The sequence below is a fragment of the Streptomyces sp. NPDC127106 genome (assembly GCF_042677605.1).
Classification (GTDB): domain Bacteria; phylum Actinomycetota; class Actinomycetes; order Streptomycetales; family Streptomycetaceae; genus Streptomyces.
In genome coordinates, this window is record NZ_JBHXTC010000062.1 from 1 (window position 1) to 41,743 (window position 41,743).

Below are 41,743 nucleotides of genomic sequence, written 5' to 3' on the forward strand. Positions count from 1 at the left end.
GGGGCGGGGGGTTATTATGGGCTAAGATTTGGTTTTGTTTACCCAAACTAATTTAACAACAAAAAACGCGCCGGGCCCTGGCCGTGGAGCCAGGGCCCGCCGAAGAGCTGTCGAGGGTGTCCGGGGGCGCCGTGAAGGCGCGTGCGGCCGCCGGGATCCCGCTACAGCGCGGCGCCGGGGTCCTCGCTGGGTGCCTGGCCCGCGTACGTCTCGGCGAGGAGCTGCTCCTCGCTCGCACCCAGGCGCCAGTAGCCGGTGAAGCGCACCGCGCGCCGGTCGATGGAACGTTCCTGCACCAGGTGGCGGCGCACGGCGCGGATCGTGCCGGCCTCACCCGCCAGCCAGGCGTACGGGATCCCGGAGGCGGGCAGTTGGGCGGCGCGCACGGTGTCCACGACGCGTTCGGTGCGGCCGGGGCCGGCCTCCCGCACGATCCAGGTGATCTCCGTGCCGGCCGGGGCGGCGAGGTCGAGCCGGTCGTCGGCGTGCGGGACCTCGAAGAAGGCCGTGACCCGCATGTCGTCGTCCAGCCCCTCCAGGATGGCCGCGGCCGCAGGCAGCGCGGTCTCGTCCGCGTACATCACCAGCGCGTCCGTGTCGGCGGGCGGCTGGAAGCGCACGGACTTGTTCTCCGCGACGGCCGGCCCGATCGCCAGGATCCGGCGGCCGGTCACCGCCCGCCCGGCCCAGGAGGAGGCCGGGGAGGAGTCCCCGTGCAGCACGAAGTCGATGTCGACCTCGACCGCGCCCCCGTCCGTCGTGCGCTGCTCGCGCACGGTGTAGGAACGCATCACCGGACGCTCCTCGTCCGGCATCCCGCGCCATCCCGCGAACCAGGTGTCCTCGTCCGTGGACGGGAGCTCGGTGTGCTCCCGGTGGGCGGGCGGCAGGAAGAGCGACAGGCTCTGGTCCCGGCCGCCCGAGCGGAAGCCCGCGAGGGACTCGCCGCCGAAGGTGACCCGCAGGAAGGAGTGGCCGAGGCGGCGGGTGCGGACCACTTCCAGCGTGAAGAACCGGAAGTGGGCCACGGCCTCGGTGCTCTCGGGCGCGGTGGCGGTCATGCGGAGTCCCCCTGGGAAGTCGGATGGGCGCCGGGGGGGCGGGGGGGGGGGCGGGGCCCCCCCCGGGGGGGTGGGGGGTGGGGGGGGGGGGGGGGGGGGGGCGGGCCCCCCCCCCCCCGGCGCCGGTGGCCGGTGGTGCCGTCGGGCCGGAGGTGTCGTCAGGCCGGAGGCGCCGTCAGGCCGGTGGTCAGCTGACCTTCTTGGCGCCCTGGATGGCCTTGGCCAGGTCCTCCAGCACCTTGGTGCACTTCTCGTACGAGTAGATCGGCTCGGTCACGCGCGGGGCGACCTGGCCGGCCTTGACGGCGGGCAGCTCGGTCCAGGTCGGCTTGGCCTTCAGGTCCTCCGGCTGCGCGGTGCCGGTGCGGTTGTCGAGCAGGACCAGGTCGGCCTTGTACTTGCCGGCGTTCTCCCAGCTGAGGCTCTCGAAGAAGCCGCCCTGGTCGAGCTTGTCCTGCTCCGGGACGACGAACTCGACGCCCAGGGTCTCGAAGTACTTCAGGTCGGCCGAGGTCTTCGGGGTGGAGACGTAGAACAGGTCGGCGGTGCCGGAGCCGACGAGCACCTTGATGCCCGGGTTGGCCTTGGTGGCCTCGCGGACCTTGTTGGCGGCGGCCTCGAAGGCGGCCTTCGCGTCGGTGGTCTTCTTGGCGTTCAGGTCGGCGCCGAGGGCCTTGGCCAGGTCGGCCGTGCGCTGCAGGGCCTGGTCCATGGAGGCGTTGCCGCCCGTGCCGATCGCGGCGGCCGGGGCCAGCTTCAGGATCTTGTCCTTGGAGGCCTCGGGGACGAACCAGTAGCTGCCGTCCCAGGTGTTGGTGACCAGCAGCTCGGGCTGGAGGGCGGCGTACTTCTCGACGTTGAACTCGTCGTAGACGTTGCCGAGGATCTCGACCTTGGAGATGTCCATCGAACCGGCCGTCACGTCCGGCTTGCCGTCAGCGGTCTTGGTCGGGCCGAACACGCCCTTGACCTGGACGCCGTAGTCGTAGAGCGCGGCGGCGGTGCCGGTGTAGGCCACGACGTTCTTCGGCTGGGCCTTCAGGTTGATGTCCTTGCCCAGGTCGTCCTTGAAGGTCCAGGCGCCCGAGGCCGCGGCACCCTTGTCCTTGTCGCCCTCGCTCTTCGCCGAGTCGGAACCGCCGCACGCGGTCAGCGCCGCGACGAGGCCGAGAGCACCGCCGGCGGCGATGAGACCGCGACGGGTGAAGGGGGAGGTACGGGACTTGGGCATTTTGATGTCCGCTTTCAGTACGTGCCGGGGCGGCCACTGGGCCGTTCGCTGGGAAGGTTAGCCTAACCTTGGCTGAAAACGGTAAGGGGGCCCTAAGTTTTTTAGGGCCCCCTCGTGCTATGTCCGGGTTCAGGCGGAGAAGCCCAGCTCCCGGGCGATGAGCATGCGCTGCACCTCGCTCGTGCCCTCGCCGATCTCCAGGATCTTCGAGTCGCGCCACATCCGGGCCACCGGATACTCGTTCATGAAGCCGTAGCCGCCGTGGATCTGCGTGGCCTCGCGCGCGTTGTCGACCGCGACGGTCGAGGAGTACAGCTTCGCGATCGCCGCCTCCTTCTTGAACGGCTCGCCCGCCACGAGGCGGGAGGCGGCGTCGCGCCAACCAATTCGAGCCATGTGCGCGCGCATCTCCATGTCCGCCAGCTTGAACTGGATGGCCTGGTTGTCGCCGATGGACCGGCCGAACGCCTGCCGCTCCTTCGCGTACTTGACCGACTCGTCCACGCAGCCCTGCGCCAGGCCCGTGGCCAGCGCCGCGATGGCGATCCGGCCCTCGTCGAGGATCCGCAGGAACTGGGCGTACCCGCGGCCCTCCTGGCCCACCAGGTTCGCCAGCGGTACCCGGACACCGTCGAAGGCCAGCTCCCGGGTGTCCGAGGCGTTCCAGCCGACCTTCGAGTACGGGGCCGCCACGGTGAAGCCCGGGGTGCCGGACGGCACGATGATCGAGGAGATCTCCGGGCGGCCGTCCGCCTTGCGCCCGGTCACCGCGGTGACCGTGACCAGCCCGGTGATGTCCGTACCCGAGTTGGTGATGAAGCACTTCGAACCGTTGATGACCCATTCGTCGCCGTCGCGGACGGCTGTCGTGCGGGTGCCGCCGGCGTCGCTGCCCGCACCCGGCTCGGTCAGGCCGAACGCGCCGAGCATCTCGCCCGAGCACAGCTTCGGCAGCCACCGCTGCTTCTGCTCCTCCGTGCCGAAGAGGTAGAGCGGCATGGCCCCCAGGGAGACGCCCGCCTCCAGCGTGATGGCGACCGAGGAGTCGACGCGGGCCAGCTCCTCCAGGGCGATGCCGAGGGCGAGGTAGTCCCCGCCCATGCCGCCGTACTCCTCGGGGAAGGGCAGCCCGAACAGGCCCATGGCGCCCATCTCGCGGACGATCTCGTAGGGGAACTCGTGCCGCTCGTAGAAGTCGCCGATCTTGGGCGCGACGACGTCGTGCGCGAACGCCTCCACGGTGCGGCGGAGTTCCTCGTGCTCGGGGGAGAGCCGGTGGTCGAGGGACATGTCTTCTTACTCCTTGTGGGAGAGGGCGCGGACGGTTCTGGAAGGGCTCGGACGCCCCAGCTGTTCGGCCATCCACACGCTCGTGGCGGTGAGGGCGGCCAGGTCGACCCCGGTCTCGATGCCGAGACCGTCGAGCATCCACACCAGGTCCTCGGTGGCGAGGTTCCCGGTGGCGCTCTTCGCGTACGGGCAGCCACCGAGGCCGCCCGCGGAGGCGTCGACCGTGGTCACGCCGTGCTGGAGCGCGGCGAGGGTGTTGGACAGTGCCTGGCCGTAGGTGTCGTGGAAGTGCACGCCGATCCGGTCGGTCGGCACGCCCTCCTCGTTGAGCTCGGACAGGAGCGCCTGTACGTGCCCGGGAGTGGCGACGCCGATGGTGTCGCCGAGGCTCAGCTCGTCACAGCCGAGGTCGAGCAGGGCCTTGGCGACGCGGACCACCTGGTGGACCGGGACCGCGCCCTCCCAGGGGTCGCCGAAGCACATGGACAGATAGCCCCGCACATGCGCCTTCCCCTGCTTGGCCCGGGCCACGACGGGCTCGAACATGGCCAGGGACTCGGCGATCGTCCGGTTGAGGTTGCGGGAGGCGAAGGTTTCCGTCGCCGAGCCGAACACGGCGATCCGGTCCGCGCCGAGGGTCAGCGCCCGGTCGAGGCCGCGCTCGTTCGGCACCAGCACCGGCAGGTGCACCCCGGCCCGGGCGAGGTCGTCGAGCTGCGGGAACAGCTCCTCGGCATCCGCCAGTTGGGGCACCCACTTCGGGTGGACGAAGCTGGTGGCCTCGACCGTGGTCAGGCCGGCGGCGGCCAACCGGCGGATGAACTCCGCCTTGACCGCAGTCGGGACGGCCGACTTCTCGTTCTGCAGCCCGTCGCGGGCGCCGACCTCGTGGATCCGCACCCGCGCCGGCAGACCGGCGGCGGGGACGGCCATGGGCAGCCCGTTCATGCGCCCTCCTCCTCTGCGTCGTCGGGGGTGACCACGGCCAGGACCTGGTCCATGGCGACCGTGGTGCCCGGGGAAACCTCCAGCTCGGTGACGACGCCGGCGTGCGGGGCGGAGATGACGTGCTCCATCTTCATCGCCTCGACGACGAGCAGGCTCTGGCCGGCGGTGACCCGGTCGCCGACCGCGACCTTGACGACGGTGACGGTGCCCGGCATCGGCGCCGCGAGGGTGTCCGCCCCCGCGTGGCCGCGGCCGCCGAGGGCCGCCGCGACGGGGTCGTGGTGCTGGACGTGCCAGCTGTCGCCGTCGCGGCCCAGCCAGGTCCCCTCCGGGGAGGGGGCGTAGTCGAACCGGTGCGTGACGCCGTCGAGTTCGACGGTGAGCCGGTCGGCGGTGCGGCTGACGATCCGGCCCGCGGCCGGCCCGCTGGGGCCCTGCCCCGGACCTCCCCCAGCTACCGCCGCGTCGAACAGGACCTCCTGCTCGGTGCCCCGTCGGCGGGTGCGGACCGTGACCGGGTCCTGGCCCGGGAGGCGGAAGTGGTGCACCGTCCACGCCGGGGTGCCGCCCAGGCGCCAGCCGTCGCCCGCGGAGAACGGATCGGCCCAATCCGTCCCCGCCGGGCGGGGGAGGGAACCCTGCGCCAGCAGCGCGGCGGCGGCGTACACCTCCGGCGGGACGCCCCCGGGCAGCATCGAGGCCAGGTCGCGCTCCACCAGCCCGGTGTCCATGTTCCCGGACACCACGTCCGGGTGGGCCAGCAGCCGCCGCAGGAAGCCGGCGTTCGTCTGCACACCCAGGATCACGGTGTCGGCCAGCGCCCCCCGCAGCACCCGCAGCGCGGCGTCCCGGTCCGGCCCGTACGCGATCACCTTCGACAGCATCGGGTCGTACGTGGAGCCCACGTCCACCCCGGCCGTCAGCCCGGAGTCCGTCCGCACCGTCCGGCCCGACGGCTCCGACAGCGCCAGCACCGTGCCGCCGGACGGCAGGAAGCCGCGGGCCGGATCCTCCGCGCAGATGCGGGCCTCGACGGCGTGCCCGGTGAGCGTCACGTCGTCCTGCGCGAGGCCGAGCTCGCCGCCCGCCGCCACCCGCAGCTGGAGCTCGACCAGGTCCAGGCCGGTGATCAGTTCCGTCACCGGGTGCTCCACCTGGAGGCGGGTGTTCATCTCCATGAAGTAGTAGGAGGACGGGTCGCCGCCGGGGACGATGAACTCCACCGTGCCCGCGCCGACGTACCCGCACGCCCGTGCCGCCTCCACCGCCGCCGCACCCATGGCGGCACGGATCTGCGGGGTCAGCAGGACCGAGGGGGCCTCCTCGATGACCTTCTGGTGGCGCCGCTGGAGCGAGCACTCGCGCTCGCCCAGGTGCACCACGTTGCCGTGGGCGTCGGCCATCACCTGGATCTCGATGTGCCGCGGCCGGTCCACCCAGCGCTCGACGAGCAGCGTGTCGTCGCCGAAGGAGGAGCGGGCCTCGCGGCGGGCCGCCGCGATCTCGTCCGCGAGCAGCGCCCCGTCGCGGACCAGGCGCATGCCCTTGCCGCCGCCGCCCGCGGAGGGCTTGAGCAGCACCGGCATGCCGATCTTCTCGGCGGCCGCGACGAGTTCGGCGTCGGACAGGCCGCTGCCGGAGGAGCCGGGGACCACGGGCACGCCCGCGGCGCGCACGGTCTCCTTCGCCCGGATCTTGTCGCCCATCAGGGAGATCGCGGACGCGGGCGGGCCGATGAAGGTCAGGCCCGCCCCGGCGCAGGCCTCGGCGAACGCCGCGTTCTCCGCGAGGAAGCCGTAGCCCGGGTGGACGGCCTCGGCGCCGGTGCGCCGGGCCGCGTCGAGCAGCCGCTCCACGGACAGGTAGCTCTCGGCAGCCGCGGCCGGGCCGATGCGGACGGCGGTGTCGGCCTCCCGGACATGGCGGGCGTCCGCGTCGGCGTCGCTGAACACGGCCACGGACCGGATCCCGAGCTCGCGCAGGGTGCGGATGACCCGGACCGCGATCTCGCCCCGGTTGGCCACAAGGACAGTGCTGAACATTGAGGTCCTCACGTCACAGGTCTCGGGTCACATACGGAAGATGCCGAAGGCCGGCTGCGCCGGGTCCCTCTGGGGCAGCGGGGCGTTCGCGCACGCCGTCAGGGCCAGACCCAGCACCTGCCGGGTCTCCAGCGGATCGATGACCCCGTCGTCCCACAGCCGGGCGGTGGCGTAGTAGGCGCTGCCCTGCTCCTCGTACTGGGCGCGGACCGGGGCCTTGAAGGCCTCCTCCTCGTCCAGCGGCCACGTCTGGCCGGCGGCCTCCAGCTGGTCGCGCTTGACCGTGGCCAGGACGGAGGCGGCCTGCTCGCCGCCCATCACCGAGATCTTGGCGTTGGGCCACATCCACAGGAAGCGGGGGCTGTACGCCCGGCCGCACATCGAGTAGTTGCCCGCGCCGTACGAGCCGCCGACCACCACCGTCAGCTTCGGCACGCGGGTGCAGGCCACGGCGGTGACCATCTTCGCGCCGTGCTTGGCGATGCCGCCGGCCTCGTAGTCGCGGCCGACCATGAAGCCGGAGATGTTCTGGAGGAACAGCAGCGGGATCCCGCGCTGGTCGCACAGCTCGATGAAGTGGGCGCCCTTCTGCGCGGATTCGGCGAAGAGGATGCCGTTGTTGGCGATGATGCCGACCGGGTGGCCGTGGATCCGGGCGAAGCCGGTGACCAGCGTGGTGCCGAACTCCGCCTTGAACTCCTGGAAGCGGGAGCCGTCGACGATGCGGGAGATGATCTCGCGGGCGTCGTACGGGGTGCGGGAGTCGACGGGGACCGCGCCGTACAGGCCGTACGGGTCCACCTTCGGCTCCTCGGCCGGCTCCACCGACCAGGGCAGGGCCCCGCGCTCGGGCAGGGTCGCCACGATGTTCCGCACGATCCGCAGGGCGTGCGCGTCGTCCTCCGCGAGGTGGTCGGTCACGCCGGAGACGCGGCTGTGCACCTCGCCGCCGCCGAGTTCCTCGGCCGTGACCACCTCGCCGGTGGCGGCCTTCACCAGGGGCGGGCCGCCGAGGAAGATCGTGCCCTGGTTGCGGACGATCACGGCCTCGTCGCTCATCGCCGGCACGTACGCGCCACCGGCGGTGCAGGAGCCGAGGACGGCCGCGATCTGCGGGATCCCGGCGCCGGACATGCGGGCCTGGTTGTAGAAGATGCGGCCGAAGTGCTCGCGGTCGGGGAAGACCTCGTCCTGCATGGGGAGGAAGGCGCCGCCGGAATCGACCAGGTAGAGGCAGGGGAGACGATTCTCCAGCGCCACCTCCTGGGCCCGCAGGTGCTTCTTGACCGTCATCGGGTAGTAGGTGCCGCCCTTGACCGTGGCGTCGTTCGCGACGATCACGCACTCGCGACCGCTGACCCGGCCGATGCCGGCGATCACCCCGGCCGCCGGGGCCGCACCCCCGTACATGCCCTCGGCGGCCAGCGGGGCCAGCTCCAAGAAGGGGGAACCGGGGTCCAGGAGGGTGTCCACCCGGTCGCGGGGCAGCAGCTTCCCGCGTGCGGTGTGCCGGGCGCGGGCCTTCTCGCCGCCACCGAGCCGGGCCGCGTCCAGGCGGGCGCGCAGGCCCTCGCTGAGTTCGCGGTGGGCGGCCTCGTTGGTGCGCCAGGCCTCGGACGCCGGGTCCGCGGCGCTCGTGAGGACGGGTGCCTGCTGCATCGGTCGAGCTCCCTTGCTCGGTCCACGCGGTTAATGACCGTTAACCTCTGTGGAGCCAAGGTTAACGACCGCTAACGGCCCCTGTCTAGAATGGATTCCCATGAGCACTTCAGCGGCCGCCCCGACCCGTCGCGAGCAGATCCTCAGTGAGGCCGCCCGCCTCTTCGCCGAGCGCGGATTCCACGGCGTCGGCGTGGACGAGATAGGCGCCGCGGTGGGCATCAGCGGCCCCGGCCTGTACCGGCACTTCGCGGGCAAGGACGCCATGCTGGCCGAGCTGCTCGTCGGGATCAGCGAACGGCTGCTGACCGGCGGCCGCCGCCGGGCGGAGGAGGCCGCCGGCGACCCCTCCGCGGTCCTGGCCTCGCTGATCGACGGCCACATCGACTTCGCGCTCGACGACCGCGCGCTGATCACCCTGCACGACCGGGAGCTCGACCGGCTCCGCGAGACCGACCGCAAGCTCGTACGCCAGCTCCAGCGCAAGTACGTGGAGCTGTGGGTCGACGTCGTACGGGTGCTGCACCCGCAGGTCGGCGAGGCGGAGGTGCGGGTGGCCGTGCACGCCGTCTTCGGCCTGTTGAACTCCACCCCGCACCTGGCGGCGCTCGGGCGGGAGGCGACGGAGTCGCTGCTGCGCAGGCTCGCGCACGGGGCCTTCGGGGCGCTGACCGCGTGACACGACGCGTCCGACGGTTGGGATGGAGCCGTCGCATCCGGGGTCGCGGCGGCAGAATGGGCCGCATGCCGAAGCCGATAGAGACGTCCGTACCCACCCGCGCCGAGCTCATCGAACACCTGGTTCGCACGCGGATCGCCGGACAGGTCGCCACCCCGCGCGAAAACAACCTCTCCCACTACCGCAAGCTCGCCAACGGCGACCGGCACTACTGGCTCGGCCTGGAGCTGGGCGACCGCTGGACCGACGAGCAGGACGTGCTCGCGGTGATGGCCGAGCGCTGCGGGGTCGTCGACGACCCCGAGCACCGTCAGGGCCAGGACACCATCGACCCGGAACTGACCGTGGACGCCCTCGACCGGATGGCGGCCCGGCTGCGCAAGGCGGCCCTGGACCGCCAGCGCGTCCTGCTGGCGACCGGCCACCCGGGCGGCCTGCTGGACGTCCACCGGGCCACCGCCGACGCCCTGCGGGCGGCGGGCTGCGACATCGTCGTCATCCCGTCCGGGCTGACGGCCGACGAGGCCTCGGTGTGGCAGTTCGCCGACGTCGCGGTGCTGGAGCGCGGCGCCACCCTGTGGCACACCCACTCCCCGGCGCCGATGGCGGCGATCCTCGACGGCCTCGCCGCGGCCGGCCGCCCGCTGCCGGACCTGGTCGTCGCCGACCACGGCTGGGCGGGCTGCGCCGCGCAGCGCGGGCTGGACGCGGTGGGGTACGCGGACTGCAACGACCCCGCCCTGTTCCTCGGCGAGGCGGAGGGCACCCTCCAGGTGGTGGTCCCGCTGGACGACCACGTCCGCGACCCGCGCTTCTACGACCCGATGGTGGCCTACCTGCTGAACGCGGCGGGCCTCCTGGAGGACTAGGCCTCAGGGACGCCGGGACCCCGGGATCCGGCGGACGCGCCGCGCGCTCGTCCGCCGGAGGGCCGCGGCCTCAGGGGGCGATGGGCAGCCGGCGCTTGTGGTCGGTCAGCCGGTAGCGGCGCACGATCGTCTCGAAGGCCCGCTCGCCCACCGGCTTGCCCTCCAGGAAGTCGTCGATCTGGTCGTACGTGACCCCGAGGGCGTCCTCGTCGGCCTTGCCCGGGTCCAGGGTCTCCAGGTCGGCGGTCGGCGTCTTCCACACCAGCTCCGCGGGCGCGCCCAGCGCGTCCGCGACGGCGCGCACCCGCCGCTTGGTCAGACCGGTCAGCGGGACCACGTCGGCGGCACCGTCGCCGAACTTGGTGAAGAAGCCGGAGACCGCCTCGGCGGCGTGGTCGGTGCCGACGACCAGGCCGTCGTGGGCACCAGCCACCGCGTACTGGGCGATCATGCGCTGCCGGGCCTTGATGTTGCCGTGCACGAAGTCCCGGTGGTGGGCGTCGCGGAAGGCCACGCCGGCGGCCGCCGAGGCGTCGAGGGCGGCGTCGCTCGCGGGCTTGACGTCCACGGTCAGTACCTGGTCGGCCCGGATGAAGGAGAGCGCGAGCTGGGCGTCGTGCTCGTCGGCCTGGACCCCGTACGGCAGCCGCATCGCGTAGAACACCGCCTCGTGCCCGGCGGCGCGGGCCCGCTCGACGGCGAGCTGGCACAGCCGGCCGGTGGTGGTGGAGTCCACGCCGCCGCTGATGCCGAGGACGAGGGAACGCAAGCCCGTGGAGGTCAGCCGCTCGGTGAGGAAGGCCACCCGGCGCTCGATCTCCCGCTCGGCGTCGAAGGTCTCGGCGACCTCCAGTTCCCGGGCGATCTCCTGCTGCAGGGCGATGGACGCCGGCTCGCTCACGTCTGCTCCTTGTTCCGGCCGTTTCGGCCGTTCCGGCCGCGGTTGCTGTCGCGCCCACCCTACCCAGGGGGTGTCCGGGGGCCGGGGCCGGACGGCCGTCGGGACCGTCCGCCCGACCGGGGCGCGTCAGGCGCGCGGAACGCGGACGACGCCCTCCTGGATCACCGTCACGGCCAGCCGGCCGTCCTGCGTCCAGATGCGCGCCTGGCCCAGGCCCCGCCCGCCGTGCGAGGTGGGGGAGTCCTGGTCGTACAGCAGCCACTCGTCGGCCCGGAACGGCCGGTGGAACCACATCGCGTGGTCCAGCGAGGCCCCGACCACATCGCCGACGGCCCAGCCGCCCCGGCCGTGCGCGAGCAGCACCGAGTCGAGCAGGGTCATGTCGGAGACGTACGTGGCCAGGCAGGTGTGCAGCAGCGGGTCGTCGCCCTCCAGCTTGCCGGCCGTGCGGAACCACACCTGCGAGCGCGGCTCCACCGGCTCGCCGATGGTGCCCCACGGCGGGGTCGTCGCGTACCGCAGGTCCACCGCGGCGCGCGACTCCAGCAGCCGCTCCACCGTGCCCGCGTCCCGGAACAGGTCCCGGTAGGCGGGCAGCGCCTCGGCCGCGGTCGGCAGGCTCTCCGGATCCGGGGCCTCCGGCATCGCCACCTGGTGGTCGAGGCCCTCCTCGGACACCTGGAAGGAGGCCGAGAGGTGGAAGATCGGCTGGCCGTGCTGGACGGCGACGACCCGCCGGGTGGTGAAGGAGCGCCCGTCGCGGATCCGGTCCACGGAATAGACGATGGGCGCGCCCGCGTCACCCGTGCGCAGGAAGTACGAGTGGAGCGAGTGCGCGGTGCGGTCCCCGGGCACGGTCCGGCCGGCCGCGACCAGCGCCTGGGCCGCGACCTGTCCGCCGAACACCCGCGGCACCAGGGAGGTGCGGCTGGTGCCGCGGAAGATGTTCTCCTCGATCTGCTCCAGGTCGAGCAGATCGAGGAGATCGGTGAGTGCCTCGCTCAAGGGGACTTACAGCCCCATCGACTTGGCGATGATCGACTTCATGATCTCGCTGGTGCCGCCGTAGATGCGGTTGACGCGGTTGTCGGCGTACAGGCGGGCGATCGGGTACTCGTTCATGTAGCCGTAGCCGCCGTGCAGCTGGAGGCAGCGGTCGATGACGCGGTGGGCGACCTCGGTGCAGAACAGCTTCGCGGAGGCGGCCTCGGCCGGGGTCAGCTCGCCGGCGTCCAGGGCCTCCAGGGCGCGGTCGGCGACGGCCTGGGCGGCGTCCACCTCGGCCTGGCAGGCGGCCAGCTCGAACTTGGTGTTCTGGAAGTGGGCGACCGGCTTGCCGAACACGGTGCGCTCGGTCACGTACTGCTGCGCGAACCGGACGGCCGCGGCGGCCTGGGCGTAGGCGCCGAAGGCGATGCCCCAGCGCTCGGAGGCCAGGTTGTGGCCGAGGTAGTAGAAGCCCTTGCCCTCCTCGCCCAGCAGGTCCTCGACGGGGACCTTGACGTCGACGAACGCCAGCTCGGCGGTGTCGGAGGTCTTCAGGCCCAGCTTGTCGAGCTTGCGGCCGATGGAGTAGCCCTCGGACTTGGTGTCCACGGCGAAGAGGGAGATGCCGAAGCGGCGGTCCTGCTCGCTCGGGGCCGAGGTGCGGGCGCAGACGATGACGCGGTCGGCGTGCACACCGCCGGTGATGAAGGTCTTGGAGCCGTTGAGGACGTAGTGCGTGCCGTCCTCGGAGAGCTTGGCGGTGGTCTTCATGCCCGCGACGTCGGAGCCGGTGCCCGGCTCGGTCATTGCCAGCGCCCACATCTCCTCGCCGGAGACGAACTTCGGGAGGAAACGCTTCTTCTGCTCGTCGGTGGCGAGCATCTTGATGTAGGGCAGGGCGAGCAGGACGTGCACGCCGGAGCCGCCGAAGTTGACGCCCGCGCGGGAGGTCTCCTCGTACAGGACGGCCTCGAACTTGTGGGTGTCCAGGCCGGCGCCGCCGAACTCCTCGGGGACGTTGATGCCGAAGACGCCCAGCTCGCCGAGCTTGTAGTAGAAGTCGCGGGGCGCCTGACCGGCGGCGAACCACTCGTCGTAGACGGGCACGACCTCGGCCTCGATGAAGGCGCGGATGGTCTCCCGGAAGGCCTCGTGGTCCTCGTTGAACACCGTACGGCGCACGGCCGGCTCCCTTCGTCGCGGCGGTCCGCCGCTTATGTCTAAGCGCTTGCTCATACAAAGTTACCGGCGAGTTGTCGACTCTGTCCAGAGCTCTGCAGACGGTATGACGAGCGCCACCTCCCCAGGTGGGGAGCCCGGTGGCGCCTTCGGGGTCATCCCTACCAACTCCCCTGACCCGCAGGCCGGTTACCCGCAGGGGACGGCTCCTCTCCACGCAGGATCCCACGGCCGCACACGATCACCAGGATGGAAGCCGTCCACAGCAATCGAGCCAGGAGCCCGCATGAACCGCCGCACGCGCACCATCCTCGCCGCCGCCCTCCTCCTCGGCCTCACCGCAGGCCCCCTGGGCGCCACCGCTGTCGCCGCCCCCGCCCCTGCGGCCGTCACCACACAGGGCCCCGACGCCGCGGCACTGCGCAAGGCCCTCGCCGGACTGCCGGACCAGGACGCCACGGCCGCCCTGATCCGCGTCGGCGGCAACGGCCGCTGGACGGGCACCGCCGGCGTGCGCGACCTGAAGACCGGGGCCCCCGCCCTCGCCGACGCCCGCTTCCGGGCCGGCTCCACCACCAAGGTCGTCACCGCGGCCGTGGTCCTCCAGCTCGCCGCCGAGGGCAAGGTCGACCTGGACGCCCCGGCCCGCCGCTACCTCCCGGACGTCCTCCCGGCCGCCTTCGAGCAGGTCACCGTCCGCAACCTGCTCAACTTCACCAGCGGCATCCAGGGCGGCATCGGCTTCGGCGACATCGTGGAAGAGGGCTACCCGCACCGCTACGAGACGATCACCCCCCAACAGGTGGTGGCCTCCGCCGTCGCGAAGGGCCTGGCCTTCACCCCGGGCACGCAGCAGAAGTACAACAACATCAACTACACGATCCTCGGCATGCTGATCGAGAAGACCACCGGCGACACCTACGCCCACCAGGCCGAGGTCCGGATCTTCCGCCCGCTCGGGATGACCGGCACCTCCTTCCCCAAGGGCACTGACCCCCGCATCCACGGCCCCCACAACCGCGGCTACGACCTGATGGACGGCAAGCCGGTCGACGTCACCGAATGGAACATGTCCGACCGCTGGGCCGCGGGTGACATGATCTCCACCACCCGCGACCTGGAACGCTTCCTCGTCGCCCTCTTCCGCGGCCAGGTCGTCCCGGCCCCGCAACTGGAGGAGATGTTCACCGTCCCGGACGTCCCCGGCGCCACCCGCAGCGCCAGCCTCGAACGCCACGTGATCAACGGGAAGGAGGTCTGGGGCAAGACCGGCGCCCGCCCCGGCTACCACACGGTGATCGCCGCCACCCGCGACCTCTCCCGCACCCTCGTCTACTCGGTCAACAGCACCGACGCCAAGGGCGACGGCCTGAGGACCGTCCAGCGCTTCGCCTTCCCGGCCTTCAACCGCTGAACCGCCGAGGCCCCCGCCGCGTGGCGGGGGCCTCGCCGCGGCAGACGGGGACGAGCGTCGTGATCCGGGCAGCAGACCGCCGCGCCGATGAGTTTTGCCCCCGCCCGCAGTCAACCGTCACGACACTGAGCACAGGACCACACCGACGGAACGGAGACGGGTGATGGGAACGTACGTCCAGCTGGGCGAAGTGAAGACCTGGTACGACGAGCACGGCGCGGGCGAGCCCCTCGTCCTCCTGCACGGCGGCCTGGTCGACGCCCGCTTCTTCGAGCCGAACCTCGGCCCCCTCGCCGAGCACTTCCGCGTCTACACGCCCGAGCGCCGAGGCCACGGCCACACCCCGGACGTACCCGGCCCGATCACGTACCAGTTGATGGCGGACGACACGATCGCCTTCCTGGAGGCGGTGGTGCGCGAGCCGGCGGACCTGGTCGGCCACAGCGACGGCGCGTTCGTCGCCATGCTCGTCGCGATGCAGCGCCCGGAGCTGGTCAAGCGCCTGGTCCTGATCAGCGGAGGCTTCAGCAAGGCGGGCGAGGCCGTGCCCGACATGGAATGGGACGTCGACCAGATCGCCGAGTTCCTCGGCCCCGCCTACGGCGAGGTCTCCCCGGACGGCATCGACCACTTCAAGGTCGTCGCCACGAAGATCGGCGAGATGGCCGCCAAGGAGCCGGACCTGAAGGCCTCCGACCTGGCCGCCGTCACCGCCCGCACCCTCGTCATGTTCTCCGACGACGACCTGGTCACCATGCAGCACGTGGTCGACATGTACGACGCCCTTCCCCGTGCCGAACTCGCCGTCGTCCCCGGCACCTCCCACTTCCTCACCCAGGAGAAGCCCGCCCTGGTCAACGCGCTCGTCCTCGACTTCCTCACGAACGCCCCGGTCCCGACGGTGGCCGCGATCCGCCGGGCAGCCCACTGAGGCCGGGCAGCCCGCCGGGGCCGGGCAGCCCGCCGAGGTCCAGCAGCCCGTGCATCCGGGCGGCCGGCAGGCTCGGGTTGGCCGCCGCGCCCTCCGCGGTGCGCGGATCGTCGAGCAGCGCGGCCAGCGCCTCCCCGGAGAACACCGGGTGGGCGGCCGCCGCCCGCCGCACCCGCTCCTCCGGATCGGCCAGCAGCCGGACCGGCGGCCGGGCCAGGGTGGGGTCGGCGGCCGCCAGCGCGCGCACGTCCGGGTCCGCGTGGTCCAGCAGGTGGCCGAGGCCGGTACGGGGGAGCCGCGGCAGGGTCAGCAGGTGGGGCCGGTGCACGGGCCGGGCCAGGAAGGTCTCCAGCAGGAGCGCGGGCGGGGCGAGCGGATGGTGGCAGGCGAGCCGGTGGCGCACCTCCGGATCGGGATCCTCCGCGAGCCGTGGCACGAGGTCGTCGGGCAGCAGGGACAGGCTCGCGGCGACCCTGCGCAGTACCGGCTCCGGCGACACCGCACACGCCCGGTACCAGTCCAGGTCCGGCTCGGCGAACGGCTCGGTGATCGGGCAGGTGCAGCCGACGGCGCACGCCCCGAAGACCCGGTCGACGGCGCCGCACTGCGCCCACGTGCGTGGCAGCGGCTGCACGCGGGCCCGCAGGCGCACCGCCTCGTCCGGGTCCTGCGCGAGTTCGGCCAGCAGCGCCGGACCGATGTCGGCCCGCGCCGCCACCCGCTCCCGGACCTCCGGGTCGTCGACGCGGGCCAGACGGGCCACGACGTCGGCGGGCGTGTGGGGGTTGACGGCCAGCGAGTACTGCCGCCCCTCCGTCAAGCCGGTCTCGACCAGGGCACGGTTCAGCGCGCAGGTGCTGAACACCCACGCCCTGCCGTGCCCGTTGAACCCCGGCAGGTCGGCTTCCACGGCCGCCGGGTCTGACTCCCGGGTCCGGGCCCGCGCGGCCGCCCGTACGTCGGGATCCGGATCGGCGAGCAGGACGTCGCGCTGTCCCGGGCCGAGCCAGTGCCACATGCCGGTGGAGAGTTCCCGCAGGACGGGGTTCTCGTGCGCGGGCCACGTGCGGCGGAACGAGTGGGGTATCTGTCGCGAGGCGATCAGCTCCTGGACGATCTCGTTCGCCGAGAGCATCCCGTCGCCGCCCGAATCCCGTGCAGTGAGTAGGGATTCGAGGATGTCGTCGGGCAGCGGTCGGACCCGCCGAGTTCGCGGGCGGGGCCCGCCGGCCAGCGATCCGCGTACCAGTGAGGACGGGTCGTCGGCCAACGGCCGCAGCCGCGCAGGATCCACGTGCGGATTCCTGGCGAACGCCCTCCGCACGGCCGCCTCGGGATGCGCGGCCACTGCCCCGGCCACGTCGGCCGGCAGGTCGCGTTCCTCGCACAGCAGCCGGCGCGCCGTGCCAGCGGCGGGGTCCAGCAGTCGCAGCAGGACATCGGAAGGAGCGGCCGGGTTCAGGGCGACGCCGCGCGTCCAGAGCTCGGGGAGGGAAGAGGCCATCGGACGATCTTCCCCGTTCCCGCCGGACCGGCCAACGAGGTTTGCGCCCCTGCGGTCGCGGGCGGGGGCATGTCCGGATTCCCCCTTCTGGCCCGCGGGCAGCACCGGTTGACTCGTACACCGGTCCTGGTCCCCGACGGAAAGAGGTAAGGCCTCATGTTCAGGCGGCTGTGCAGCCTCGCCGCGGCCACGGCGGTCACCCTGGTCCTCGGCGCGGGCACGGCCCGGGCCGACGTGCCGGAGCCCCGGCAGGCCAAGCGCGTCCACAACGGCATGCAGATCGTCTTCGACGCGAGCACCCCCGACGCGTTCTGCACCATCGGTGCCGTCGGCAACGACGACTACGGGCGGAGGACCGCCATCTCCGCGGGGCACTGCATCAACGGCCCCGCCTACGCCGACCGCGAGCTCCGCGAGAACGTCATCCAACGACCGGGGCGTCTACCAGGCCCACCCGCAGCACAAGGCCGGTGACTCCGGCGGGCCGACGATCTGGCACGTGCCCGGCTCGGCCTACCCGTCGCAGGCCAACGGCTTCCAGGCGGAGGGGCCCTGGGCCGGCATCACCAAGGGGATGATCATCTCGTATCCCTGGTACGTCTACACCAGCTCCGCCAACATCCTGGCCGACCTACGCGCCCGGGACGCCGCCGACCCCGCGGACGTGTTCGGTGCCGGCTTCGAGGTCACCGCCAACCCCTGACGCCTCCCGCGACGCCGTGCCCAGGGCGAACCACAGCTCCATGCGGACGTCCGGGTCGTCCAGATCCCGGTCCAGGAGCGAGGCCGCGCGGGCGATGCGCTGGCGGACGGTGTTCCGGTGCACGCCCAGCGCGGCAGCGCTGCGGTCCCAGCTGCCGTGGTGGGCCAGCCAGCCCCGCAGGGTCTCGCGCAGGGTGGGGGACAGCGGGGCGAGCAGCGCCTCGGCGTGCGCCCGGGCCTCCGCTGCGCCGACCAGGCCCGCGAGGCCGGGCTGGGTGTGCCGGGCCAGCGGTGCGCGGGCGGCCTCGGCACGGTCCAGGGCACGCCGGGCCTGCGCGTCGGCGGTGGCCAGGGCTTCGGGTCCGGCCGGGGCACTGACCCCCAGCCGCCAGCCGGGCTGCGGACCGGGATCCCGGTCGGTGAGGAGCCGGACGCCGGGACCGGGCCGCGGATCCAGCAGTACGGTCCCCAGCGCCGCGGCGAGGGCCCGCGGATCGGGGTCGGTGCCGCCGCCGCGGGCGTGGACCGCGTACCAGGGGCCGGGGCCCAGCACCTCCGCGGGGGAGCCGCCGAGCAGCAGCCGTGCCAGGGCGGCCGTGTCGTCCCCGGCGGGCCGCTCGGCGGTGAGCAGGGTCAGCAGGACGGCGGCGACCGAGGCGACGGTGTGGTCGCCGGGGGTACGGGCCGGGGTGGCGGTACCCAGCGCCGCATGCCGGCCGGCGTGCCGGCCGAGGGCGTACGCGGCGAGGTGCCGGCCGCCGACCTGGTCGGTGGCGGTCGCCGGCCCGGCGGCCCGCCCGACCCGGGCCATGAGCGCTTCCAGAGCCGTTTCTGTGCCGTCTTCCGGGGGCGGTGATGTGCCCGCGGCCCGCCCGTCCGGCCACAGCACCACGTACCCGCCGAGGCCCGCCGCAAGGCGGGACAGCACCGCCGGCACCGGATTCGGCCGGGCCGCGGCCGCGGCAAGCGCCTGCTGGGCCTCGGTCACGCGGCGGAGCTCACGGGTCCGCGCCTCGGCCATCAGCCGCCAGACCGCGCGGGCGACGGCGGTGAACGGGGTGCGCGGCGGAACCTCCAGCAGCGGCAGCCCGTGCCGCGCACAGGCGTCGGCGAGCGCGGCCGGCACCTCCTCGTGGACGGGGGCCACACCGAACCCGAGGGCGGCCGCCCCGGCCGCGACCAGCCGGGCCACGTACCGGTCGTACTCCGCGGCGCTGCCGTGTTCCGCGGGACGGGGTTCGCCGGGGCGGGGTTCGCAAGGGCCGGGTTCGCAAGGGCCGGGTTCGCCGGGGCCGCCACCCGGCCCCGCCCCCGCGGTGAGCAGCAGCTCCCCGCCCAGCAGGTACGGCGACGGATCGGCCATCTCGGAGGCGTGCACCCCGTGCACCCGGGCCTCGGCCGGCCCGGCCAGATGCCGCAGCCCGAGCTCCCGGTCCCCGAGCAGCGCCCCCAGGGCCACCGGCGGCACGGGAGACACAGGGGCCGCGGACGGCGCTGAGGCCACAGACGACACGGCGGAGCCCTCGGCCGGGACCGCATCAGGCCGGTCGTTCGTACCGGAGCCAGGGGTGGTCATGGATGCTCCGTACAGGACAGCAGGTCGGTATGGATGGAACGTACACTGCGCGCCCCGACCCCCGCGACTTACGCTCGAAGAACCGCACATGCACGACCTCCAGAAGGGCACCCCCATGAGCACCGAGCAGACGCCGCGCGGACCGGTCGACTCCTCCCGCATCCCGCGCTACGCGGGCCCGGCCACCTTCGCCCGGCTGCCCCGCCTGGACGAGGTCGGCTCGGCGGACGTCGCCGTCGTCGGCGTGCCCTTCGACTCCGGCGTGTCCTACCGCCCCGGCGCCCGCTTCGGCGGCAACGCCATCCGCGAGGCCTCCCGCCTGCTGCGCCCGTACAACCCGGCGCAGGACGCCTCCCCGTTCGCGCTCGCGCAGGTCGCCGACGCCGGTGACATCGCCGTGAACCCCTTCAACATCAACGAGGCCGTCGAGACGGTCGAGGCCGCCGCCGACGAGCTGCTGTCCGCCGGCTCCCGCCTGATGACCCTCGGTGGCGACCACACCATCGCCCTGCCCCTCCTCCGCTCGGTCGCGAAGAAGCACGGCCCGGTCGCCCTGCTGCACTTCGACGCGCACCTGGACACCTGGGACACGTACTTCGGCGCCGAGTACACGCACGGCACGCCGTTCCGCCGCGCCGTCGAGGAAGGCATCCTCGACACCGAGGCCCTCTCCCACGTCGGCACCCGCGGCCCGCTGTACGGCAAGCAGGACCTCGACGAGGACGCCAAGATGGGCTTCGGCATCGTGACCTCCGCCGACGTGTACCGTCGCGGCGCGGACGAGATCGCCGACCAGCTGCGCCAGCGCATCGGCGACCGCCCGCTGTACATCTCCATCGACATCGACGTGCTCGACCCGGCGCACGCGCCCGGCACGGGCACCCCCGAGGCGGGCGGCATGACCTCCCGCGAGCTGCTGGAGATCATCCGCGGGCTGTCCTCCTGCAACCTGGTCTCCGCCGACGTGGTCGAGGTCGCCCCGGCGTACGATCACGCCGAGATCACCTCGGTCGCGGCCTCCCACACCGCGTACGAGCTGACCACGATCATGAGCCGCCAGATCGCCGCGGCGAAGGGCAAGTGAGCCCCTCCCTCCCGGCGGGTCGGCAGCCAGCACTGCCCGGCACGTCAGCACGGAAGGCACGTACAGCGTGACGCACGACCACGACCTGGTCCTCCGCCCCACCGACGCCCAGCGGGCGGCGGCCCTCGCGCCGCCGCCCGGCCGGACGGGCGGGGACCTGGTCGTGGAGACGCTGCGCGGGCTCGGCGCGACCACCGTGTTCGGCCTGCCGGGGCAGCACGCCCTCGGGCTGTTCGACGCGGTGGGCCGCTCCGACCTGCGGCTGGTCACCCTCCGCGTCGAGAACAACGCCGGCTTCGCCGCCGACGCGTACGGCCGCATGACCGGCGAGGCGGTGCCCCTCCTCCTCTCCACCGGCCCGGGAGCCCTGACCGCCCTCCCCGCCCTGGCGGAGGCGGCCGCGGCCTCCTCTCCCGTCCTCGCGATCTCCTCCCAGGTCCCGACCGCGGGCCTGGGCGGCGGGCGCCGCGGCCACCTGCACGAGCTGCGCGACCAGGCCGCCTCCTTCCGGGACGTGGTCAAGTCCGTCCACCTCGCCCGCACCCCCTCCCAGATCCCGTCCGTCATCGCCGAGGCCTGGGAGTCGGCGCTGACCGCCCCGCACGGGCCGGTGTGGGTGGAGGTCCCGGAGGACGTCCTCCGCACCGAAACGTTCATCCCGCAGGTCACCGGGATGGACGCCACCCCGCACGAGCTCGCCCCGCGCCCCGAGCTGACCGCCCTCGCCGCGCACTGGCTGGAGAACGCCGAACGCCCCGTGATCATCGCGGGCGGCGGTGTCATCCGCTCGGACGCGGCAGGCAAACTGAAGCAGCTCGCCGAACGCCTCTCCGCCCCCGTGGTCACCACCTTCGGCGGCAAGGGCGCCTTCCCCTGGACCCACCCGCTCTCCCTCCAGTCCTGGCTGGAGGACCGCCACACGACCGACTTCCTGGAGGACGCCGACGTCCTCCTCGTCGTCGGCTCCGGCCTGGGCGAGCTGTCCTCGAACTACCACACGTTCCTGCCCGGCGGCCGGGTGATCCAGATCGAGGCGGACCTCGGCAAGCTGGAGTCCAACCACCCCGCGCTCGGCATCCACGCGGACGCCCGCCTCGCGCTCCAGGCCCTCCTCGAAACCGTGGCCGAACGCCCGGACCCCGCCGCCCCCGACCGCGTCCGCGCCGTCCTCTCCGCCGTCGCGGACCGCCTGGCCTCCCAGAACCTCACCCTGGAGCAAGGCCTGCTCACCTCGATCAGGTCGGCCCTCCCGCCCCGCTCCCCGTCGTTCTGGGACATGACGATCCTGGCCTACTGGGCGTGGTCGGCCTTCGACCCGAAGCACCCCAACACCATGCACTCCGCGCAGGGCGCGGGCGGCCTCGGCTACGCCTTCCCGGCCGCCCTCGGAGCCTGCCTGGCCGAGCCGGGCACCCCGGTCTTGGCCGTCTCCGGCGACGGCGGCGCGATGTACTCGATCGCCGAGCTGGCCACGGCCCGCCAGCACGACCTGGACGTCACCTGGCTGATCGTGGACGACGGCGGCTACGGCATCCTGCGCGAGTACATGACGGACGCCTTCGCCGGCCGTACGACCGGCACCGAACTGACCCGCCCGGACTTCACCGCCCTGGCCGCCTCCTTCGGCATCCCGGCGACCCTGACCTCCCCGGACGACCTCCGCGCGGACCTGGCGAAGGCCCTCGCCACCCCGGGCCCCTCGGTGGTGGTACTTCCGGCCACACTCCGCATGTTCGCCCCGACGCACGTTTAGGGCTCGCTCAGGGTCTCGCTAGGGTGGTGGCCTTGATCAGGTGGGCGGAGTGCGAGGGGGAGCGGTGTCGTTCGAGGAGGAGTGGGGCGGGCGCAAGCAGGCGGCCCCGGCCGAGGGCCCGTCGCCGCAGATGCGGCTGAACCAGCTCGCCGCCGACCCGGGTGGCGGCTCCGGGACGCCCAGCGGGTACGGGGTGCTGGCCACGGCCCCTCCCGAGAAGAAGAAGGCGGCCAACACCATCGAGAACGTCCTGCAGCCCGGCACGACGAAGGCCGCGGACGCCGCCGACGAGCCGACGAAGAACGCGGTCAAGGCCTTCACCGGCTGGGATACGGCGGCCGGTCTGACGAAGGCGCACACGCACTGGGACGACCAGGTCAAGCGCCTGATGGCACGGCTGGACTCGGAGAAGACGGCCCTGCGCGGGGCCTCGAACCTGTTCACCGGACAAGACCAGCTGACGGGCCGGAGCTTCCAGCCGGTGCAGTCCAAGGTCACGGGGCTCTAGGGGGAGACGGACGTGCCGAACTACGCCGAGATCATGCAGACGGACCTCTCCGCGCTCACGACGGCCGCCGACGGCTGGAAGGCCATGGCGACGCAGTTCAAGACCATGGAGGACGTCTACAAGGACGAGGTCCAGAAGGTCTCCGCCGGCAACGGCTGGCTGGGCACCAGCGCCACGACCGCCGCCAGCAACTCCTCCCTCACGCGCCAGGAGTACGCGTCGGCGCAGAAGGAGGCGCTGGCCATGGAGTCGCTGCTCCGTGACGCGCACGCCCGGTTCACGGACCTCAAGGGCAGGTTGGTGTCCGCCGTGTCGGACGCCAAGGGAGCCGGCATGAAGGTCTCGGACGCCGGCATCGCGAGCTTCGACTTCTCCAAGGTCGACGCCGGCACCGCGAACGCGGCGCGGCACGATCCCGACCTCCCGGAGATCGAGCGGGCCTGGACCCGCCGGATCGCGGACGGCGTCAAGGCGGTCACGGAGTTCGACGCGGACGTCAAGACCGCCCTGCTGAACGCGTCGGGCGTGGACGGCACGGCGATGTTCGGCTTCAACTCGAAGCCCGTCAACGACGTCGAGGCGGTGGAGGCGCTGGCCCTCACCCAGAAGATCCGTGACGGCAAGGCCTCTCCGGAGGAACTGCGGCACTACAACGAGGTCCTGAAGCAGAACTCCGGGGACAAGCACTTCAGCGAGGCGTACCTGAACGCGCTGGGGGCGAAGGACACCCTGCTGCTCGCCGACCAGATGAACCTGGCGTCGAACGACCGCGGCGCGTCGGCGGCCGACAGGAAGCTCTACGAATCGATCAACGCGGGCCTCGCCGGGACGATCGCCTCGGGCACCAAGGACCCGGACAGCTACGCGTACAAGCCCTTCGTGAACGGGCTCAAGGAGCAGGGCCCCGAGCTGGTCGCCAAGGGCCTGCGGCCGGCGTACGGCTACCAGGCGCTGGTCACCCTCATGGCGCACGGCGACGGCTACGGCAAGCAGTTCCTCAACGACGTCGGCGACGGCATGATCGCGGCCGAGAAGTCGAAGCCGCACATGTACGACCACGCCTGGGACTCCCAGCGCCCGAACCTGGTCTCCGACCCGCTGGACGGCCTGCTCGGCATCATGGCCAAGGACCCGGACTCGGCGACGTACTTCCTCGACCCCGAGGCGCCCGGCAACAAGAACGAGCACCTGAAGTACATGCTCACCGAGCGCGACATGCCGGACCCCTATTTCGCGACCAACGTCGGTCAGCCGATCGAGATGCGCGGCGACAAGACGGCGGGCCTCGGCGCGGCCCTCCAGGCGGCGGCGACCGGCCACACGGACGGCGAGAAGCTCGGCCCGCCCGGACCGCACACCGAGGGTCAGGCGCGCGTCATGCACGACGCCGTCCGCCTCCTCGACAGAGAGATGAGCGGCGACAAGTTCCCGAAGGAGCTGGAAGGCCTGCGCCAGCCGATGGCGAAGGCACTGGTCGACTACGTGGAAGACACCCACGACATCCTCGGCGGCCAGAACTCCGACCTGGGTGGCATCAGCGGCAGCGACTCGATCCACGGTTCGGGCGACAAGGCGCAGATCGCAGTCGGCCAGGGCAGCCTGGTCCGCGTGATGCGCGGCATCGCGGACGACGGCCCGAGCTACGCCCTGCTGGTCGAGGCGGAGCGCAATTACTCGGCGGAGCAGCTCACCGCTGCCGCCCCGTACAAGGGCGACCTGCACGGTGTGAGCGCGGACTGGGACAACAGGGCCCATGACATCGGCGTGGCGGCCGGCGCCCTCAACGGCATCGGGGCCGACGTCTACAAGGACAAGGAAGAGGACCGGATCAAGTGGGCGGAAGGCACTTCTGAGCACACGGCTGCCGTTGCGAACGGACTCATCGGCGAGATCCCGATCGCGGGCACGGTCGGAGGCTCGCTGATCGACTCGCTCAAGTACGAGTGGGTCGCCGGCGTCAAGGACGAGGCAGAGGAGCAGGGGAAGAAGGATTCCAGTGGCAATTACGGCAAGGGCATGCAGGCGACCAACGAAATGCTCGACGCATGGGCCAGGGATCGACAGATCGAGAAGGACCCCGCCTTCGACCATGCCAAGAACGGTGCAGGCACCGCGTACACGACTGGACGGGACGCCGCTCGTGCACACCTCCGGTCCTGATGTGCTCAAGACTCTCGGGCGGTCGACGGCTGCTCTCCTCTGTGTGCTGACACTGGCATCGTGCAACTCGGGCGACGCCGATGAGAAGGCGGCGGATCTGTGCGGGACCACGTCCTCCTCGGATGAGGCGGTCCTACTGCGGGAGGTCCTCCAGGCCGAGGGCTTCTCGACGAAGGTCTACAAGCCCACGGGCGAACTGGTGAAGAAGCTGGAGCGCGACCTGCGGTCGATGCGTCCCGAAAAGCAGACGTACTACCACCTCACGTGCTCGTTCCAGGCGGACACCGATACGCGTCTCGCCCGGGCGAGCTTCTCGTTCGCATGGGCGCCTCGAACCGCCCCTCAGCAGCCTTGGTTCACCGGCGATGTGTCGTACGACGTGAACGGTGCGCCTGGCGTGGCGGACCACACCAAGGCGCGGTTGCTTGTCCAGTGCGACAAGCCTGGTGACCTCGCGGCGCAGTCGCAGAAGGCGTACCTGTCCGCGGACGTTTATTACTCGTTCAAGGACTTCGAGCCCGCCGAGGGCCAAGCGGCAACGGACAGGAAGATGGCCCTCACCGCCCTCATGACCCGCCGCGTTACCGACGCGCTCGGCTGCGAGAACAAGCCCCTGGAGAAATCCCCGGTCGTGAAGCCGCTCCCTACCCCCTGACCGGGAACTCGGCCCAGACGGTCTTGCCGATGCCGTGCGCGCGGGGCGCTTGGCCCCACCGGTCCGCCACGGTCGCCACGACGGCGAGCCCGCGGCCGCCGTCGCTGTCCGGCCTGTGCGGCCCGGGTTCCAGGTCCACCCAGTCGCCGGCGTCGGCGACCTCGACCCGCAGGCACGCCCCGTCCCACACCGCCCGTACGCCGATCTCCCGGCCACGGGGCGCCCGCGCGTGCCGTACGGCGTTGGTGACGAGCTCCGACAGTGCCAGCTCCGCTACCTCCACGACCTGCGGGGCGACGCCCCACGAACGGGCTTGGGCCCGGAAGAACGCCCGCGCCCAGCCGGGCGTGCGCGGGCTTCGCGGCAGGAGCCAGCAGGCGTCGTCAGCAGGAGCCACTATGACCACCTCACCTATCTAGATAGGTGCCCAGTAAAGCGTCGGGGCGCCCACCGGTCCGTCCGTCCGACCGTAAGATGTCTAGATATGTTCGCGGATGCAGTGGTCGCGAACGGACAAACGCCCTTTCTTGCCAGGTGTCGCCCCCTAGGCTGTCCGGAGGTGATCAGGAGGTTCATATGCCGAGTGGCGGCGAGAAGCGGCAGCCCAAGTACCAGCGCATCGCCGCCGCGTTGAAGGACGCCATCGCGTCCGGCCGGTACGGCCCCGGCGACCGGCTGCCCGGCGAGAGCGACCTGATGGCCACGTACGGCGTGGCCAGGATGACCGCCCGCCAGGCGTTCGCCGCGCTCCAGGCCGAGGGGCTGGTCGAGGCGCGCAAGGGCGCCGGCGTGTTCGTCCGGGAGTTCAAGGTCGGCATCCGGCGCCGCGGGATCCAGCGGCTCGCCGTCGAGGTCTGGGGTGCGGGCGGCTCGATCTGGGCTGCCGACGGCACAGGGCACGACCTGGACGTGGAGTTCCTCGGCGTGTTCGAAGAACGTGCCCCGAGCGCGGCGGCCGCAGCCCTGAAGCTCCCCTCCGGATCGGCCGTCTGCGTGCGCCGCAGGAGGTTCCTCCTCGACGGCAGGCCGGTCATGGTCGCCACGTCCTACCTGGACGCCGCACTCACCGTCGGCACCCCCATCGCCGAGCCCGACACCGGCCCCGGCGGCATCTACGCCCGCCTCGCCGACCTCGGCCGCAAGCCGGTCCGGTTCCGGGAGGAGATCCGCTCGCGGATGCCCGCTCCCGAAGAGGCCGGAGCCCTCACCCTCGTGCCCGGAACGCCGGTCGTGCTGGTGCGCCGTACCGCCTTCACCGCCGACGGGCAGGTCGTGGAGGTGAACGAGATGGTCCTCGACTCCGCGGCCTACGTCCTGGAGTACGAGTTCGACGCGTGACGGCCCGGCGCAGGCGGACGCGTACGGATTGACCCCGCGCGCGAGCTACGCGCCCCCCTCAGGCGGCCTCGCCCTCCCGGGCCGTGAATGCGACCTGGGAGGTCTCCCCGACCAGGGTCAGCCGCAGCTCGTAGTCCATGGCCCGCGCCAGCCGCGCCAGCAGTGGAACCGTGGGCACGGTCCCGCCGAGTTCCAGCTCCGACACCTGCGGTTGCGTCATCCCCGCCCGCCGGGCCAGTTCGGTCTGCGAGATCCCCAGATCGCGCCGCCGGTCGAACACGGCCTGCCCCAGCTCGAAGGCGAGCCGGATCTCCTCCCGGTGGCGTGCGGCCTCGGGGGACTCGGCGACTCCCTGTGCCGCCTTGCGGTCCCTGGCGAGCTTCCACTGCGCGTGGCTGACCATGGCGATTCTCCGTTCTAGACGTCACGGGTATACACGTCGAGTGCCGGTCCGTGCTCGGCCTCGCACACCTTGCCGGCGTGTTCGGCCCGCTCGACCGCTGCGGCTATGGCGGTCCGGAGGACGCGGGAAGTCACCCCCATGGGTGGGACACCGCCCGGGGCGCCGTGCAGCCCCCGCTACCCCCAACGGCCGCGCCCCGCGTGCGTCCGAGGTGACATATCTGCACCTTCGAGATGTTGCGGCGGGATGAAATCCGCCGGTGGGGGCGTTGGGGGAGGCGGCAGCGACGGACGGACGGGGAGGCAGAACGTGGCGGCGGCGCACACAGCGACGGGGACGACGCAGACGGCCGGAGAGAGGCCTGACCAGAACGGGCAGCAGCCCGGCCGGGGCACCGGCTGGGCCAGGCGGCTGACGGCCTACACCTGGCGGTACAAGACCAATGTGCTGCTCGCCCTCGGTTCCTCCCTCGGCGGCATGGCCGTCATGGCCCTCGTCCCGCTCGTCACGAAGGTCATCATCGACGACGTCATCGGGGAGCAGAGCAAGCCCATGGCGCCGTGGGCCGGGCTGCTCATCGGCGCGGCGGTGCTCGTGTACGCGTTCACCTACGTGCGCCGCTACTACGGCGGCCGCCTCGCCCTCGACGTGCAGCACGACCTGCGCACGGACATGTACGGCACCATCGCCCGCCTCGACGGCCGCCGCCAGGACGAGCTGTCCACCGGCCAGGTCGTCGGCCGGGCCACCAGCGACCTCCAGCTGATCCAGGGCCTTCTCTTCATGCTGCCGATGACCATCGGCAACTTCCTCCTCTTCGGGATATCCCTGGCCGTCATGCTGTGGCTGTCGCCGCTGCTGACGCTCGTCGCGGTGCTCATGGCGCCCGCGCTGTGGTTCATCGCGGACCGCAGCCGCAAGAAGCTGTTCCCCGCCACCTGGTGGGCCCAGGGCCAGGCCGCCGCCGTCGCCTCCGTGGTCGACGGGGCCGTGACGGGCGTCCGCGTCGTCAAGGGCTTCGGCCAGGAGGAGCAGGAGACCGCCAAGCTGCGCGATGCCGGCCGCGGGCTCTTCGCGGGGCGGCTGCGGAGCATACGCCTGAACTCCCGCTACACCCCGGCCCTCCAGGCGGTCCCCGCGCTCGCCCAGGTCGCCATGCTGGCCCTCGGCGGCTGGCTGGCCACCAACGGCCAGATCACCCTCGGCACCTTCGTCGCCTTCTCCACCTACCTCGCCCAGCTCGTCGGCCCCGTCCGCATGCTCGCCATGGTCCTCACCGTCGGCCAGCAGGCCCGCGCCGGCGTGGAGCGGGTGTTCGAGCTGATCGACACCGAGCCCGCCATCCAGGAGGGCACGCGGGAGCTGCCCGCCGACGCCCCCGCCACCGTCGAGTTCGACGACGTCGTCTTCGGCTACGACCCCGGGCGGCCCGTCCTCGACGGCTTCTCCCTCACCGTCGCCGCGGGCGAGACCGTCGCCGTGGTCGGCGCCTCCGGGTCCGGCAAGTCGACCGTCTCCCTGCTCCTGCCCCGCTTCTACGACGCCGACCGCGGCACCGTCCGCGTCGGCGGACACGACGTCCGCGAGCTCACGTACGACTCGCTGCGCGCCGCGATCGGCCTCGTGCCGGAAGATTCGTTCCTCTTCTCCGACACCATCCGCGCCAACATCGCCTTCGGGCACCCGGACGCCACCGAGGAGCAGATCCGGGCCGCCGCCCGCGCCGCCCAGGCCGAGGACTTCATCGAGCGCCTGCCCGCCGGGTACGACACCAAGGTCGGCGAGCAGGGCCTGACCCTCTCCGGCGGTCAGCGCCAGCGCATCGCGCTCGCCCGCGCCATCCTCACCGACCCCCGGCTGCTGCTCCTCGACGACGCCACCTCGGCCGTCGACGCCCGCGTCGAGCACGAGATCCACGAAGCGCTGCGCGCCGTCATGGCGGGCCGCACCACCCTCCTCATCGCGCACCGCCGCTCCACGCTCGCGCTGGCCGACCGGATCGCCGTACTGGACCGCGGCCGGCTCGCCGACATCGGTACGCACGAGGAGCTGGAGCACCGCTCCGCGCTGTACCGGCGGCTGCTGACCGACGCGGACGCGCTCGGCGCCGCCTCGCCGCGCACCCCGGAAGCCACCCCGGCGTCCATGGACGAGTTCGAGCGGGACTTCGAGCAGGACATCGAGGTCGAGGCCGAGATAGACGCCGAGCCGGTCAACGCCAAGCGGCGCGTCGTCGACGGGATCACCCCCGAGCTGTGGCGCCGCCGCGAGGACAGCAAGACGGCCGCCGGGTCCCCCTCCGCGCCCGCCGCGGCCCCCGGCGCCGCCGGACCGCCGCACTCCATGGCCGGAGCCGTCGCCGGGGCGCCGGCCACGCCCGAGCTGCTCGCCAAGGTGGCGGCGCTGCCGCCCGCCGACGACGAGCCGGGCGTCGACGAGGACCGTGCCGCGGCCGCCGAGGACAGCTACAACCTGCGTCGCCTGCTGCGCGGCTTCTGGGCGCCGCTCGCCGTCAGTCTCGGCCTGGTCGCCGCCGATGCCGGCGCCGGCCTGCTGCTGCCCGTCCTGATCCGGCACGGCATCGACCAGGGCGTGGAGCAGGCCGCGCTCGGGGCCGTCTGGGCGGCGTCGCTGCTCGCCCTGGCGGTGGTGCTCGGCCAGTGGGCGGCCCAGTTCGCCGAGACCCGGATGACGGGCCGCACCGGCGAGCGCGTCCTCTACGCCCTCCGCGTGAAGATCTTCGCCCAGCTCCAGCGCCTCGGCCTCGACTACTACGAGCGCGAGCTGACCGGCAAGATCATGACCCGGATGACCACCGACGTCGACTCCCTGTCGACGTTCCTGCAGACGGGCCTGGTCACCGCCGTCGTCTCCGTTTTCACCTTCTTCGGGATCCTCGTCGCCCTGCTCGTCCTCGACGTCGAGCTCGCGCTGATCGTCTTCGCCACCCTGCCGGTGCTGGTCGTCGGCACGATCGTGTTCCGTCGCAAGTCGGTCGCCGCGTACGAGCTCGCCCGCGACCGCGTCAGCCTGGTCAACGCCGACCTCCAGGAGTCCGTCTCCGGGCTCCGCATCGTGCAGGCCTTCCGCCGCCAGGGCTCCGGAGCCGTACGCTTCGCGGAGCGCAGCGCCTCGTACCGCGAGGCGCGGGTGCGTGGCCAGTGGCTGATATCCGTCTACTTCCCGTTCGTGCAGCTGCTGTCCTCGGGCGCGGCGGCGGCCGTGCTGATCGTCGGTGCGGGCCGGGTCGAGGCGGGCACGCTGACCACCGGCGCGCTGGTGGCGTACCTGCTGTACATCGACCTGTTCTTCGCGCCCGTCCAGCAGCTCTCGCAGGTCTTCGACGGCTACCAGCAGGCGACGGTCTCCCTCGGCCGGATCCAGCAGCTGCTGCGCGAGCCGACCACCACGCCGCTGCCCGCCGACCCGCGCGAAGTGCGGGAGCTGCGGGGCGAGATCGCCTTCGAGGACGTGCACTTCGCGTACGGCAGCGCCGAGGAGCGCGGCGAGAAGGGCAGCGAGGCCCTGGCCGGAATCAGCCTGCGGATACCGGCGGGCCAGACCGTCGCGTTCGTCGGCGAGACCGGCGCCGGCAAGTCCACGCTGGTGAAGCTGGTGGCCCGGTTCTACGACCCGACCGGTGGCCGGGTCACCGCCGACGGCACCGACGTGCGGGAGCTCGACCTGACGGCGTTCCGCCGCCGGCTCGGGGTGGTCCCGCAGGAGCCGTACCTGTTCGCCGGGACGGTGCGCGACGCGATCGCGTACGGGCGGCCCGACGCGAGCGACGCGGAGGTCGAGGCGGCCGCCCGCGCGGTCGGCGCCCACGACATGATCGCCACGTTCGACGGCGGCTACCTGCACACCGTCGCCGAACGCGGCCGCAACCTCTCGGCCGGCCAGCGCCAGCTGATCGCCCTGGCCCGCGCGGAACTCGTCGACCCGGACGTGCTGCTGCTCGACGAGGCCACGGCCGCTCTCGACCTGGCCACCGAGGCCCAGGTCAACCAGGCCACGGACCGGCTCGCCGGCAAGCGCACCACCCTCGTGGTGGCACACCGGCTGACCACGGCCGCGCGCGCCGACCGGGTCGTGGTCATGGACCGCGGCCGGGTGGTGGAGGACGGCACCCACGCCGAGCTCCTCGCCCGCGGCGGCCGGTACGCCGTCCTGTGGCGGACGTTCCTCGGCGAGGACGAGCGCACCGCGGCCTGAGCGACCGTGGGGCGGCGCCCGCCTTCCGCCTTCTCAGGTCCCCCGGATCCTGCCGTGCAACCTTCCGGGGGGCCTGCGCGTCGTACGGACGTACGTATGACGCACATAAGTACGCGCAATTGACCGGGGGGCACTGTGGTGCGCAGGGGGAAGAAGGGCGGCCGGGGAGTCGTCCGTGCGGGGGTGCCGGCGGCGGTGCTCGCGCTCTGTCTGGGGGGACTGCTGGTGGCGCCGCCGGCCCGGGCCGCCGAGGGCGGTTGCGGCGGACAGCTCGTCAAGACGCTGTCGTTTCCCGCGGGGGAGGTGCACATCTTCAAGACCCGCACCCAGGCGTGCGCCGTGGCCCTCGCGCGGGATCCCGGTGAGCGCCGGCCGATGGCGGTGAGCGTCCAGCCGCGGGGCGGGGTCCCGGTCCGCGATCTCGGGCAATTCACCCGATATGCCGGACCTGTCACCGTCGGCGCGATCAACCGCTGCGTGTATGTAAAGGGAAGCATCGGGGGTGGGTCCACCGAATCCGGCTGGATCCTGTGCTGAACGTACGTCCCAACTGGGTCTGGTCAGCTGCGTGTTGACCCCGCTAGGTTCACCTGCGACCGCAGTGAACTCAAGGGGAGGGTGAATGCGCAAGACGCTTGGCCGGCTGCTGCCGCTCGCCGTGCTGATCGGCACCATGGGCACGGCCGGCTTCACGGCTCAGGCGGCCACCGCCGCAGAGCCGGCCGCCGCAGCGCCGGCCATCGCCGGACAGGCCGCCGCCACGGACATCAAGGACCAGATCCTGGCGATTCCGGGCATGAGCCTGATCGAGGAGAAGCCGTACTCCGGCTACCGCTTCTTCGTACTGAACTACGAGCAGCCGATCGACCACCGGCAGCCGGGGAAGGGCACCTTCAAGCAGCGCATCACCCTGCTGCACAAGGACGTCTCGCGGCCCACGGTGTTCTACACCTCCGGCTACAACGTCAACACCAACCCGCGCCGCGCCGAGCCGACGACGATCGTCGACGGCAACCAGGTGTCGATGGAGTATCGCTTCTTCAACCCGTCCCGCCCCGACCCGGCGGACTGGTCGAAGCTGGACATCTGGCAGGCGGCCAGCGACCAGCACCGCATCTTCACCGCGCTGAAGAAGCTCTACCCGAAGAACTGGCTCGCCACCGGCGCCAGCAAGGGCGGCATGACCGCGACGTACTACGAGCGCTTCTACCCGCGCGACATGGACGGCATCGTCGCGTACGTCGCGCCCAACGACGTCGTCAACAAGGAGGACTCGGCCTACGACCGGTTCTTCGCCAAGGTCGGCACCAAGGAGTGCCGCGACAAGCTGAACGCCGTCCAGCGCGAGGCGCTCGTGCGCCGCGAGCCGCTGGAGGCCAAGTACGCGGCCGCCGCCGCCGAGAACGGCTGGACCTTCAACACCGTCGGCACCCTCGACAAGGCCTACGAGGCCGTCGTCCTCGACTACGTGTGGGCGTTCTGGCAGTACAGCCTGCTGTCCGACTGCGGCAACATCCCCGCCGACGCCAAGGCCGCGAGCGACCAACAGATCTGGGACTCGATCGACGCGATCTCCGGTTTCTCGGCCTACTCCGACCAGGGCCTGGAGACGTACACGCCGTACTACTACCAGGCCGGTACGCAGCTCGGGTCGCCGGACATCAAGCAGCCGCACCTCAAGGGGCTCAGCCGGTACGGCTACCAGCCGCCGCGCAACTTCGTGCCGCGCGACATCCCGATGGCCTTCCAGCCGGGTGCCATGGCGGACATCGACAACTGGGTGAAGAACAACGCCCACCAGATGCTCTTCGTCTACGGGCAGAACGACCCGTGGGGCGCAGAACCGTTCCGCCTCGGCTACGGGGTCCACGACAGCTACGTGATGACCGCGCCCGGCGCCAACCACGGGGCCAACGTCTCCAAGCTCCAGGAGGGCGAGAAGGCGCTGGCCACGCAGCGGATCCTGCAGTGGGCCGGGGTCGCCCCGACCGCCGCCGCCCTCGACGCGGGCCGGGCGACGCCGCTGGCGAAGCCGGACGCCCAGCTCGACCAGCAGGACCTGGAGCGCGAGCCGCAGCTGCGGCCGTAGCGACCGCGGCCACGGGCCGGCGTACGGGATCAGCCGTACGCCAGCCCGTGGCCCAGCGGATAGCGGCCCGGCACCGGGACCGGCAGCCGGCCCGCCGGCCGGGCCGCACCGGTGATCACCCGGGCCGCCGCCCGCATCTCCACGTCCGACCAGGTGTACGTGGCCAGCTCGGCCGCACACCCCGGCAGCCGCGCCGGGTCGTACGGGTTGCGCAGCGCCACGACGACCACCGGCACCCCGGTCGCCACCAGGTCCGCCACCAGCGTGCGCTGCGGGCTGTCCCCCTCCGGCACGTTGTACGTGCACACCAGCACCGCCGCGTTGCCCGGAGCCGCCGCCACCGCCCGACCGGACGGCACGGCCGTCGCCCGGCAGCCGAGAGCGGTCAGCTCCTTCGCCAGCACCACCGTCGGGGGGCCCGTCGTACCGCTGGGGGAGGCCGGGTCGGTCCCGGTGACCAGCAGCGCGGGCGCGGCCGACGGGTCCAACGGCAGCAGCTTCACGGGATTGGCCAGCAGGGTCGTCGTACCCGCCGCGATCTCGTCGGCGGCGGTCAGGTGAGCCGTCGTGCCCACGGCCCCGTCCACCTGCGCCGCCGTGGTCTGCGGCCGGTCGAACAGGCCCCGGCGCGCCTTGAGTTCCAGGATCCGCAGCACCGATTCGGCGATCCGGGTCTGCGTCAGCTCGCCCGACTCCACCGCGGCGACCACACTACGGAACGCGAGCCCCAGGTCCGGCGGGTTCAGCAGCTGGTCGCAGCCCGCCTTCAGGGCGAGCACCGGCACCCGGTCGTCCCCGTACTTCTGGCGGACGCCGGCCATGTCGAGGGCATCGGTGACCACCACCCCGCGGAAGCCGAGGCGCTCGCGCAGGATGCCCGTGACGATCGGCCGCGAGAGGGTCGCCGGGTCCCCCGAGGGATCGAGCGCGGGGAAGACGATGTGCGCCGTCATCACGGCGTCCACGCCCGCCTCCACCGCCGCCCGGAACGGCGGCTCGTCCAGCTCCTCCCACCGGGCCCGGCTGTGCGTCATCACCGGCAGCCCGACATGGCTGTCGGTCTCGGTGTCGCCGTGGCCGGGGAAGTGCTTGGCCGTCGCGGCCACCCCCGAGCCCTGGTAGCCGCGCACCTGGGCGGCGACGAGCGCGGACACGGCCTTCGGGTCGGAGCCGAAGGACCGGACCCCGATCACCGGGTTGGCCGGGTTCACGTTCACGTCGGCCACCGGCGCGTAGTCCTGCCGGATGCCCATCGCGGCCAGCTCGGCGCCCGCGATGCGCGCCGCCCGGCGGGCCTCTGCGGTGGCCGACGCCTTGCCGCCGCGCGCGCCCAGGGCCATCGCCCCGGGCAGCAGGGTCGCGGGCTTGCCGACCCGGGCCACCGCGCCGTGCTCCTGGTCGATGGAGAGCATCAGCGGGATCCCGGCCCCCGTGGCCGCGGCCGCCTGCTGGAGGCCGGCCGACAGGTCCGCGATCTGCTGCGGCTTGCGGGTGTTGCCGGCCCAGGAGAACAGGACGACCCCGCCGAGGTGGTAGCGGGAGATCAGCTCCGCGGCGGTGCGCACCCCGAAGTGCGACAGGTTCTTCTCGGCGTCGGCCGGGTCGGGTTCGGTCGCCGAATGCCCGTAGGCCCGGGACACGAAGAGCTGCCCGACCTGCTCGGTCAGGCTCATCCCGGCCACCGCGCGGCGCAGTTCGGCCCGGTCGGGGGCGGGGCCGGGGGCCCGGTCGCCGGGGCGCGCGTCCCCGCGCCGGGCGCCCCCGGAGCCGCCGGGGGAGCCCGGGGGGCCGGGGGGACCGGAGGGGGCGGTGGCGTCGGAGGAGCCGCCCAGGGCGTAGGAGACCGCCCCGGTGGCTGCGGCGGCGGCCACGGCCGCCGCGGTGAGCAGGGACCGGCGGGAGGCGTGGTTCGGCACGCGCCGGACCCTACTGCGGGACGGCGCTCCCGCCGTCGAGGACACGTCCGGGGTCCCCCGGACGGACTGCGGTCCCGGCCCAGTGCTCCTGGAGGGTGCGTACGGCCTCGGTGATCGCCGGCCGGCGGGCCGCACCGGTCCGCCACAGGGCGTACAGCCTGCGTACGGGGCCCGGTTCGAGCGGCACGGCCACCGCGCCGGGTGGCAGCGCGCCGGTGCCCAGCCGGGGGACGACGGCCACACCGAGCCCGGCTGCGACCAGGGCGACGATCGTGTGGTTCTCCTCGGCCACATGGGCGATGCCGGGCTCGAAGCCGGCCGTGCGCAGCGTCCGTACCAGCCAGTCGTGGCAGACCCGGCCGGGCGGCTGGCACACCCACCGCTGGCCGCCGAGGTCCGACCGGCGGATGACGTCCCGCATGGTGAACGGGTGCCCCTCGGGTACCACCAGGTCGCACCGGTCGTCCCCGATCACGGCCTGCTCGACGCCGTCGGGGGCGGGCAGCGGGGCGATGTCCCAGTCGTGCGCCACCGCCAGGTCGCTGACGCCCCGGGCGACGAGGTCCACCGACAGATGGGGGTCCACCTCCGTGAGGCGTACGTCCAGGGCGGGATGACGGCGCGCCAGGTCCGCCAGCACACCGGGCAGCAGGCCGCGCGCCGCCGAGGCGAACGCCGCCACGGTCAGCAGTCCGCTCGGCTGCCCGCGGCGCTCCTCCAGGGTGGTCTCGGCCCGCTCCACGATCGCCAGCAGCTCGCGGGCGGTGCGGGCCAGGTGCCAGGCCTCCTCGGTCAGCGCGACCCCGCGCCCGCGCCGCTCCAGCAGCGTGGTGCGGGTCTCGCGTTCCAGCTTGGCGATCTGCTGGGAGACGGCCGAGGGGGTGTATCCGAGGGCGGCCGCCGCGCCCGCGACCGAGCCGTGGACGGAGACGGCGTGCAGGGCGCGCAGCCGGGACAGGTCGAGCATGCCCCAACCGTAAGCAATGCTTCATCCATCCCGGAAGAGATCCGCGCTGGTGCTACATGGTCGCGGCGCCGATGCTCGGACCATGCGTCCTGTTCACACGGCCCTCGCCGTACTCGTCGCCGCCGTCTGGGGATTCAACTTCGTCGTCATCCAGATCGGGCTCGGCCACTTCCCCCCGCTGCTGCTGTCCGCCCTGCGCTTCCTCGCCGCCGCGCTGCCCGCCGTGTTCTTCGTCGGCCGGCCGAAGGTCGCGTGGAAGTGGGTCCTCGGCGTCGGAACCGCCCTCGGCATCGCCAAGTTCGGCCTGCTCTTCACGGGGATGGCCGCCGGCATGCCGGCCGGGCTGTCCTCCCTCGTCCTCCAGGTCCAGGCCGTCTTCACCGCCGTCCTCGCGGCCGCCGTGCTGCGGGAGCGGCCCGGCCGGGTCCGGCTGGCCGGCATGGCCGTCGCGCTCGTCGGGATCGTCGTGGCCGCCGTCGACCAGGGCGCCTCCGGGCCGGTGCTCGGATTCACCCTGGTCGTCGCGGCCGCCGCCTGCTGGGGCGTGTCCAACGTGCTGACCCGCAAGGCGGCCCCGCCCGACGCGCTGAACTTCATGGTCTGGGTGTGCACCGTGCCCGTGCTTCCGCTGTTCGGGCTGTCGCTGCTGCTGGAGGGGCCCGAGCGGGACCTGGCCGCGCTGCGGGCCCTGGACTGGTCCGGGGTGGGCGTCATCGCGTACGTCGCCTGGATCTCCACCGTGTTCGGCTTCGGCGCCTGGGGGTACCTGCTGCGGCGCTACCCGGCCTCGGCCGTCGCGCCGTTCTCGCTGCTCGTGCCGGTGTTCGGGATGTCCTCGGCGGCGCTGGTGCTGGGCGAGGGCGTGTCGGGGCTGCGGTGGGTCGCGGCGGCGCTGCTGGTGGGCGGGGTCGCGCTGACCTCGCTGGCACCGGCGCGGCCGCGGACGACTGCGGCGTCCCCGCCGGTCAGTGCGGGGAGTCGTCCTGCAGGGGCAGTCGCCAGTCCTGCCCCGTGAGGGTGACGCCGTACGAGCGGTGCGGCCGCTCCGCGACCAGGGTGAAGCCGGCGCGCTGGTACAGGGCGCGGGCCGAGGCCAGCACGTCGTTGGTCCACAGGACGAGTTCGCGGTAGCCGGCCGAGCGGGCGAACTCCACGACGGTGTCGACGAGCAGGCTCCCGATGCCGTGCCCGCGGCCCTCCGGCTCCACCAGCAGCAGCCGCAGTCGGGCCGTGCCGGGCGATCCGTCCTCGCGGACGCACATCACCGAGCCGACCGGCCGGCCCTCCAGCTCGGCGATCCAGACGCGCTCCAGGTGCGGGTCGTGGTCCTCGGCGAAGTCCGCGACGATACGGGCGACCAGGGCCTCGAAGTCCGTGTTCCAGCCGTACTCGGCGGCGTAGAGCGCGCCGTGCCGCTGCACGATCCAGCCCAGCTCGCCGGGTTCCGGATCCCGCAGCCGTACCTGTCCGCCGGAGGTGTCCATGGCGCCCGAGGATAGCGCGCGGCGGCCCGGACGAAACGCCCGGTTCGCGGCGGCTTGCGGGCATTGGCGGGGCACCCGGGACCGACCCGAGGTAATGGAAACGTAAAGTTCCGATTCGGGGTGCAACCCCCGGCCGTGCAGGCGGGTCGTACGGTGCGTCGGCACTTCCGGGGAGGGATCTGGGGGGATCGGGAAGTCCGACGAGGGAGGGGTAACCGTGAGGGGGTCCGGCCGGGGAGGTCGGGCCCCCTTCTGGTGGGTGCGGCACGTTTTCCACAGGTCTGCCGGGCTGTCCGAGCCGGACGGTAACTTCGTGCCATGGCAACCAACGGGACGGTGCAACTGGCGGTGGTCGAGGGGGTGCTCGAACGCATCACCTACGCCAACGAGGACAACGGCTACACGGTCGCCCGGGTCGACACCGGCCGGGGCAGCGGCGACCTGCTCACGGTCGTGGGCTCGCTGCTCGGGGCCCAGCCCGGCGAATCGCTGCGCATGGAGGGCCGCTGGGGCTCCCACCCCCAGTACGGCCGGCAGTTCACGGTGGAGAACTACCGGACCGTCCTCCCGGCCACCATCCAGGGCATACGCCGCTACCTCGGATCCGGCCTGATCAAGGGCATCGGCCCGAGGATCGCCGACCGCATCGTCGAGCACTTCGGCACCGACACCCTCGACGTCATCGAGAGCGAGCCGAAGCGGCTCGTCGAGGTGCCCGGCCTGGGACCCAAGCGGACCAAGTTGATCGGCGCCGCCTGGGAGGAGCAGAAGGCCATCAAGGAGGTCATGGTCTTCCTCCAGGGCGTCGGCGTCTCCACCTCCATCGCGGTCCGCATCTACAAGAAGTACGCCGACGCCTCCATCTCGGTGGTGAAGAACCAGCCCTACCGGCTCGCCGCCGACGTGTGGGGCATCGGCTTCCTCACCGCGGACCGGATCGCGCAGGCCGTCGGCATCCCGCACGACAGCCCGGACCGGGTCAAGGCAGGCCTCCAGTACGCCCTGTCCCAGTCGACCGACCAGGGCCACTGCTTCCTTCCCGAGGAGCGGCTCATCGCCGACGGGGTCAAGATGCTCCAGGTCGACACCGGGCTGGTCATCGAGTGCCTCGCCGAGCTCGCCGCCGACCCGGAAGGAGTCGTACGGGAGGCCGTGCCCGACCCGGAGGGCGGACCGGACCTGACCGCCGTGTACCTGGTGCCCTTCCACCGGGCGGAGCTGTCGCTGGTGGGGCAGCTGCGCCGGCTGCTGAAGGCCGAGGACGACCGGATGGGCTCCTTCCGGGAGGTGGACTGGGACAAGGCCCTCGGCTGGCTGGCCGGGCGCACCGGGGCCGATCTGGCGCCCGAGCAGCGCGACGCCGTCAAGCTGGCGCTGACCCGGAAGGTCGCCGTCCTCACCGGCGGGCCCGGCTGCGGCAAGTCCTTCACCGTGCGCTCGATCGTGGAGCTGGCCCGGGCCAAGAAGGCGAAGGTCGTGCTCGCCGCGCCCACCGGTCGGGCCGCGAAGCGGCTGTCGGAGTTGACCGGGGCCGAGGCCTCCACCGTGCACCGGCTGCTGGAGCTCAAACCGGGCGGGGACGCCGCGTACGACCGGGACCGGCCGCTCGACGCCGACCTGGTCGTGGTCGACGAGGCTTCGATGCTGGACCTGTTGCTGGCGAACAAACTGGTCAAGGCGGTGGCTCCGGGCGCCCACCTGTTGCTGGTCGGGGACGTGGACCAGCTGCCCTCGGTCGGCGCCGGGGAGGTGCTGCGCGACCTGCTGGTGGACGGCAGCCCGGTCCCCGCGGTCCGTCTGACCAGGATCTTCCGCCAGGCCCAGCAGTCGGGCGTGGTCACCAACGCCCACCGGATCAACACCGGCCTGCCGCCCCTGACCGACGGACTGCCCGACTTCTTCCTCTTCGCCGAGGAGGACGGCGAGGAGGCCGGCCGGCTCGCTGTGGACGTGGCCGCCCGCCGCGTACCGACCCGGTTCGGCCTCGATCCGCGCCGCGACGTGCAGGTGCTCGCGCCCATGCACCGCGGCCCGGCCGGTGCGGGGAACCTCAACGCTCTGCTCCAGCAGGCCATCACGCCGGCCCGGCCGGACCTTCCCGAAAAGCGGTTCGGCGGCCGGGTCTTCCGGGTCGGCGACAAGGTCACCCAGATCCGGAACAACTACGAGAAGGGCGCGAACGGCGTCTTCAACGGCACGGTCGGCGTGGTCACCGCCCTCGACCTGGTCGAGCAGCGCTTGACGGTGCGGACGGAGGAAGATGAGGAGGTCGGGTACGAGTTCTCCGAGCTGGACGAACTGGCGCACGCGTACGCCGTGACCATCCACCGGTCCCAGGGAAGCGAGTACCCGGCGGTCGTGATCCCTGTCACCACCGGAGCTTGGATGATGCTCCAGCGCAACCTGCTCTACACGGCGGTGACGAGGGCGAAGAAGCTGGTCGTCCTGGTCGGGTCCCGCAAAGCCCTGGCCCAGGCGGTGCGTACGGTTTCCGCAGGCAGGAGGTTCACTGCGGTCGCCCCTAGGCTGTCCGGCCGCATACCGGCGGGAAACATCACCTAGGGTTTCCGCATTTGGCGCGGAGGGGGCAGGATAAGCAGGTTGACGGCACTCAGTGCCGCCAAAATGCCTAAGGCCGACCCCGAGTGCACTCTCCTGCGCCAAATGGGGGAAGGTAGAGGAAGTCAGGGCACCTCGAAGAAGAGGCACTACGTCGGTGAGGGATGACGTGAGCGACAACTCTGTAGTACTCCGGTACGCGGACGGTGAATACACCTACCCGGTGGTCGAAAGCACCGTCGGTGACCAGGGCTTCGACATCTCGAAGCTGAGGGCCCAGACCGGGCTCGTCACCTTGGACAGCGGCTACGGCAACACGGCCGCCTACAAGTCCGCGATCACCTACCTCGACGGTGAGCAGGGCATCCTGCGCTACCGCGGCTACCCGATCGAGCAGCTGGCGGAGCGCTCGACCTTCATCGAGGTCGCGTACCTGCTCATCAACGGCGAGCTGCCGACCGTCGACCAGCTCGCGTCGTTCCGCAACGAGATCACCCAGCACACCCTGCTGCACGAGGACGTCAAGCGGTTCTACGACGGCTTCCCGCGCGACGCCCACCCGATGGCCATGCTGTCCTCCGTGGTCAGCGCGCTGTCGACGTTCTACCAGGACAGCCACAACCCGTTCGACGAGAAGCAGCGCCACCTCTCGACGATCCGCCTGCTGGCCAAGCTGCCGACGATCGCGGCCTACGCGTACAAGAAGTCGGTCGGCCACCCGGTCGTCTACCCGCGCAACGACCTCGGCTACGTCGAGAACTTCCTGCGCATGACCTTCTCCGTGCCGGCCCAGGAGTACGAGCTCGACCCGGTCGTGGTCTCCGCGCTCGACAAGCTGCTGATCCTGCACGCGGACCACGAGCAGAACTGCTCCACGTCCACGGTCCGCCTGGTCGGCTCCTCGCAGGCGAACATGTTCGCCTCGATCTCCGCCGGCATCTCGGCCCTGTGGGGCCCGCTGCACGGTGGCGCCAACCAGTCCGTGCTGGAGATGCTCGAGGGCATCCAGCGCAACGGCGGCGACGTGGACTCCTTCATCAACAAGGTGAAGAACAAGGAGGACGGCGTCCGCCTCATGGGCTTCGGCCACCGCGTCTACAAGAGCTTCGACCCTCGCGCGAAGATCATCAAGGCTGCGGCGCACGATGTCCTCTCGGCCCTCGGCAAGTCCGACGAGCTGCTCGACATCGCCCTGAAGCTCGAGGAACACGCGCTCTCCGACGACTACTTCGTCCAGCGCAACCTGTACCCGAACGTGGACTTCTACACGGGTCTGATCTACCGCGCCATGGGCTTCCCGACCGAGATGTTCACCGTGCTCTTCGCGCTCGGCCGCCTGCCCGGTTGGATCGCCCAGTGGCACGAGATGATCAAGGAGCCGGGTTCCCGCATCGGCCGCCCGCGCCAGATCTACACCGGTGTCGTCGAGCGCGACTTCGTGCCGGTCGAGGCCCGCTGACCCCAGCGGTCCCGAGCCCACGGGCCGGCCGTACGCGGCTGGCCCGGCCCCGGAGCAGCGAAAAGCGCCCCGCCGTCGATCCCCCCCCCCCGGCATCGGCCGCGGGGGGATTTATTAAAAACCCACACAGATAAACACCAAGATCTGGAACGGGGGGGTGTGGGTTGTGGGGGGGGTGGC

The 41,743-nt window shown here is 72.3% G+C and carries 35 protein-coding genes; 18 read left to right on the plus strand and 17 right to left on the minus strand.

Annotation, left to right across the window (positions count from 1 at the left end):
* Positions 1-161 precede the first annotated feature (161 nt).
* The 6 genes from ACFVGY_RS32300 to ACFVGY_RS32325 all read right to left on the minus strand — a co-directional run bounded on the left by ACFVGY_RS32300 (position 162) and on the right by ACFVGY_RS32325 (position 8,231).
* The gene (locus tag ACFVGY_RS32300; RefSeq protein WP_385684279.1) at positions 162-1,061 is read right to left on the minus strand and encodes a siderophore-interacting protein; all 900 of its coding nucleotides are present in this window, start codon (positions 1,059-1,061) and stop codon (positions 162-164) included.
* A gap of 187 nt (positions 1,062-1,248) precedes the next feature.
* Positions 1,249-2,292, minus strand: a complete 1,044-nt coding sequence (locus ACFVGY_RS32305) for an ABC transporter substrate-binding protein (protein WP_385684281.1) — start codon at positions 2,290-2,292, stop codon at positions 1,249-1,251.
* 129 nt (positions 2,293-2,421) lie between these two features.
* Entirely contained in the window at positions 2,422-3,582 is a 1,161-nt protein-coding gene (locus ACFVGY_RS32310) for an acyl-CoA dehydrogenase family protein (RefSeq protein ID WP_385684284.1), read from the minus strand.
* A gap of 6 nt (positions 3,583-3,588) precedes the next feature.
* A complete protein-coding gene (locus tag ACFVGY_RS32315; RefSeq protein WP_385684287.1) occupies positions 3,589-4,530 on the minus strand; it encodes a hydroxymethylglutaryl-CoA lyase in 942 nt (313 codons plus the stop codon).
* On the minus strand, positions 4,527-6,572 hold the full coding sequence (locus ACFVGY_RS32320; RefSeq protein WP_385684290.1) for an acetyl/propionyl/methylcrotonyl-CoA carboxylase subunit alpha: 2,046 nt from the start codon (positions 6,570-6,572) through the stop codon (positions 4,527-4,529). Before ACFVGY_RS32320 ends, ACFVGY_RS32315 begins: the two co-directional genes overlap by 4 nt.
* A gap of 27 nt (positions 6,573-6,599) precedes the next feature.
* A complete protein-coding gene (locus tag ACFVGY_RS32325; protein WP_385684293.1) occupies positions 6,600-8,231 on the minus strand; it encodes a carboxyl transferase domain-containing protein in 1,632 nt (543 codons plus the stop codon).
* A 100-nt stretch (positions 8,232-8,331) separates the two neighbouring features.
* Between ACFVGY_RS32325 and ACFVGY_RS32330 the strand changes: the two genes are divergently transcribed.
* Positions 8,332-8,910 carry a TetR/AcrR family transcriptional regulator gene (locus ACFVGY_RS32330; RefSeq protein ID WP_385684296.1) on the plus strand — a complete coding sequence of 193 codons (579 nt, stop codon included), beginning with the start codon at positions 8,332-8,334 and terminating at the stop codon, positions 8,908-8,910.
* Positions 8,911-8,966: 56 nt separating this feature from the next.
* A complete protein-coding gene (locus tag ACFVGY_RS32335) occupies positions 8,967-9,779 on the plus strand; it encodes a phosphatase (protein WP_385684299.1) in 813 nt (270 codons plus the stop codon).
* A 70-nt stretch (positions 9,780-9,849) separates the two neighbouring features.
* Here the strand turns inward: ACFVGY_RS32335 and nadE are convergent, their stop codons facing one another.
* From nadE to ACFVGY_RS32350, 3 genes are all read right to left on the minus strand, one after another.
* Positions 9,850-10,680, minus strand: a complete 831-nt coding sequence (gene nadE / locus ACFVGY_RS32340) for an ammonia-dependent NAD(+) synthetase (protein WP_385684301.1) — start codon at positions 10,678-10,680, stop codon at positions 9,850-9,852.
* A gap of 126 nt (positions 10,681-10,806) precedes the next feature.
* Entirely contained in the window at positions 10,807-11,685 is an 879-nt protein-coding gene (locus ACFVGY_RS32345) for an acyl-CoA thioesterase (protein WP_385684304.1), read from the minus strand.
* A 6-nt stretch (positions 11,686-11,691) separates the two neighbouring features.
* On the minus strand, positions 11,692-12,849 hold the full coding sequence (locus tag ACFVGY_RS32350) for an acyl-CoA dehydrogenase family protein (protein WP_385684307.1): 1,158 nt from the start codon (positions 12,847-12,849) through the stop codon (positions 11,692-11,694).
* Positions 12,850-13,132: 283 nt separating this feature from the next.
* On the opposite strand from ACFVGY_RS32350, the gene ACFVGY_RS32355 reads away from it, so the two are divergent.
* Together ACFVGY_RS32355 and ACFVGY_RS32360 are read left to right on the plus strand one after the other, a co-directional pair.
* A complete protein-coding gene (locus tag ACFVGY_RS32355; protein ID WP_385684310.1) occupies positions 13,133-14,260 on the plus strand; it encodes a serine hydrolase domain-containing protein in 1,128 nt (375 codons plus the stop codon).
* 163 nt (positions 14,261-14,423) lie between these two features.
* Positions 14,424-15,191, plus strand: a complete 768-nt coding sequence (locus ACFVGY_RS32360; protein ID WP_385684313.1) for an alpha/beta fold hydrolase — start codon at positions 14,424-14,426, stop codon at positions 15,189-15,191.
* On the opposite strand, the gene ACFVGY_RS32365 is transcribed toward ACFVGY_RS32360, so the two are convergent.
* Positions 15,139-16,695, minus strand: a complete 1,557-nt coding sequence (locus ACFVGY_RS32365) for a hypothetical protein (RefSeq protein ID WP_385684316.1) — start codon at positions 16,693-16,695, stop codon at positions 15,139-15,141. The genes ACFVGY_RS32360 and ACFVGY_RS32365 overlap by 53 nt on opposite strands.
* A gap of 156 nt (positions 16,696-16,851) precedes the next feature.
* Here ACFVGY_RS32365 and ACFVGY_RS32370 point away from each other — a divergent pair, with 156 nt between their 5' ends.
* On the plus strand, positions 16,852-17,169 hold the full coding sequence (locus tag ACFVGY_RS32370) for a hypothetical protein (RefSeq protein WP_385684319.1): 318 nt from the start codon (positions 16,852-16,854) through the stop codon (positions 17,167-17,169).
* 25 nt (positions 17,170-17,194) lie between these two features.
* A complete protein-coding gene (locus tag ACFVGY_RS32375; protein ID WP_385684322.1) occupies positions 17,195-17,398 on the plus strand; it encodes a hypothetical protein in 204 nt (67 codons plus the stop codon).
* On the opposite strand, the gene ACFVGY_RS32380 is transcribed toward ACFVGY_RS32375, so the two are convergent.
* Entirely contained in the window at positions 17,327-18,973 is a 1,647-nt protein-coding gene (locus ACFVGY_RS32380; protein ID WP_385684325.1) for a helix-turn-helix domain-containing protein, read from the minus strand. The genes ACFVGY_RS32375 and ACFVGY_RS32380 overlap by 72 nt on opposite strands.
* A gap of 115 nt (positions 18,974-19,088) precedes the next feature.
* On the opposite strand from ACFVGY_RS32380, the gene speB reads away from it, so the two are divergent.
* From speB to ACFVGY_RS32405, 5 genes are all read left to right on the plus strand, one after another.
* Positions 19,089-20,057 carry an agmatinase gene (gene speB, locus ACFVGY_RS32385; RefSeq protein ID WP_385684373.1) on the plus strand — a complete coding sequence of 323 codons (969 nt, stop codon included), beginning with the start codon at positions 19,089-19,091 and terminating at the stop codon, positions 20,055-20,057.
* Positions 20,058-20,124: 67 nt separating this feature from the next.
* The gene (locus tag ACFVGY_RS32390) at positions 20,125-21,810 is read left to right on the plus strand and encodes a thiamine pyrophosphate-binding protein (RefSeq protein ID WP_385684328.1); all 1,686 of its coding nucleotides are present in this window, start codon (positions 20,125-20,127) and stop codon (positions 21,808-21,810) included.
* A 64-nt stretch (positions 21,811-21,874) separates the two neighbouring features.
* Positions 21,875-22,318, plus strand: a complete 444-nt coding sequence (locus tag ACFVGY_RS32395; protein ID WP_385684331.1) for a hypothetical protein — start codon at positions 21,875-21,877, stop codon at positions 22,316-22,318.
* 12 nt (positions 22,319-22,330) lie between these two features.
* Positions 22,331-24,478, plus strand: coding sequence for a hypothetical protein (locus ACFVGY_RS32400; protein WP_385684334.1), 2,148 nt, complete (start codon positions 22,331-22,333; stop codon positions 24,476-24,478).
* 1 nt (position 24,479) lies between these two features.
* A complete protein-coding gene (locus tag ACFVGY_RS32405) occupies positions 24,480-25,133 on the plus strand; it encodes a hypothetical protein (protein WP_385684337.1) in 654 nt (217 codons plus the stop codon).
* Here the strand turns inward: ACFVGY_RS32405 and ACFVGY_RS32410 are convergent.
* Positions 25,123-25,530: an ATP-binding protein gene (locus ACFVGY_RS32410; protein ID WP_385684339.1), complete on the minus strand. Its 408-nt coding sequence runs from the start codon at positions 25,528-25,530 to the stop codon at positions 25,123-25,125. The two genes, ACFVGY_RS32405 and ACFVGY_RS32410, sit on opposite strands and share 11 nt — an antisense overlap.
* A 179-nt stretch (positions 25,531-25,709) precedes the next feature.
* Here ACFVGY_RS32410 and ACFVGY_RS32415 point away from each other — a divergent pair, with 179 nt between their 5' ends.
* Positions 25,710-26,471 carry a GntR family transcriptional regulator gene (locus tag ACFVGY_RS32415; RefSeq protein WP_385684342.1) on the plus strand — a complete coding sequence of 254 codons (762 nt, stop codon included), beginning with the start codon at positions 25,710-25,712 and terminating at the stop codon, positions 26,469-26,471.
* A 58-nt stretch (positions 26,472-26,529) separates the two neighbouring features.
* Here ACFVGY_RS32415 and ACFVGY_RS32420 read toward each other — a convergent pair whose 3' ends face one another.
* On the minus strand, positions 26,530-26,874 hold the full coding sequence (locus tag ACFVGY_RS32420) for a helix-turn-helix domain-containing protein (RefSeq protein ID WP_385684345.1): 345 nt from the start codon (positions 26,872-26,874) through the stop codon (positions 26,530-26,532).
* A gap of 14 nt (positions 26,875-26,888) precedes the next feature.
* Positions 26,889-27,014: a hypothetical protein gene (locus ACFVGY_RS32425; protein ID WP_385684348.1), complete on the minus strand. Its 126-nt coding sequence runs from the start codon at positions 27,012-27,014 to the stop codon at positions 26,889-26,891.
* A 169-nt stretch (positions 27,015-27,183) separates the two neighbouring features.
* Between ACFVGY_RS32425 and ACFVGY_RS32430 the strand changes: the two genes are divergently transcribed.
* From ACFVGY_RS32430 to ACFVGY_RS32440, 3 genes are all read left to right on the plus strand, one after another.
* Complete coding sequence (locus ACFVGY_RS32430) at positions 27,184-31,089, plus strand: ABC transporter ATP-binding protein (protein WP_385684351.1); 3,906 nt, start codon at positions 27,184-27,186, stop codon at positions 31,087-31,089.
* 183 nt (positions 31,090-31,272) lie between these two features.
* Positions 31,273-31,626 (plus strand): hypothetical protein, encoded by a 354-nt coding sequence (locus ACFVGY_RS32435; RefSeq protein ID WP_385684354.1) that lies wholly within the window; start codon positions 31,273-31,275, stop codon positions 31,624-31,626.
* 85 nt (positions 31,627-31,711) lie between these two features.
* The gene (locus tag ACFVGY_RS32440) at positions 31,712-33,178 is read left to right on the plus strand and encodes an aminopeptidase (protein WP_385684357.1); all 1,467 of its coding nucleotides are present in this window, start codon (positions 31,712-31,714) and stop codon (positions 33,176-33,178) included.
* A 29-nt stretch (positions 33,179-33,207) separates the two neighbouring features.
* Here ACFVGY_RS32440 and ACFVGY_RS32445 read toward each other — a convergent pair whose 3' ends face one another.
* Positions 33,208-35,094 carry a glycoside hydrolase family 3 protein gene (locus ACFVGY_RS32445; RefSeq protein ID WP_385684360.1) on the minus strand — a complete coding sequence of 629 codons (1,887 nt, stop codon included), beginning with the start codon at positions 35,092-35,094 and terminating at the stop codon, positions 33,208-33,210.
* Positions 35,095-35,104: 10 nt separating this feature from the next.
* Positions 35,105-36,061 (minus strand): LysR family transcriptional regulator, encoded by a 957-nt coding sequence (locus tag ACFVGY_RS32450; protein WP_385684363.1) that lies wholly within the window; start codon positions 36,059-36,061, stop codon positions 35,105-35,107.
* A gap of 82 nt (positions 36,062-36,143) precedes the next feature.
* On the opposite strand from ACFVGY_RS32450, the gene ACFVGY_RS32455 reads away from it, so the two are divergent.
* Positions 36,144-37,076 (plus strand): EamA family transporter, encoded by a 933-nt coding sequence (locus ACFVGY_RS32455; protein WP_385684366.1) that lies wholly within the window; start codon positions 36,144-36,146, stop codon positions 37,074-37,076.
* Here the strand turns inward: ACFVGY_RS32455 and ACFVGY_RS32460 are convergent.
* Complete coding sequence (locus tag ACFVGY_RS32460) at positions 37,027-37,734, minus strand: GNAT family N-acetyltransferase (RefSeq protein ID WP_385684376.1); 708 nt, start codon at positions 37,732-37,734, stop codon at positions 37,027-37,029. The two genes, ACFVGY_RS32455 and ACFVGY_RS32460, sit on opposite strands and share 50 nt — an antisense overlap.
* Positions 37,735-37,863: 129 nt before the next feature.
* Between ACFVGY_RS32460 and ACFVGY_RS32465 the strand changes: the two genes are divergently transcribed.
* Positions 37,864-40,107: an ATP-dependent RecD-like DNA helicase gene (locus tag ACFVGY_RS32465; RefSeq protein ID WP_385684369.1), complete on the plus strand. Its 2,244-nt coding sequence runs from the start codon at positions 37,864-37,866 to the stop codon at positions 40,105-40,107.
* Between the two features lie 166 nt (positions 40,108-40,273).
* Complete coding sequence (locus ACFVGY_RS32470; protein WP_385425455.1) at positions 40,274-41,563, plus strand: citrate synthase; 1,290 nt, start codon at positions 40,274-40,276, stop codon at positions 41,561-41,563.
* Positions 41,564-41,743 lie beyond the last annotated feature (180 nt).

Bases quoted from the DNA above. Each gene is read 5' to 3' on its own strand.
- ACFVGY_RS32440 (WP_385684357.1), top strand. From the start codon at position 31,712: ATGCGCAAGACGCTTGGCCGGCTGCTGCCGCTCGCCGTGCTGATCGGC.
- ACFVGY_RS32455 (WP_385684366.1), top strand. From the start codon at position 36,144: ATGCGTCCTGTTCACACGGCCCTCGCCGTACTCGTCGCCGCCGTCTGG.
- ACFVGY_RS32420 (WP_385684345.1), bottom strand. From the start codon at position 26,874: ATGGTCAGCCACGCGCAGTGGAAGCTCGCCAGGGACCGCAAGGCGGCA.
- ACFVGY_RS32415 (WP_385684342.1), top strand. From the start codon at position 25,710: ATGCCGAGTGGCGGCGAGAAGCGGCAGCCCAAGTACCAGCGCATCGCC.
- ACFVGY_RS32300 (WP_385684279.1), bottom strand. From the start codon at position 1,061: ATGACCGCCACCGCGCCCGAGAGCACCGAGGCCGTGGCCCACTTCCGG.
- ACFVGY_RS32310 (WP_385684284.1), bottom strand. From the start codon at position 3,582: ATGTCCCTCGACCACCGGCTCTCCCCCGAGCACGAGGAACTCCGCCGC.
- speB (WP_385684373.1), top strand. From the start codon at position 19,089: ATGAGCACCGAGCAGACGCCGCGCGGACCGGTCGACTCCTCCCGCATC.
- ACFVGY_RS32380 (WP_385684325.1), bottom strand. From the start codon at position 18,973: ATGACCACCCCTGGCTCCGGTACGAACGACCGGCCTGATGCGGTCCCG.
- ACFVGY_RS32360 (WP_385684313.1), top strand. From the start codon at position 14,424: ATGGGAACGTACGTCCAGCTGGGCGAAGTGAAGACCTGGTACGACGAG.
- ACFVGY_RS32465 (WP_385684369.1), top strand. From the start codon at position 37,864: ATGGCAACCAACGGGACGGTGCAACTGGCGGTGGTCGAGGGGGTGCTC.
- ACFVGY_RS32315 (WP_385684287.1), bottom strand. From the start codon at position 4,530: ATGAACGGGCTGCCCATGGCCGTCCCCGCCGCCGGTCTGCCGGCGCGG.
- ACFVGY_RS32355 (WP_385684310.1), top strand. From the start codon at position 13,133: ATGAACCGCCGCACGCGCACCATCCTCGCCGCCGCCCTCCTCCTCGGC.
- ACFVGY_RS32330 (WP_385684296.1), top strand. From the start codon at position 8,332: ATGAGCACTTCAGCGGCCGCCCCGACCCGTCGCGAGCAGATCCTCAGT.
- ACFVGY_RS32305 (WP_385684281.1), bottom strand. From the start codon at position 2,292: ATGCCCAAGTCCCGTACCTCCCCCTTCACCCGTCGCGGTCTCATCGCC.
- ACFVGY_RS32450 (WP_385684363.1), bottom strand. From the start codon at position 36,061: ATGCTCGACCTGTCCCGGCTGCGCGCCCTGCACGCCGTCTCCGTCCAC.
- ACFVGY_RS32365 (WP_385684316.1), bottom strand. From the start codon at position 16,695: ATGGCCTCTTCCCTCCCCGAGCTCTGGACGCGCGGCGTCGCCCTGAAC.
- ACFVGY_RS32325 (WP_385684293.1), bottom strand. From the start codon at position 8,231: ATGCAGCAGGCACCCGTCCTCACGAGCGCCGCGGACCCGGCGTCCGAG.
- ACFVGY_RS32425 (WP_385684348.1), bottom strand. From the start codon at position 27,014: ATGGGGGTGACTTCCCGCGTCCTCCGGACCGCCATAGCCGCAGCGGTC.
- ACFVGY_RS32320 (WP_385684290.1), bottom strand. From the start codon at position 6,572: ATGTTCAGCACTGTCCTTGTGGCCAACCGGGGCGAGATCGCGGTCCGG.
- ACFVGY_RS32335 (WP_385684299.1), top strand. From the start codon at position 8,967: ATGGGCCGCATGCCGAAGCCGATAGAGACGTCCGTACCCACCCGCGCC.
- ACFVGY_RS32370 (WP_385684319.1), top strand. From the start codon at position 16,852: ATGTTCAGGCGGCTGTGCAGCCTCGCCGCGGCCACGGCGGTCACCCTG.